This window comes from Umezawaea sp. (assembly GCF_057122925.1).
This window is the reverse complement of the sequence record NZ_DBNGPQ010000128.1, coordinates 57,361-115,031: the sequence shown is the minus strand read 5'-3', so window position 1 is coordinate 115,031 and position 57,671 is coordinate 57,361. Positions and strand designations below refer to the sequence as shown.

52 protein-coding genes and 3 tRNA genes (2 of these 55 only partly in view) are annotated in these 57,671 nt (G+C 70.8%); 21 read left to right on the top strand and 34 right to left on the bottom strand.

Going from position 1 to position 57,671, the window contains the following annotated elements; genetic code table 11:
- Positions 1 to 621 carry the 5' portion of a DNA cytosine methyltransferase gene (locus tag AC156L_RS29540; protein WP_330877529.1) on the bottom strand. 612 nt of this gene lie to the left of the window's left edge, so the window shows 621 of its 1,233 coding nt (coding positions 1–621); it begins with the start codon at positions 619 to 621; the stop codon falls past the left edge of the window.
- Between the two features lie 150 nt (positions 622 to 771).
- Here AC156L_RS29540 and AC156L_RS29535 point away from each other — a divergent pair, with 150 nt between their 5' ends.
- Complete coding sequence (locus AC156L_RS29535) at positions 772 to 1,524, top strand: hypothetical protein (RefSeq protein WP_484407456.1); 753 nt, start codon at positions 772 to 774, stop codon at positions 1,522 to 1,524.
- Here the strand turns inward: AC156L_RS29535 and AC156L_RS29530 are convergent.
- The gene (locus AC156L_RS29530) at positions 1,521 to 2,948 is read right to left on the bottom strand and encodes a hypothetical protein (RefSeq protein ID WP_330877527.1); all 1,428 of its coding nucleotides are present in this window, start codon (positions 2,946 to 2,948) and stop codon (positions 1,521 to 1,523) included. The genes AC156L_RS29535 and AC156L_RS29530 overlap by 4 nt on opposite strands.
- 162 nt (positions 2,949 to 3,110) lie before the next feature.
- Positions 3,111 to 3,320 (bottom strand): hypothetical protein, encoded by a 210-nt coding sequence (locus AC156L_RS29525; RefSeq protein WP_330877526.1) that lies wholly within the window; start codon positions 3,318 to 3,320, stop codon positions 3,111 to 3,113.
- A gap of 115 nt (positions 3,321 to 3,435) precedes the next feature.
- On the opposite strand from AC156L_RS29525, the gene AC156L_RS29520 reads away from it, so the two are divergent.
- A complete protein-coding gene (locus AC156L_RS29520) occupies positions 3,436 to 4,323 on the top strand; it encodes an NAD-dependent epimerase/dehydratase family protein (RefSeq protein ID WP_330877525.1) in 888 nt (295 codons plus the stop codon).
- On the opposite strand, the gene AC156L_RS29515 is transcribed toward AC156L_RS29520, so the two are convergent.
- A complete protein-coding gene (locus AC156L_RS29515) occupies positions 4,310 to 5,212 on the bottom strand; it encodes a ribonuclease Z (RefSeq protein WP_330877524.1) in 903 nt (300 codons plus the stop codon). The two genes, AC156L_RS29520 and AC156L_RS29515, sit on opposite strands and share 14 nt — an antisense overlap.
- Positions 5,213 to 5,235: 23 nt before the next feature.
- Between AC156L_RS29515 and AC156L_RS29510 the strand changes: the two genes are divergently transcribed.
- Complete coding sequence (locus AC156L_RS29510) at positions 5,236 to 6,048, top strand: serine hydrolase domain-containing protein (protein ID WP_330877523.1); 813 nt, start codon at positions 5,236 to 5,238, stop codon at positions 6,046 to 6,048.
- A gap of 20 nt (positions 6,049 to 6,068) precedes the next feature.
- Positions 6,069 to 7,019, top strand: a complete 951-nt coding sequence (locus AC156L_RS29505; RefSeq protein ID WP_484407454.1) for an SGNH/GDSL hydrolase family protein — start codon at positions 6,069 to 6,071, stop codon at positions 7,017 to 7,019.
- Between the two features lie 24 nt (positions 7,020 to 7,043).
- On the opposite strand, the gene AC156L_RS29500 is transcribed toward AC156L_RS29505, so the two are convergent.
- The 10 genes from AC156L_RS29500 to AC156L_RS29455 form a co-directional block, all read right to left on the bottom strand.
- Entirely contained in the window at positions 7,044 to 7,394 is a 351-nt protein-coding gene (locus AC156L_RS29500; protein WP_330877521.1) for a hypothetical protein, read from the bottom strand.
- A gap of 58 nt (positions 7,395 to 7,452) precedes the next feature.
- The gene (locus AC156L_RS29495) at positions 7,453 to 7,902 is read right to left on the bottom strand and encodes a hypothetical protein (protein WP_330877520.1); all 450 of its coding nucleotides are present in this window, start codon (positions 7,900 to 7,902) and stop codon (positions 7,453 to 7,455) included.
- A 101-nt stretch (positions 7,903 to 8,003) separates the two neighbouring features.
- Entirely contained in the window at positions 8,004 to 8,471 is a 468-nt protein-coding gene (locus tag AC156L_RS29490) for a sigma factor-like helix-turn-helix DNA-binding protein (RefSeq protein ID WP_330877519.1), read from the bottom strand.
- Positions 8,472 to 8,651: 180 nt separating this feature from the next.
- Positions 8,652 to 8,724 (bottom strand) — tRNA-Arg (locus AC156L_RS29485).
- Between the two features lie 37 nt (positions 8,725 to 8,761).
- A tRNA-Ser gene (locus tag AC156L_RS29480) sits at positions 8,762 to 8,851 on the bottom strand.
- A 193-nt stretch (positions 8,852 to 9,044) separates the two neighbouring features.
- Complete coding sequence (locus AC156L_RS29475; RefSeq protein WP_330877518.1) at positions 9,045 to 11,015, bottom strand: acetoacetate--CoA ligase; 1,971 nt, start codon at positions 11,013 to 11,015, stop codon at positions 9,045 to 9,047.
- 57 nt (positions 11,016 to 11,072) lie between these two features.
- Complete coding sequence (locus AC156L_RS29470; protein WP_330877517.1) at positions 11,073 to 11,843, bottom strand: ESX secretion-associated protein EspG; 771 nt, start codon at positions 11,841 to 11,843, stop codon at positions 11,073 to 11,075.
- On the bottom strand, positions 11,840 to 13,072 hold the full coding sequence (locus tag AC156L_RS29465; RefSeq protein WP_330877516.1) for a PPE domain-containing protein: 1,233 nt from the start codon (positions 13,070 to 13,072) through the stop codon (positions 11,840 to 11,842). Before AC156L_RS29465 ends, AC156L_RS29470 begins: the two co-directional genes overlap by 4 nt.
- Positions 13,072 to 13,521 (bottom strand): WXG100 family type VII secretion target, encoded by a 450-nt coding sequence (locus AC156L_RS29460; protein ID WP_330877515.1) that lies wholly within the window; start codon positions 13,519 to 13,521, stop codon positions 13,072 to 13,074. Before AC156L_RS29460 ends, AC156L_RS29465 begins: the two co-directional genes overlap by 1 nt.
- Before the next feature lie 101 nt (positions 13,522 to 13,622).
- On the bottom strand, positions 13,623 to 14,309 hold the full coding sequence (locus AC156L_RS29455; RefSeq protein WP_330877514.1) for a dienelactone hydrolase family protein: 687 nt from the start codon (positions 14,307 to 14,309) through the stop codon (positions 13,623 to 13,625).
- Positions 14,310 to 14,445: 136 nt separating this feature from the next.
- Between AC156L_RS29455 and hisC the strand changes: the two genes are divergently transcribed.
- The gene (gene hisC, locus AC156L_RS29450; RefSeq protein ID WP_330877513.1) at positions 14,446 to 15,516 is read left to right on the top strand and encodes a histidinol-phosphate transaminase; all 1,071 of its coding nucleotides are present in this window, start codon (positions 14,446 to 14,448) and stop codon (positions 15,514 to 15,516) included.
- Here hisC and AC156L_RS29445 read toward each other — a convergent pair.
- The 5 genes from AC156L_RS29445 to AC156L_RS29425 form a co-directional block, all read right to left on the bottom strand.
- Positions 15,505 to 16,245 carry a sulfite exporter TauE/SafE family protein gene (locus tag AC156L_RS29445; protein WP_414719959.1) on the bottom strand — a complete coding sequence of 247 codons (741 nt, stop codon included), beginning with the start codon at positions 16,243 to 16,245 and terminating at the stop codon, positions 15,505 to 15,507. The genes hisC and AC156L_RS29445 overlap by 12 nt on opposite strands.
- A gap of 247 nt (positions 16,246 to 16,492) precedes the next feature.
- Positions 16,493 to 18,409, bottom strand: a complete 1,917-nt coding sequence (locus tag AC156L_RS29440; protein WP_330877512.1) for a CARDB domain-containing protein — start codon at positions 18,407 to 18,409, stop codon at positions 16,493 to 16,495.
- A gap of 120 nt (positions 18,410 to 18,529) precedes the next feature.
- A complete protein-coding gene (locus AC156L_RS29435; protein ID WP_330877511.1) occupies positions 18,530 to 18,979 on the bottom strand; it encodes an NUDIX hydrolase in 450 nt (149 codons plus the stop codon).
- 466 nt (positions 18,980 to 19,445) lie between these two features.
- Positions 19,446 to 19,530: transfer RNA gene (locus AC156L_RS29430), tRNA-Ser, on the bottom strand.
- A gap of 14 nt (positions 19,531 to 19,544) precedes the next feature.
- Positions 19,545 to 20,021, bottom strand: coding sequence for a MarR family winged helix-turn-helix transcriptional regulator (locus tag AC156L_RS29425; protein ID WP_330877510.1), 477 nt, complete (start codon positions 20,019 to 20,021; stop codon positions 19,545 to 19,547).
- A 140-nt stretch (positions 20,022 to 20,161) separates the two neighbouring features.
- Between AC156L_RS29425 and AC156L_RS29420 the strand changes: the two genes are divergently transcribed.
- The gene (locus tag AC156L_RS29420; protein WP_330877509.1) at positions 20,162 to 21,874 is read left to right on the top strand and encodes a bifunctional metallophosphatase/5'-nucleotidase; all 1,713 of its coding nucleotides are present in this window, start codon (positions 20,162 to 20,164) and stop codon (positions 21,872 to 21,874) included.
- Positions 21,875 to 22,504: 630 nt separating this feature from the next.
- Entirely contained in the window at positions 22,505 to 23,428 is a 924-nt protein-coding gene (gene ypfJ / locus AC156L_RS29415; protein WP_330877508.1) for a KPN_02809 family neutral zinc metallopeptidase, read from the top strand.
- A gap of 66 nt (positions 23,429 to 23,494) precedes the next feature.
- On the opposite strand, the gene AC156L_RS29410 is transcribed toward ypfJ, so the two are convergent.
- Entirely contained in the window at positions 23,495 to 25,018 is a 1,524-nt protein-coding gene (locus AC156L_RS29410) for a M28 family metallopeptidase (protein WP_330877507.1), read from the bottom strand.
- A gap of 79 nt (positions 25,019 to 25,097) precedes the next feature.
- The gene (locus AC156L_RS29405) at positions 25,098 to 25,730 is read right to left on the bottom strand and encodes a GNAT family N-acetyltransferase (RefSeq protein ID WP_330877506.1); all 633 of its coding nucleotides are present in this window, start codon (positions 25,728 to 25,730) and stop codon (positions 25,098 to 25,100) included.
- 56 nt (positions 25,731 to 25,786) lie between these two features.
- Here AC156L_RS29405 and AC156L_RS29400 point away from each other — a divergent pair, with 56 nt between their 5' ends.
- The gene (locus AC156L_RS29400; RefSeq protein ID WP_330877505.1) at positions 25,787 to 26,758 is read left to right on the top strand and encodes an NAD(P)H-quinone oxidoreductase; all 972 of its coding nucleotides are present in this window, start codon (positions 25,787 to 25,789) and stop codon (positions 26,756 to 26,758) included.
- A gap of 76 nt (positions 26,759 to 26,834) precedes the next feature.
- On the opposite strand, the gene AC156L_RS29395 is transcribed toward AC156L_RS29400, so the two are convergent.
- Positions 26,835 to 27,476, bottom strand: coding sequence for a class I SAM-dependent methyltransferase (locus tag AC156L_RS29395; protein WP_330877504.1), 642 nt, complete (start codon positions 27,474 to 27,476; stop codon positions 26,835 to 26,837).
- A gap of 19 nt (positions 27,477 to 27,495) precedes the next feature.
- Positions 27,496 to 28,695, bottom strand: coding sequence for a cysteine desulfurase-like protein (locus AC156L_RS29390; protein WP_330877503.1), 1,200 nt, complete (start codon positions 28,693 to 28,695; stop codon positions 27,496 to 27,498).
- 92 nt (positions 28,696 to 28,787) lie between these two features.
- Between AC156L_RS29390 and AC156L_RS29385 the strand changes: the two genes are divergently transcribed.
- From AC156L_RS29385 to AC156L_RS29335, 11 genes are all read left to right on the top strand, one after another.
- A complete protein-coding gene (locus AC156L_RS29385) occupies positions 28,788 to 29,330 on the top strand; it encodes a bacterial proteasome activator family protein (RefSeq protein WP_330877502.1) in 543 nt (180 codons plus the stop codon).
- A gap of 97 nt (positions 29,331 to 29,427) precedes the next feature.
- The gene (locus AC156L_RS29380) at positions 29,428 to 30,291 is read left to right on the top strand and encodes a class I SAM-dependent methyltransferase (RefSeq protein WP_330877501.1); all 864 of its coding nucleotides are present in this window, start codon (positions 29,428 to 29,430) and stop codon (positions 30,289 to 30,291) included.
- A gap of 59 nt (positions 30,292 to 30,350) precedes the next feature.
- On the top strand, positions 30,351 to 31,262 hold the full coding sequence (wzm, locus tag AC156L_RS29375; RefSeq protein ID WP_414719954.1) for a galactan export ABC transporter permease subunit Wzm/RfbD: 912 nt from the start codon (positions 30,351 to 30,353) through the stop codon (positions 31,260 to 31,262).
- Positions 31,263 to 31,277: 15 nt separating this feature from the next.
- Positions 31,278 to 32,093, top strand: coding sequence for a galactan export ABC transporter ATP-binding subunit Wzt/RfbE (gene wzt / locus AC156L_RS29370; protein ID WP_259627699.1), 816 nt, complete (start codon positions 31,278 to 31,280; stop codon positions 32,091 to 32,093).
- 6 nt (positions 32,094 to 32,099) lie between these two features.
- Positions 32,100 to 32,996, top strand: coding sequence for a galactofuranosyltransferase GlfT1 (glfT1, locus tag AC156L_RS29365; RefSeq protein ID WP_330877575.1), 897 nt, complete (start codon positions 32,100 to 32,102; stop codon positions 32,994 to 32,996).
- Between the two features lie 327 nt (positions 32,997 to 33,323).
- The gene (locus AC156L_RS29360; RefSeq protein ID WP_330877499.1) at positions 33,324 to 35,594 is read left to right on the top strand and encodes a hypothetical protein; all 2,271 of its coding nucleotides are present in this window, start codon (positions 33,324 to 33,326) and stop codon (positions 35,592 to 35,594) included.
- A 26-nt stretch (positions 35,595 to 35,620) separates the two neighbouring features.
- Positions 35,621 to 36,652 carry a glycosyltransferase family 2 protein gene (locus AC156L_RS29355; protein WP_330877498.1) on the top strand — a complete coding sequence of 344 codons (1,032 nt, stop codon included), beginning with the start codon at positions 35,621 to 35,623 and terminating at the stop codon, positions 36,650 to 36,652.
- 71 nt (positions 36,653 to 36,723) lie between these two features.
- Complete coding sequence (locus AC156L_RS29350) at positions 36,724 to 38,652, top strand: DUF6541 family protein (RefSeq protein WP_330877497.1); 1,929 nt, start codon at positions 36,724 to 36,726, stop codon at positions 38,650 to 38,652.
- A 60-nt stretch (positions 38,653 to 38,712) separates the two neighbouring features.
- Positions 38,713 to 39,969 (top strand): ABC transporter substrate-binding protein, encoded by a 1,257-nt coding sequence (locus AC156L_RS29345; RefSeq protein WP_330877496.1) that lies wholly within the window; start codon positions 38,713 to 38,715, stop codon positions 39,967 to 39,969.
- Positions 39,966 to 40,850, top strand: a complete 885-nt coding sequence (locus tag AC156L_RS29340) for a carbohydrate ABC transporter permease (protein ID WP_330877495.1) — start codon at positions 39,966 to 39,968, stop codon at positions 40,848 to 40,850. The genes AC156L_RS29345 and AC156L_RS29340 overlap by 4 nt, the downstream gene beginning before the upstream one ends.
- The gene (locus AC156L_RS29335) at positions 40,847 to 41,659 is read left to right on the top strand and encodes a carbohydrate ABC transporter permease (RefSeq protein WP_330877494.1); all 813 of its coding nucleotides are present in this window, start codon (positions 40,847 to 40,849) and stop codon (positions 41,657 to 41,659) included. Before AC156L_RS29340 ends, AC156L_RS29335 begins: the two co-directional genes overlap by 4 nt.
- 1 nt (position 41,660) lies before the next feature.
- Here the strand turns inward: AC156L_RS29335 and AC156L_RS29330 are convergent, their stop codons facing one another.
- The 6 genes from AC156L_RS29330 to AC156L_RS29305 form a co-directional block, all read right to left on the bottom strand.
- Positions 41,661 to 42,419, bottom strand: coding sequence for a class I SAM-dependent methyltransferase (locus AC156L_RS29330; RefSeq protein ID WP_330877493.1), 759 nt, complete (start codon positions 42,417 to 42,419; stop codon positions 41,661 to 41,663).
- A 99-nt stretch (positions 42,420 to 42,518) separates the two neighbouring features.
- The gene (locus AC156L_RS29325; protein ID WP_330877492.1) at positions 42,519 to 44,495 is read right to left on the bottom strand and encodes a glycosyltransferase; all 1,977 of its coding nucleotides are present in this window, start codon (positions 44,493 to 44,495) and stop codon (positions 42,519 to 42,521) included.
- 250 nt (positions 44,496 to 44,745) lie between these two features.
- A complete protein-coding gene (gene glf / locus AC156L_RS29320) occupies positions 44,746 to 45,927 on the bottom strand; it encodes a UDP-galactopyranose mutase (RefSeq protein ID WP_330877491.1) in 1,182 nt (393 codons plus the stop codon).
- 56 nt (positions 45,928 to 45,983) lie between these two features.
- On the bottom strand, positions 45,984 to 48,089 hold the full coding sequence (locus AC156L_RS29315) for a hypothetical protein (protein ID WP_330877490.1): 2,106 nt from the start codon (positions 48,087 to 48,089) through the stop codon (positions 45,984 to 45,986).
- Complete coding sequence (locus AC156L_RS29310; RefSeq protein WP_330877489.1) at positions 48,086 to 48,493, bottom strand: GtrA family protein; 408 nt, start codon at positions 48,491 to 48,493, stop codon at positions 48,086 to 48,088. Before AC156L_RS29310 ends, AC156L_RS29315 begins: the two co-directional genes overlap by 4 nt.
- Positions 48,490 to 49,482 (bottom strand): glycosyltransferase family 2 protein, encoded by a 993-nt coding sequence (locus tag AC156L_RS29305; RefSeq protein WP_330877488.1) that lies wholly within the window; start codon positions 49,480 to 49,482, stop codon positions 48,490 to 48,492. The genes AC156L_RS29310 and AC156L_RS29305 overlap by 4 nt, the downstream gene beginning before the upstream one ends.
- A 223-nt stretch (positions 49,483 to 49,705) precedes the next feature.
- Between AC156L_RS29305 and AC156L_RS29300 the strand changes: the two genes are divergently transcribed.
- Positions 49,706 to 51,526 carry a PIG-L family deacetylase gene (locus AC156L_RS29300; protein ID WP_330877487.1) on the top strand — a complete coding sequence of 607 codons (1,821 nt, stop codon included), beginning with the start codon at positions 49,706 to 49,708 and terminating at the stop codon, positions 51,524 to 51,526.
- Here AC156L_RS29300 and AC156L_RS29295 read toward each other — a convergent pair.
- Complete coding sequence (locus AC156L_RS29295) at positions 51,501 to 52,403, bottom strand: LLM class flavin-dependent oxidoreductase (protein ID WP_330877486.1); 903 nt, start codon at positions 52,401 to 52,403, stop codon at positions 51,501 to 51,503. The two genes, AC156L_RS29300 and AC156L_RS29295, sit on opposite strands and share 26 nt — an antisense overlap.
- 80 nt (positions 52,404 to 52,483) lie before the next feature.
- On the opposite strand from AC156L_RS29295, the gene AC156L_RS29290 reads away from it, so the two are divergent.
- Positions 52,484 to 53,296 carry an HAD family hydrolase gene (locus tag AC156L_RS29290; RefSeq protein ID WP_330877485.1) on the top strand — a complete coding sequence of 271 codons (813 nt, stop codon included), beginning with the start codon at positions 52,484 to 52,486 and terminating at the stop codon, positions 53,294 to 53,296.
- A gap of 57 nt (positions 53,297 to 53,353) precedes the next feature.
- On the opposite strand, the gene AC156L_RS29285 is transcribed toward AC156L_RS29290, so the two are convergent.
- The 4 genes from AC156L_RS29285 to AC156L_RS29270 form a co-directional block, all read right to left on the bottom strand.
- Positions 53,354 to 54,076, bottom strand: a complete 723-nt coding sequence (locus AC156L_RS29285) for a DapH/DapD/GlmU-related protein (protein ID WP_330877484.1) — start codon at positions 54,074 to 54,076, stop codon at positions 53,354 to 53,356.
- A 129-nt stretch (positions 54,077 to 54,205) separates the two neighbouring features.
- Complete coding sequence (locus tag AC156L_RS29280; RefSeq protein WP_330877574.1) at positions 54,206 to 55,828, bottom strand: LGFP repeat-containing protein; 1,623 nt, start codon at positions 55,826 to 55,828, stop codon at positions 54,206 to 54,208.
- Between the two features lie 378 nt (positions 55,829 to 56,206).
- The gene (locus tag AC156L_RS29275) at positions 56,207 to 57,193 is read right to left on the bottom strand and encodes a lysylphosphatidylglycerol synthase transmembrane domain-containing protein (protein WP_330877483.1); all 987 of its coding nucleotides are present in this window, start codon (positions 57,191 to 57,193) and stop codon (positions 56,207 to 56,209) included.
- Between the two features lie 68 nt (positions 57,194 to 57,261).
- A protein-coding gene (locus AC156L_RS29270) for an acyl-CoA reductase (RefSeq protein WP_330877482.1) crosses the window boundary here: on the bottom strand, positions 57,262 to 57,671 show its 3' portion. The gene runs 823 nt beyond the window's last position; only the last 410 of its 1,233 coding nucleotides appear in the window; its start codon lies beyond the right edge, outside the window — the gene reads right to left on this strand; it ends in the stop codon at positions 57,262 to 57,264.

Sequence of the window (57,671 nt, the reverse complement as noted above, 5' to 3'; positions counted from 1 at the left end):
GCCCTCCCACACGTCCTCCAGCGTCCGCAGCGGCAGCCCGGCGTCCACGGCCACCACCAGCGCCCGCTCGCGCAGCTGCGGCAGCCCGAACCGGGACAGCAGGTGCGACCCGGCGGCGACCCGGTAGCCGAGCTTCTCCAGCTCGTCGACCAGCCCTTCGAGGTGGTGCCGCTGCCTGCCCTTGACCAGCTCGCGGGCGTTCTCCATCAGGACCACGCGCGGGCGCAGCTCGGCCGCGAACGCCGCCACCCTGCCGACGAGGGAGTTGCGGGGGTCGTCGCGCAGGTGGTTCGCGGCTGTGGTGCGGCTGAACCCCGAGCACGGCGGGCACGCCACCAGCACGTCCAGCTCACCGCGCCGCAGGCCCCACGCCTCGCGCACGTCGACGGGGTCGACCGCGGCCAGGTCGAACCCCAGCGGGTCGATCCCGATGTTCGCCCGGTAGGTGCCGTTGCAGCGCAACGAACCCAGCTTCGAGGACGGCTTGCCGATCTGGGCGTCGGCCGCGCCGACGACCGCGAAGTCGGGGTGGGCGTGGAAGCCGAGGCTCATCCCACCGGCTCCGGAGAACAGGTCCGCCACCCGGTAGGTGGCGCCGCGGAGGGCTACGGGCGACGGCACGTGCGTGATCGTACGGCTGGGTGTCACCCGTTGTCGCAGACGACCCGTCCGCCCGGCGACGCCGCTGTCCACACGGCATCCCGTAGGTTCCCGGCTATGGAGCTGCCGCCCGCCTGGCAACGGCCGGATCCGTTGCGTGGTCTGGAAGCCGTGCCCTGGAACGACTTGTCGGACGGGCGCGGGTCGGCGCGCGGGGTCGACGAGCTGCTGCGCGGGGTGGTCGACGAGGACCGGTCCGTCCGCGGGGCGTCGCTGGCCGGGCTCGTCACCCGGCTGCTGCCCGAGGACACCGTGTCCGAGGCGAGCGCCTCCGCCGTGCCGTTCCTGGCCGAGCTGGGCGCGAACTACAAGGTCGCGCCGGACGTCCGCGACCGGCTGATCTTCCTGCTGGCCGCGCTCGGCCTGGCGGGGTGCGGGTTCACCGAGGACGGCAAGCGCACCTGGCGGCGGTGGAACGCCCTCGGCCGCGAACTCCCCCGGCTGTCACCCGACTGGATCACGCAGACCCGTTACGCCGTCGCGAAAGCGGCGCCGAAGGTGTTCGAGTCGCTGGCCAACGCCGAGGTGGCGTGCGTGGTCGCGCTGGCGACCGCCGTGCCGGAGGCCGTGCCGAAGCAGACCGCGCACGTGGTGTGGGGCATGGCGCACGGCACCAGCCACCACTCGTCCGCCGTGCTCGTCGACGCGGCGGCGGTCGCCCACCACCTCGTGCAGGGCGAGGAGTCCGACCACTGGGCGCTGCTGGGCACCGCCCAGGAGTACCCGGACCTGTTGCGCGCCTACGAGGACGACGGGTACCCGCCGCACCAGCCGGGCGCGGTCACCATGGCGCTCATGGGCTACCGGCTGGCCTTCCTCGCCGCGTACGGCGAGAAGGGCCAGCCGGACCCGGAGTCCTACTAGGCGGTGACGGCCTCGCCGAGCTCGACCGAGGTGAGGACCTCGTCCTCGATCGGGATCGCGGGCTCCAGCGGGCCGAGGCACGTGCCCCACTCCTGGTCGGCCAGCGCGAACGCGGCGACCGTGAGGGCGGCGACCGGGCGGCCGTTCGGGAGCTGCTCGGCGTGGAAGTCCAGCTCCAGGCGGGCTCCCAGCGGCGACGGGCGCAGCCTCAGGGTGGCCTGGGGGGCCTCCTCCGGGTGCGCGAACCGGCACGACCAGTCGGTGAAGACGACCGGCCGCTCCACGACCTCGGTCGGGTTGACCGCGCGGACGTTCGCGCCGACGGAGCCCGCGCGGAAGCCGTCGGCCGCGCCGACGAGCAGCTCCTCGAACTCCATGGACGAGATCCCGAGGTCGTGCCCGGCCACCAGGGCGACCTGGACGAGCGACACCGGCAGCTGCGGCAGGGCGTCCTCGAAGCAGACCATCGCGCCGCCGTAGCGGGTGTTGATCTCGGTCGGCAGGAAGCCGTCCTCGGTCGCGATGCCGTCGAGCGTGAACGTGCCGCGGTAGTCGACCGTCTCGCGCAGCCGCTCGCCGACGCGGCGGGCCAGGTTGCGCATCTCGTCGCGGATCCACGCGGGCGGGTCGTAGTAGGACGCGCAGCCCGCGTAGAGGAACCTCGCCGAGCCCGCGCGGCGCGGGACGACCATCTCGATCGGCCGCAGCACCGCCGTGCCGTCCGGGAACACGATCCCGTGCACGCTGACCGGGATCCCTTCCAGGAACGGCATCACGCGCACGAAGTCGCACTTGGGCGCGAGCACCGCGAAGGCGTCGGCCGCCTCCTCGCGGGACCGCACGCGGCGGACGAAGTTCGCGCCGCCGTTGATCGCGGGACCGTCGCCGGACCACACGACGCCCGCGCCGCGGTCCAGCTTCTCGGTCGCGACCCACAGGGCCTCGAAGTCGAGGTCCAGCACCACGGCCGGGGCGCGCGGCGCGGACAGCTCGTCCCACAGCGCGTCGATCGTGGTCTTGTTCTCCAGCTCGACCCACTCGGGGCGGCGGGCGTTGAGGACGGGACGGCCCGCGAACTCGGCCGTGGAGATGTACGGGGTGCTGATGACCAGCGCCTCGCCCTCCGGGTCGAAGTCGTCGAGGATCGCGCGCACCTCGGCGTTCGGGCGTTCGAGGAGCTGGGTCAGCCTGCGCTGCTCCACCGCGACGAACCCGCCCGCGATGCCGAGCGGCACCCAGCGGGAGACCTCGGAGTCGTGCAGCGGCGCGTGGTCGTCCGTCGACAGGACGAGCGTGTGGCGAGCTCCGAGCTGGTTCAGCTCGGAGACGCGACTACTGAGCCGCGTCCCCCCGGCGAGCACGACCTTGCGGTCGCCGAACAACGTGCGAAGGCGCTCGTGGAGCGCGAGGAAGACAGGAGTCATCGCCGAGATCTCGCTTTGATGAGCAGCGGAGGAGAGCACCGGCGAGCGCCGGGTGATCCGCACTGTAGAGGCACGCCCTCACGGCGGCGAAGCACGGTCCGGCAACAACCGGGTGAAGGTCGTGGGACGCGGTCCCGACGACGGCCCTCCTCGCGGCGGAGATCAGCGAGCGGCGTCGCGGAGCACCTGGTCAACCCGGTTGAGGAACGCGCGGGCGCCCTTGGGTTTCGGGAACGCGATGTGCAACGTGGACAGTTCGTCCTCGGACGCGGGCGCGGCGGCGACGATCGCCGCGGCGTCCTCCAGGAACCGCTGGCGCTTGGCCATCAGGTCGGCGTGCTCGGCCAGTGCACCGTCGATGCTGGTGTGCACGGCAGGATGGGGGTAACTCACTTGAGTTACATCGGTCCACCCGATCGATACCTTTAGCCCCAATTTTGGCCGGTGGCCAAAAACCCGTTCGGGGAAGGCTGCTGGAATGGGCGCCATGCGAGTCCTGGTCACCGGCGCGTCCGGGTTCATCGGCGGCGCGGTCGTCGCCCGCCTGGTCGCCGCGGGCCACGCCGTGCGGGCGCTGGCGCACGAGGCCGACGTCCCGGCCGGGGTCGAGTCCGCCCGCGCTGACCTGCGGGACCGCGACTCCCTGGTGCGAGCGGCTGACGGCGTGGACGCCGTCGTGCACCTCGCGGCGGTGGCGCGGGTGCGGGAGTCGTTCGAGAGGCCGCTGCACCACTACGAGGTCAACGTGGGCGGCACGGTGAACCTCCTGTCCGCGCTGCCGGAGGGGTCCCGTGTGGTGTTCGTCTCCACCGGGACGGTCTACGGAGCCCCTCTCTCGCAGCCGATCCCCGAGGACTGCCCGCGCGCGCCCGCCAACCCCTACGCCGCCTCCAAGGCCGCCGCGGAGGACGCCGTGGCGTGGACCGCCCGGTCCGGCCGGATCGGCGCGACCACCCTGCGCCTGTTCAACGCCGCGGGCGGCGACGACCGCGACGGCACCCGCGTGATCACCCGCGCGGTCGACGCCGCGGCGGGCGGCACCCCGCTGACGGTGTTCGGCGACGGCTCGGCGGTGCGCGACTTCGTGCACGTGGAGGACGTCGCGACCGCCGCCGCGCTGGCGCTGGAGCGGACCGCGGTCGGGTCCCACGACGTGTTCAACGTGGGCGCGACCGCGGCGAGCGTGCGGGACGTCGTCGCCTCCGTCGAGCGGGTCACCGGCCGTCCGGTGCCGCTGGTGCGCGCTCCGGCGAACGACGGGGAGGTCGCCGAGCTGCGGGCGGACACGCGCAGGCTGCGGAGGGTGCTCGGCTGGGAGCCGGAGCGGTCCGCGCTCGACGACCTCGTCCGCGACCAGTGGGTCAGGCGCGCCTAGGCACCGGGATCCGCTCCAGGTCCCTGGCCACGACGATCTCCCCGTCGAACACCTCGGCCGCCTCCGCGTGGAACCGCGACGCGTCCGGGTAGCGCTGGGAGAAGTGCGTGAGCACGAGCTTGCGCACGCCGGACTCGGCGGCGACCGTCGCGGCCTGCCGCGCGGTGAGGTGGCCGTGGTCGACCGCGTGCCGCTCGTCCTCGTGCAGGTACGTCGACTCGATCACCAGCATGTCGGCCCCCTCCGCGAGCGCGTACACGCCGTCGCACAGCCGGGTGTCCATGACGAACGCGAACCGCTGGCCGGGGCGGGGCTCGCTCACCTGCTCCAGCGCGACGCCGCCGAGCACGCCCTTCTCCTGGAGTTCTCGGACCATGGGTCCGGAGATCCCGTGCTCCTTCAGCCGGTCCGGCAGGATCCGCCGCCCGTCCGGCTCGACCAGCCGGTAGCCGAAGGTGTCGAGCGAGTGGTCGAGCCTGCGGGCTTCGACCGTGCCGAACGGGCCCTCCGCGATCACCCCCTCGGCCGACACCGGCTCCTGGCGGACGTCCGTGACGTCGTAGAACGAGCTGGCGTGCCGCAGCCGGTCGAAGAACTGCTGCCCCGACGCCGGGTAGTGCGCGAACACCGGGCGGGTCACCTTGTCCAGCGACAGCCGCTGCACGATGCCGGGCAGTCCGAGGCAGTGGTCGCCGTGGAAGTGCGTGACGCAGATCCGGGTGATGTCGCTCGCCGCGGCCCCGGCCATCAGCATCTGCCGCTGGGCGCCGTCGCCGGGGTCGAACAGCAGGCCCTCGGCGTCCCAGCGCAGCAGGTAGCCGTTGTGGTTGCGCGCACGGGTCGGGACCTGGCTGGCGGTGCCCAGCACGATCAACTCACGGATCGACACGGCACGACGTTAACGTTGGGGCCATGGAGAGCCTGCGCGCGGTGTCCGAGTGGCCGGTAGACAACGCGGCGACGGCGGTCGTCACCTCCGACGGCCGCGTCGCGGGCAGCCGCGGCGAGGTCGAGCGGCCGTTCCCGCTCGCGTCCGTGACGAAGCCGCTCGTGGCGTACGCCGTCCTCGTGGCCGTGGAGGAGGGGGCGGTCGAGTGGGACCAGCCCGCGGGCCCCGAGGGCTCGACGCTGCGGCACCTCATCGCCCACGCGTCCGGGCTCGCGTTCGACAGCCGCACGGCGCAGGCGTCGCCGGGCACCCGCCGGATCTACTCCAACACCGGGTTCGAGGTGCTGGCGGAGACCGTGGAGGAGGCCACCGGCTTCGCGTTCCGCGACTACCTGGCCGAGGCCGTGTTCCAGCCGCTCGGCATGGGGGCGACCTCGTTGGACGGCAGCCCCGCCGCGGGGGCGGTGTCGACGGTGGCCGACCTGTCCCTGTTCGCCGCCGAGCTCCAGGCGCCGAAGCTCGTGTCGGCCGCGCTCGTCGGGGAGGCGACCGCGGTCGTGTTCCCAGGGCTCGCGGGCGTGCTGCCCGGCTACGGCAACCAGCGCGAGAACGACTGGGGCCTCGGGTTCGAGGTCCGCGACGGCAAGTCGCCGCACTGGACGGGCTCGGCCAGCTCGCCCGCGACGTTCGGCCACTTCGGGCAGAGCGGCACGTTCCTGTGGGTCGACCCGGTGGCGGGCGCGGCGTGCGTGGCGCTGGCCGATCGCGCGTTCGGGAAATGGGCTATCGAGACGTGGCCCGCGTTCACCGACTCGGTGTTGGCGGAACTGTCTTGATTGGTTTCTCGTGACGAAGAATGAATAAGTCCGGTGCTAATCTCCGCCCGTTCCGCTCGATGCGAATGGGGAGATCGATGAAAAAGCTCGGCACAGTGCTGTTCGCCTGCGCTCTCGCGCTCGCGTCCACGCAGGCGGCCAACGCCGGAACAGCGAGAACCTTGCAGGTGGCGGCCTTGGGGGACTCCTACGCCGCAGGTACCGGGGCCGGCGACTACGAACCGGGAACGGAAGGCGTCTGCTACCGCAGCGCGAATTCCGCGGCGGCCGTCGTGGTGGCCGACCTTCGCTCACGGGGAAAGCAGGTGGACTTCACCAACGTGATGTGCAGCGGTGCCGCGATTGCTGATCTGAGCACCACCTTCAAGGAGCAGCCGCCCCAGTTGGACGCGCTGTCCAAGTCCACCGATCTGGTGTTCCTCACCGTGGGCGGCAACGACGTCGGCTTCGCCGAGTACGCAGGCCTGTGCATCCAGTCCGACTGCACCGGCGCGGGCGCCCAGCTCGTCCTCGGCCAGCTGCCCGCGATGTCGGCCAAGCTCACCGCGCTGCTCGTCGACGTCAAGCAGCGCAGCCCGCGCGCCCGCGTCGTCCTCGGCGGCTACGGCCGCGCCTTCGCCCCCGGCCCCAACGCGCCCGACGTGCCGCTGGACCCGATCTGCGGCGACGGCATCCTCACCCTGCCGGAACGCGCCGAGGGGGCGACCGTCTCCCAGGGCGTCGACCGGGCCGTCCGCGACGGCGTCCGCGCCGCCCGCGCCCGCGGCGTGAACGCGGTCTACGCCAGCGCCTACACCGACGACGGCACCCTGCGCGCCGAGTTCGAGGGCCACTCCGCCTGCCAGGGCGGCACGCCGTACTACCGCGGCCTGGACGCGCTGGCCCCCGGCCAGGAGGGCCCCGTCGCGGTCCTGCACCCGAGCAGGGCCGGCCAGGCGGCCTTCGCCGAACTGCTGGCCCGCAAGCTCTAGGCGCTCGGTGAACGGCCCGCCTCCCTAGGCGGGCCGTTCACCGCCCCCCTGCGACTCCAGCCGGAGCGCCAACTGCTGGAGCACGGTCGCCACGTCCGCGTCCTCGCACTTCTCCTCGTACGCGTGCGCGACCGCCTGGAACCCCAGCGTCAGCCCGGCGGTGAACGCCGCCACCCGTGCCATCACCTGCTCCAGGGCCAGCCGGACGAACTCCGCCACGTCCTCGGTGGCGCTGTCCGGCACCGCCACCGAGTAGCTGAACACGTCCTCCTGGAGCAGCTTCAGCGCAAGGCGCAGATCATCCGCCTCCCCGTCCCCGCCGTGCATCAGCGTGAGCACCCCGATGGCCCGCTGCATGATCTCCTCGTTGCGCATGACCGAACGATCCCACCAGCCAGGCCGAACGGGGCGGAATAACACCCCGGTGCCGCGGCTAGATCGGCACGACGAGCAGCGCCTTGCCCTGCGAGGCCGCGTACCCGAGCGTGTAGCCCGTTCCGCTGCCCTGGTCGCCGGACCTCGGGAACCCGATCACCAGGTCGCTCTTGTCGACCATCCACCGGTTGCGCGCCAGGTAGGCGTCGATCCCGACCTCGTCGATGTCCAGCTCGACCAGCTCGGCCAACCGCCCGGCCCCGTGCCACCGCACGATCGCCTCCGAGGCCGCGTCGGGCTGGTCCCGCACGGTCCGCGGCACCACCACCGTCACCGCGGCCTCGGTCTGCCCGGCCAACCACTCCAGCGCCGCCGTGTCCACCCCGACGGCGCCCCCGACGTAGAAGTGGGCCTCCGGCACCGCGAACGGCAGCACGTAGGCCGCGAACACCTCGACCAGGTCCTCGACCGACAGGTGCGCCACGGCCCGAGCGCCGGTGATCGTCACGGAACGAGCCACTCCACACCCCCGCCGATGTCACCGATCGCCACAACGTTCTCACGTTCGCGCCTCGGTGTTCGACGGTGTGGTCCACCACTCGGGGACTCCTACACCCTCTCCCGGTCCGGCCTGCCCTTCAACCGGCGCCGGAGTTCGTTCAACGCCCGGTGCTGGGCCACCCGCACCGCACCGGGTGTCGTCCCGATCGCGTCCGCCGTCTCCTCGGCCGAGAGCCCGACCGTGACCCGCAGCAGCAGGATCTCCCGCTGCTGCGCCGGCAGCAGTTCCACCAGTTCCGCCGCGGGCACCCCCGAACCGGCACCGGGCACCGCGGCGACCCTCCGCACCGCGGTCCCGTACACGAACGACAGGAACGACCGCCCCTGCCCGCGGACCTCCGGCCACGTCTCGACCACGTCCGCGCACACCTCCCGCGCCACCGCGTCGGCCACCGAGAACGACGACCCCCGCCGCCCCACCCGTGCCCGGCAGTACCGGACCACGAACGGCCTGAGTGCCCCTAAGTCGACCCGCCCCGCCGCTAACCACTGTCTGGAGTCCATGTCGGTCCCCATCCCCGCCTCCTCGCGCCGTCCCGACGTGAACGAGACTCGGTTACGGGGCGGGTGTGACGCAGATTTCGCCGCGCCGTTGGGAGCAACTTCCCAGGCCGTGGACCGATCGGTTCGCGGTTGGTCGCCGACAACGATCAGGGCCCCCGCGGAAAATTCTCCACAGGGGCCCTGATCAGCGTGTGCGCCCGAAGGGATTCGAACCCCTAACCTTCTGATCCGTAGTCAGATGCTCTATCCGTTGAGCTACGGGCGCGTATATTCAGTTGTCACCTGGCCGAAACCGGGTGTTGCGGAGGCTCCGGGATTTGAACCCGGGATGGGCGATAAACCCAAACCGCATTAGCAGTGCGGCGCCATAGACCAGACTAGGCGAAGCCTCCCGGAGCCCTCGGCTACGACGCATAGATTACACACACCTTCGCCTGGGGAGCAAAACGCCCCCTCCAACACCTCCGCCCGACTGTCGGATTCAGCGAAAGCGCAGCTCAGGGCGTTGGCCACCGACAGTCCCGCCACCCGCGACGGCGGGTGAACGGCACATGTCGAGACCGTTAGTGATCTTCGTCTCCCCCACTACTTCCGGACGAGGTCGAGGAATGGCTGGAGGGAGTCCGGATTGCGCAGGGCGTCGCGGCTGACCGCTCGCTCCGGCGGGGTTCCGGCGAGGATCTTCTTGACCGGGACCTCGCACTTCTTGCCGTTCAGGGTGCGGGGGACCTCGCTGACGACGATGAACCTGTCCGGGACGTGGCGCGGTGACAGGTTGGTGCGCAGGCCGGTGCGGAGGGCCTTCTCCAGCTCCGGCGAGAGGGTGTCGTCGTCCAGCACCAGGAAGCACAGGAGTTCGCCGTCGGGCTCGGCCGCGCCGGAGGTGTCGATGACCAGCGAGTCGGCCACGCCGGGCAGCGACTCGACGACGCGGTAGAACTCGCTGGTGCCCATGCGGACGCCACCGCGGTTGAGGGTGGAGTCGCTGCGGCCGTAGATGACGGCCGAACCCCTCGGCGTGATGCGGATCCAGTCGCCGTGCCGCCAGGTGCCGGGGTAGTCGTCGAAGTACGCCTCGCGCAGGCGGCTGCCGTCCTCGTCGCCCCAGAAGTAGAGGGGCATGGACGGCATGGGCCTGGTGATGACCAGTTCACCCACCTCGTCCACAACCTCGCGGCCCTGGTCGTCGTAGGCGGTGACAGCGGCGCCGAGGGCGCGGCAGGACAGTTCGCCCAGCCACACCGGCAGGTCGGGGGCTGCGCAGACGAACGCGGTGCACAGGTCGGTGCCGCCGGACACGCTGGCGATCTGGACGTGGTCGCCCAGCGCGGAGGCGATCCAGCGGAAGCCCTCCGGGGTGAGCGGGGCGCCGGTGGAGCCGACCACGCGCAGCGCCGTGAGGTCGTAGCGCTCGGCGGGCCGCAGGTCCTCCTTGAGGCACGACTGGATGTACGGGGCCGACGTGCCGAAGTAGGTCACGCGGTGCTGCTCGGCGAGGTGCCACAGGACGTTGAGGTCGGGGTGCGCCGGGCTGCCGTCGAAGAGGACGACGGTGGTGCCGACGAGGAGGCCCGCGATGACGTAGTTCCACATCATCCAGCCGGTGGTGGTGAACCAGAAGAAGCGGTCGCCCGGCCCGAGGTCGCCGTGCAGGCCGAGCATCTTGAGGTGCTCCACGACGATGCCGCCGTGGCCCTGCACGATGCCCTTGGGCAGCCCCGTGGTGCCCGAGGAGTACAGGACCCACAGCGGGTGGTCGAACGGGACCGGGTCGAACTCCAGGGGCGCTCCGTCGTGCTTGGCGAGCAGCGCGGCCCAGTCGACGGTGCCGGGCAGCGTGCCGCCGACGTAGTCGACGAGCACCGTGGCCTTCAGCGAGCCGATCTCCGCGCGCAACTCGTCCACGGTCGGGCGGACGTCGAACGTGCGGCCGTTGTAGTGGTAGCCGTCGACGGCGATCAGCACGGTCGGCTCGATCTGGGTGAAGCGGTCGGAGACGGCGCGGGCGCCGAAGTCCGGGGAGCACGACGACCAGGTGGCGCCGATGCTCGCGGCGGCGAGGAACGCGATCAGCGCCTCCGGCGAGTTGGGCACGAGCGCCACGACGCGGTCGCCCCTGGTGACGCCCAGTGCCAGCAGTCCGGCGCGGGCGGCGGCGACGCGGCGGCGGAGGGTGGCGAAGTCGAGCTGCGCGGTGAGGCCGTCCTCGCGGTGGAAGATCACCGCGAGGTCGTCGTCGGCGCGGCCGGGGCCGGGGCGCAGGGCGTGCTCGGCGTAGTTCAGGGTCGCGCCGGGGAACCACCGCGCGCCGGGCATCGACTCCGACCCCAGGACGCGGGTCGGCGGGGTGTGGAAGGCGACGTCGAAGAAGTCGGCGACCGCGCCCCAGAACGCCTCCAGGTCGGTCGTCGACCACGCCCACAGCTCGGCGTGGTCCGCGAGGTCGAGTCCGCGCTCAGCCCGCAGCCAGTCGCGGAACGCGGCCACGCGGGTGTCCGCGACCTGGTCGGGATCGGGCTGCCACAGGAGTTCGGCCTCGGCGTTCGTGTCGCTCATACCCCGTTCCTAGCCGATCGGACGGCTCAGAACCACAGCGGACGCCCACACACCTCGTCACACGCGACCGTCGGCCGCCACCAGGTCCTCCAGCGCGGACGTGAGCCTGCCCGGATCGGCCGGGGCGAGGATGAACCAGCCGCCGTCCTGCCGCACGAGGTACCGGCCCTCGTGGCTGTCCATCCACGAGAGGGTCCGGCCGGTGGGGTGGACCCGCCCCGAGCGGTCGCGGGCGACCAGGGCGACCTGACCGCCGCCGCTGCGGGTCGTCACGGCGCGCACGAGCGTGTTCGCCTCCGGCTCGCGCACCCCGGCGTACCGCAGGACCTCCAGGAAGCCCTCCACACCGTCGCGCTCGCCTGCCCGGCCCGCCGCCAGGTAGTCGTCCCAGCGGACGTTCACCGAACGGCCCGCGCCCGCGGGCGCCGGGGGCAGGGTGGACACGGTGATCGACGCCAGCGCGGTCGGCCGGAACGAGGCGAGCTGGACCTGGTCGCCGACCCGTGCGACGAACGCGCCGTGCCAGCCCGCCGTGGCCAGGCCGCGCGCCGTCTCGCCGCGACGGGAGAAGACCAGTTCCAGGCCGACGTCGAACTCGACCAGCCCGCGCAGCAGCGCGTGCAGGTCGCCGTCGGGCCGCTGGACCGTGCCGAGGCCGCGGGCGGACAGCGTGCGCGAGCACGTCGCCGCCAGCTCGGCCCGCTCGGCTCCGGTGCGGCCGTAGTGCTTGGCGCCCACCGGTACGGGCTGGCGGTCGCCGTGCACCGCCTGCCACAGGGTGAAGAACTCCTGGGCGGCGAGCCGGAAGACCACGGGGTCCCCAGTCACGTGCCGATCACCGGCGGCGCGGCCTTCTTGTCGACGCCGAACAGGTTGTCGTCCTCTTCGAGGTACCGGGCCCGGCGGTGGCCCGTCTCGTCGTCGCGGCCCGCCAGGGGACCCGCGGCCATCGGCGCGCCCATCATGCCGCCCGGCACGGCCGCGCCGCCCGCGACCTTGGGGGCCTGGGAGGTCGAGGTCTGCGCCGACGAGGCGCGGGAGTCGGTGCCGCCGATGACGCCGCTGGAGCCGCCGGGGGTGATCGGGCTGGACGAGCCGCCCGCACCACCGCCGCCGGAGGACTGGCCCGCACCGGAGTAGCCGCCCGCCGAGTAGCCGCCGCGGGCCGCGGGGGCGTACCCGCCGCCTCCACCGGCACCGCCACCGCCGGAGCGGTGACCGCTGCCGCTGGACGTCGCCGTGCGGCCAGCCACCGGAGCACCGGTCGTCGGGTTGGCGACCACGACGGGCGAGCCGTCGACGCGGGTCGTCGGAGAGGGGGCGCCGCCGGTGCCCGGCAGGACCTCGGGCGCCGCCACCGGGTTCACCGGCGCGCTGAACGCGGGCACGGTCTGGTCGACCGCGAACGAACCCTGCTGGAACGCGGCCATCACGTCGGCGGCCGCGCGGTGGCCCGCGTCGACGGCCGCGGTCTCGGCCACGACCGGCGCGCCGACCTGGTCGATGCCGGTGAACGGCGACCGCGTCGTCAGCTGACCGGGGTCGGCCGGGTCCACGGGCGTCAGCGCGTCGACGGCGATCCGGCTGACCGGGGCCACCGGGGTCGTGGTCGGTGTGACCAGCTGGTCGACCGGCGCCACGGGCGTGGGGGCGGGCGCGGGCTTCGGCATCTGCTCCCGCGCCGTCACCACGTGCTCGATCTCCAGGTTGATGCACTCGGCGACGTTGGTGGCGTGGTCGCTGGTGTTCTCCGCCCACTTCACCACGGTGAGCAGGCCGTCGCGGGCCTTCTCGGCGGACTCGCCCTCCCACCCGCTCGACGAGGCGAAGACCGCGCTGATGAGCTGGTCCTTCACCTCGGCGAGGGTGGTGCCGAGGGTGGTCCAGCCGTCCTTGACCGACGCGGCGCTGGTGAGGTCGACGCCCGTGTGCACCATGTCGTAGAGCTCCTGGTGCGAGTAGGTCATCCAGTCGACCTTCTCACCCAGCTCCGACGGCTCCCCCTGCCGCGGCTCCGGGTACGGGTTCGGCGGTTTGTCCTGCTTGTCGCCCGGCATCAGCCCTTACCGCCCATCGTGTGCGCGATGTCCTCGTCGTGGTCATCGGTGTTCTTCGCCGCCTGCCGGACGGTCGTCTCCACGTCCTCCAGCACGTCCATGAACTCGCGGATCACGAACACCGCCGACTGCTGGTCGCCCACCGCGACCTGGCGCAACCGGCGGCTGATCGAGCGGCCGACCCAGTTGTCGCCGAACTGCAACGGGATGTCGAGCTGGTCGCGGACCGAGTCGTAGAGGTCCTGGACCCGGTCGCGCGCCTCCGCGATGGCCTTGATGAGGTCGTCGGCCGATCCCTTGTCCAGCGCGATCTTGCCGGTGTCCACGGCCTGGTCGACGGCCGCGACCGCGCTGTGCGCGGACACCAGGTCCGCCTGCGCGACGGTGGTGAAGTTCGGTTGCGGCGGCGGCGCCGCCGCCACCGGCGGCACGGCGTTGTCCTCGGTCATCGGCTATCCCCCTCGCCCAGCAGGTGCCCGCGCCTCTGCCGCGGACACCTCCCTTAGATGTACCCGTGCCGCCCTCCGGTTCCAATCCGCCGGAAAGAGGTTTACCGCAGGTGCGAGTCGAACCAGTTCAGCGCGCGGTGCCACGCCTCCGCGCTGGCGGCGGGCGAGGTGTCGAAGCGGTGGCTGGAGTCCGCGAACCGCACGACGTCCGTCGCGACCTCGGCGGAGGCCGCCGCGTCGCGCAGCTTCTCCACGTCGGCGAGCGCGATCTCGCCGTCCTCGTCGCCGTAGAGGCCGAGCCACGGGCACGTCAGCTCCTCGGCCACCTCCACCAGCGACGGGAGGCCGTCCGACAGCGGGGTGAGGATGCCGCCGCCGCCGATCGTCACGGCCGCGCCGATGGTTCGGCTTCCCGCCACGACCATCGCGACCGCGCCGCCGAGGTCGAAGCCCAGCACGCCCATCCGGTCGGCCGGGACGCCCTGCTCGCCGAGCCACACGAAGGCGACGTCGGTGTCCGCGAGCACCGCTTCCCCGGACAGCTTGCTGACCTGGTCCGACACGTCGCCGTCGGCCACCTCGTCCGCGTCGTGGTAGAGGTGGGGGGCGACCACGAGCCAGCCCTCGTCGGCGAGGGTGCCGACGAGGCCGCGCACGGTGTCCGTCACGCCGCGGGCCTCGTGCAGGACGACCAAGCCGCCGCGAACGGCGTTCTCCGGCTCGGCGACGGTCAGCCTCAGGTCACGGCCGTCGGTGAGCGGGATCGTCTCGGTCCGGGTCTGAGTCATGGACCTACCCTTCCACGCTGAGGTGAACGGGCGTCAACGTGACCAACCAGACGGACCAGTGTCCCCCGCCCCGCGTTCGAGGGGATAACGTCCAGCTCAGGCCCGCACCGGTGCTGGCCGGAAGGAGTTCTTCCCGATGACCGTGCGAACCCGCGCCGATCTGGACGCGCTGCCGTCCTACGTCCCCGGCAAGACCGTGCCGGGTGCGATCAAGCTCGCCAGCAACGAGGTGTCGGCCGGTCCGCTGCCCAGCGTCGTGCGCGCGGTCGCCGAGGCGGCGACCGCGATGAACCGCTACCCGGACACCGGGTGCACCGACCTCGTCGAACGGCTCGCCGACAAGCTCGGCGTGCCCGCGGGCCAGGTCACGACCGGCAGCGGTTCCGTGACCCTGTGCCAGCAGCTCATCCAGGCCACCTGCGCCGACGGCGACGAGGTGCTGTTCCCGTGGCGCTCGTTCGAGGCCTACCCGCTGCTCACGCACGTCGTGGGCGCCGCGCAGGTGCGCGTGCCGCTGACCGGTGGGCACGAGCTGGACCTGGACGCGATGGCCGCGGCGATCACTCCGAGGACCCGTCTGGTGTTCGTGTGCAACCCGAACAACCCGACCGGCACCGCCGTGCGCGCCGAGCAGCTCGAGGCCTTCGTCGAGGAGGTCCCCGCCGACGTGCTGGTCGTGCTCGACGAGGCCTACAAGGAGTTCGTCGACGACCCGCACGTGCCGGACGGCGTCGAGTTCGCCAAGGCGCAGTGGTCTCGGGGGCGGGCGAACGTGGCCGTGCTGCGCACGTTCTCCAAGGCCTACGGCCTCGCCGGGCTGCGGATCGGCTACGCCGTGGCGTCCGAGCCGGTCGTGGAGGCGCTGCGCAAGGTGTACGTGCCGTTCGCCGTGAACGCGCTCGCGCAGGTCGCCGCCATCGCGTCGCTCGACGCCGAGGCCGAGCTGATGGAGCGGTGCCGCGCGATCGTCGCCGAACGGGGCCGGGTGCGGGGCGCGCTGCTCGACGCCGGGTTCGAGGTGCCGGAGACGCAGGCGAACTTCGTGTGGCTGCCGCTGGGCGAGCGGACGCTGGAGTTCAACGACCACTGCCTGGCGCACAAGGTCGTCGTGCGCGCGTTCGCCGGTGACGGCGCGCGGGTCACGATCGGCGAGCCGGACGAGAACGACGCGTTCCTGGCCGCCGCGAAGGCCTGGTCAGCCCAGTAGCAGTTTCGCGATCGCGACGAGTCCCACGACGACGATGACGGCGCGGAGGGCGGTCGGCGGCAGCTTGCGGCCGACCTTCGCGCCGATCTGGCCGCCGACGACCGAGCCGAGCGCGAGCAGCAGCACGGCCGTCCACGCGATGTCGGCGATGAAGATGAACAGCACGCCCGCGACCAGGTTCACGAACGCGGTCAGCACGTTCTTCAGCGCGTTGAGCCGCTGGAGGTGCTCGGTGATCAGCACACCCATCATGCCCATCACCAGAACCCCTTGCGCCGCACCGAAGTAGCCGCCGTAGATGCCACCGGCGAACACCCCGAACCACAGCAGCAGCCCGCCGTCCGCGGGCCGTTGCGCCGTCCGTTCGGCCAGCTTGCGGTTCAGCCACGGCTGCGCGACGACGAGCACCAGCGCGATGACGATCAGCACGGGCACGATCGCCGAGAACGCCTTCTCCGGCAGCGTCACGAGCAGGATCGCGCCGACGATCCCGCCCAGGATCGACGCGGGCAGCAGGCGCTTGACCCGCGCGGCCTGGCCCTTGAGCTCCTCGCGGTAGCCGAACGCGCCGCTCAGCGACCCCGGCACCAGGCCGAGGCTGTTCGAGACGTTCGCGACCACCGGCGGGTAGCCGACCGCGAGCAGCACCGGGAACGTGATGAGGGTGCCCGAGCCGACCACGGTGTTGATCCCGCCCGCGAACACCCCCGCGATCACCACGGCGAGCATTTCGAGCGGCTCCAGCGACGTCACGCCGTCTCCCCAGGTCGTCCGGTCAAACCAGCACTATGCACCGCCGGGTCTTCGAGACGTCCTATGTGTGGCACGGGCGACAGTCCACCACTCCGACCGGTGCGGCGCACCACCGGTCCGGGACCGGGTGGCGGTCGGCCGCGTCGGGGCGGGGTCCGTGGCGCGAGCGGGCACACCGCAAACATGGCAGGGGTGGCGCCGCCGCGCGACACCACCCCACCCGTCAGTCGGCCTTCCCCCTGCGGCGGCCGAGGAGCACCGCTCCGAGACCGAGCACCAGCACGAGGCCGCCGAGCAGCGTGGTGCCGATGACGCCTGCGCCCGTGCGGGCGAGGTTCTCGTCCGGCGTCCCACCGCCGCTCTCGGCGGACGTGGTGGTCGTCGGCGGGGTCGTGGTCGTCGGCGAGGTGGTGACCACGCCGGAGACCGCGGCCCTGTCCTCGGCGGTGACGAACGCCGTGCCCACCCGCGGCCCGAAGGCGCACCGGACCACCACCTCGCCGCGGTCGCGCGCGGCCTGCGGGACGGGGGTGGTGACGTCGACGGTCCTCGTCTCGTCCGGCGCCAGGTCGAGGCCGGGGCCGTCGAGTTCGAGCGCGCCCCACGCGTCGGTGTCGTTGCGCAGGTCGCCGCCGTCGACGCACCGGGCGACGACGGTCATCGGGGCGTCGGAGGTGTTGACCAGGGTGATCTTGAGCGTGGCGTCGGCGTCCGGCGCGAAGGTGTCCGCGGTGAACTCGACGGTCGCGGCCAGTTCGGGGTCGGCGTCCGGGTCCGCGACGAGGGGACCGGGGACGACGGAGATGTCGACGACGGCCTCCCGGTCGCCCCTGATCCGGACGAGGTGGTCGATGCCGCCCGTCACGGCGTCCTTCCAGGGGCCGATGACGACCACGGTCACCTCGCCCACCGGCAGGTCCTCGACGGCCCACCGGCCGTCGGCGCCCGTGGTGGCGCGGCCGAGCAGTTCCCGCGTCCCCGGCCGCAGCACGACGAGCGCGACGCCCGCCAGCGGCTGGTCGCCGTGCCGGACCTCGCCCCCGACGTCGCCGACCGCACCGACGACGTCGGCCCGGTCGGACGCTTCGGCGTAGCCGTCGGTGAACTCGCCGTTGTCGCCGAACGCGCACCGGACGGCGACCTCGCCGCCGGTGAACGCGCCGTCCGGCACGACGTCGGTGACCCGGACGACCTCGGTCTCACCCGCGCCGACCCGGACGCCCCCGCCACCGGGCGCGAGCGGGGCCCAACCGGGGCCGGTGCCGGGGAGCAGGTGGTCCTCGTCGGACCGGCAGACGGCGACGACACCGGTCAACGCCTCCGCGCCCCTGTTGGTGAGCGTGACGTCGACACCGACCCGGTCGGACCTGCCGTAGCCGGCCCGGTCGAAGTCGAGCTTCGCGGTCAGCGCCTCGGACACCGGGCGGACGGCGCCCAGTTCGAGCAGCGTCTCCTCGCCCGACTCGACGGTGAACACGCTGCTGCCCGGCTTCACCACGAACCCGTCGGCGCCGCCGAAGCGCAGCCGGTGGGTGCCGGTCGGCACGTTGCGGAAGGAGAACCGGCCCCGCGCGTCGGTCACGGCGTCCAGCGACACGGCGGGCGAACCGCCGGTGCTGTGGAACTCGACGCCCGCCCTGCCCTCGCCCTCGTCGGCCTTCCCGTTGCGGTTGGCGTCGACGTAGACGGTCCCGTTGACCGCGCCCCGCGCCAGGCCGATGCCGGTCTTCGCGGTGAACTCGTTGTCGGCGGGGGTCGGGTCGACGACGCCCTCGACGTCCACCCTGGCGAAGAGGGTGCCCGTGACCTCGTTGGTGTTGCGCTGCCTGCCGACCACGACGGCGGAGTGCTTCCCACCGGGTTCGAGCCGCTTGAGGTCCCGGACCTTCGCGTACTCCTCGGGCGGCACCTCGTAGTTCGCCTTGAACTCGAACGTGAGGCCCTCCGCGGTGGCGGTGCCGGTGTTCTCGACCGTCACCGTCGCGGCGAGGTCGGCGCCGGGCGGGTACTCGGCCTGGCCGTAGGCGATCGTCACCCTGAGGTCGGCCCGCCCCTCGGCGGGCTCGGCGGACGCGACGCCCGCGGACGTACCGGCCAGCAGCAGCACCAGGGCTGCCGACACCATCGATCTGACGGACACGATTGCTTCCCCCCACGGGAACCGACGAGTGCTGGTGCGTTCGGACCAGTCGACCCCGGACGTGGTCCGACGTCGGCGAACGCCGATCACGTTAGCGGCTCGACCGGCCCGTGGCACCGCTCACGACGGGATTTCCACCTGCCACCCGAACACCCCGAACGGCACCCCGTCCAGGTACCCCCGAACGCCCGCGAGCGCGTACGGGATCACGGTGTCCGGCAACCGGTCCCGCCGGAACCACGCCACCTCGTAGCACTTGTCCGGTTCGCGGTTGGCCGGCTCACCACCCCACCGCCGCACCTCGAAGAACAGACCGAGGCGCGGCTCCACCCCTTCACCCCGCGCGTGCACCACGTGCGCGAGCCGCAGGTCGGCCTCCGCGATCCGCACCCCGACCTCCTCGCCCGCCTCCCGCACGGCGGCCGCCGCCACCGACTCCCCCGCCTCCAACTTCCCGGCGGGCAGGTGCCACATCCCGTCCCCGTAGCTGCCGCGCCGCTTGGACAGCAGCACCTCGTCACCGCGGACGAGGAGCAGGTGGACGTCGATCACGGCAACCCTGTCGGACATCGCCGCAGTGTCCCCGAAACCCACGGTGAACGTGACCACGAGCCCGTTCCGCACGACGCCTGCCGCGATCGCGTTCACCAACTCACGGGAGGCGCGCTCGTGCATTCGGGCGAAGCGCGGAGGACCGGGTCCCACGTCCTGGGACGCCGTCACACCTTCACGACCGTCGCCGGTGACCGCAGAGCACGGCCATGTCGTCGGGGTCGGAGGTGAGAAGATCACCCGTTCGTCAGCGGCACGCGCCACGGCCAACCAGGTTGTCGGTTCACGATCACGAAGAACCGCCTCGGCCAGCCCTTCGCTGTCCAGAACGGGAGTCATGCGGACGTTCCCGCGTCGGCGGCTCGCCTGAACGGCTTCCCGTGGTCCACAACGGGAAGCGAATTGGGACGACGAATGGGACGACGACGCACGAGGGGCGGCTCACCACGCGGTGAGCCGCCCCTGTCCGTGCTGGTCGGACTTGCGGAAGCGGAGGGATTTGAACCCCCGGATGGTTTCCCATCTTCCGCTTTCAAGGCGGATGCATTCGGCCGCTCTGCCACGCTTCCCTGCGCGAGCCAGGTTACCCGTCGAGCGACCGCAGGTGCGCCTTGACCCGGTCGAACACCTTGGCCAACACCTCCTGCTCCTCGGACGTCAGCAGGTCGATCATGTGGTCGCGCACGCCGCTGACGTGGGTCGGTGCGGCGGTCTGGAGGGCGCGCAGGCCGCGGTCGGTGAGTTCGGCCAGCACGCCCCTGCCGTCCTGGTCGCACTCGCGGCGTTGCAGGAGGCCTTCGCGCTCCATGCGGGCGACCTGGTGGGAGACGCGGCTCTTCGAGGAGGCCACGTCCTCGGCGAGCTGGGACATGCGCATCGAGCCGCCCGGCTGTTCGGAGAGCCGAACCATCAGCTCGTAGTCGGCCAGCGACAGTCCGTGGCCGGTCTGCAACTCGCGGTGCAGGCGGTCCTCCAGCATCGCCGCCGCGGTCACGTAGTTGCGCCACGCGCGCATCTCGTCCTGATCGAGCCAACGCGGCTCCTGCCCGGCATCCGTCACGCCGACCAGGTTAATCCCGCGAGGACGTGACATCTCCATTCATCGACGATCCACCTGGATGACTGGTTTCCGGCCGCGCGGCGAGGCAAACTCCACCGCCGTAGCGCGCCTGCCTACTCAGGCGCCAAGCAGGAGGAAACATGAGTTCGTTCAGACGGACCGCCGCGCTCGTGGCGACCGCCGGGGTTGGACTGGCGATCACGTTCGCCGGCAGCCCGGCTCAGGCTGATGTCGACGCCCAACGCGCGCAGCGCACGGTGGACGTCCGCCTGATCGGCATCAACGACCTGCACGGCAACATCGAGCCGCCGACCGGCTCGTCCGGCCGCGTGACGCTGGCCGACGGCACCACGGTGAACGCCGGTGGCGCCGCGTACAACGCGACCCACATCAGGAACCTCCAGGCGCAGGTCAAGAACTCGGTGATCGTGGGCCAGGGCGACCTGATCGGCGCGTCGCCGATCGTGTCCGCGCTGTTCCACGACGAGCCGACGATCGACATCCTGAACAAGGTCGGGATGAACACGACCGCGGCGGGCAACCACGAGTTCGACGAGGGCTACCGGGAACTGCTGCGCATCCAGCACGGCGGCTGCCACCCGGTGGACGGCTGCCAGTTCAACGACCGGTACACCGGCGCGAAGTTCCCGATCCTGGGCGCGAACGTGACCAAGGTGAACAGCGGTCTGCCCGCGCTGCCGCCGTTCTGGGTGGAGGTCCGCGACGGCGTGCCGATCGGCTTCATCGGCATGCCGCTGAAGGACGTGCCGATCCTGGTCGACCCGAACGGCGTCAAGGAGCTCCAGTTCGGCGACGAGGTCAAGGCGGCGAACAGGTACGCGGACCTGCTGAACCTGATCGGCATCAAGTCGATCGTGCTGCTGGTGCACCAGGGCGACCAGGTGGCGGCGAACGGCGGCCCGAACGGCTGCACGAACACGCCCGGCCCCGGCCAGCTCATCGCGGAGAAGGTCAGCCCGAAGATCGACGCCGTGTTCAGCGGCCACAGCCACCAGCACTACAACTGCACGGTGAAGGACCCGGCGGGCAACCCCCGTCCGTTCATCGAGGGCCTCGCGTTCGGCCGTGAGCTGTCCGTCGTCGACCTGAAGATCGACCGCAAGACCCGCGACGTCGTCCGCTCGGAGACCAGGGCCGAGAACAAGATCGTCACCCAGGACGTCGCGCCGGACCCGGCCGTGCAGGCCGTCATCGACAAGGCGAAGACGAAGTCGGGCCCGATCGCCAACCGGCAGATCGGCACGATCAGCGCCGACATCCCGCGCGCGCAGGCCCCGACCGGCGAGTCGCCGCTGGGCAACCTGATCGCGGACTCGCAGCTCGCCGCCACCACCGGCAACGGCGCGGTCATCGCGCTGATGAACCCCGGCGGCGTGCGCGCCGACCTCGCGTTCCCCAGCTCGCCCGCGGGTGAGGGCAACGGCGTGGTCACCTACGGCGAGGCGTTCACCGTCCAGCCGTTCGGCAACATCCTCCAGACGGTCACGCTGACCGGCGCGCAGCTCAAGACCGTCCTGGAGCAGCAGTGGTCGGCGACGCGGCAGATCGTGCTCCAGCCGTCGGCGAACCTGAGCTACTCGTGGTCGACGTCCGCGCCCATCGGCTCGAAGATCTCCAACCTGGCGATCAGCGGTACGCCGGTCGACCCGGCGGCGAGCTACCGCGTGACGATCAACAGCTTCCTCCAGGGCGGCGGTGACGGCTTCCCCGGCTTCACCGAGGGCACGGCCATCACGGGCGGCGGCATCGACCTGGACGCCTTCGCGGCGTACCTGACCGCGCAGCCGAACCAGGCGCCCCCGGCGCTGGGCCGCATCACCACCACCCCGTAGTCAGGTTTCCCCGTGGGCGGTCCGGTGGGGTTCTCCCCCGCCGGGCCGCCCACGAGCGGAAGAACGGGAAAAGATCGTCCGGCTATTCGCCGATATGATCTCCGAACTCGCCGATCGCTCTGCGCGACCATTGTTCGCTCTCCGCTCACCCGTGTGGTGAGGAAATCTTCACCAGTTTCAGGACGCCACCACCTGTTGCGGTTTTAGCTGATCAAGCGCATAGTCGTGAAAGGGACAGACCACCGAAGAAACCGGAAAGTTATTTACGGTGGCACTCCCGGAAGGGGTCAGGTGGTGCCATGCAGGTAACTCTTCGCAGTGATGCTCGTCGTCCGCTGCATCCCCACGATCGGACCTGATTTCACGATCCGGTCGCGAATGTGAGCAGTGAAAGCCAGGTATCGGGTGCGCAGGCGCCACCGGTGTCATCCGCGCACGTCGACGCTGTTGAGTTCGGCATCGGTTCCCTCTCAGGAGCGGAACTGGCCGAATTCCACGCCAACCTCGCGATGACGGCGATCGTCATTTCCCACCAAGTAACGCCTGGGTGCGGGGCCCTGTCGGGCACCGCACCCAGGCGCGTCCGGGGCTATCGTGTCCCGACTAGGGGTCTTGGCGGGAGGACACGCGGTGCAGTTCAACGAAGATGCCGAACTCGACACGTCCCAGATCGACGACCAGCGGGGTGGTGGCGGAGGCGTCGGCGGGCGGGTCGCCCTCGGCGGTGGCGGCCTGGGCATCGTCGGCCTGGTCATCTACTTCCTGCTGTCGCAGTTCGCGGGCGGCAGCGGCTTCCAACTGCCGTCCGGCTCGGGCTTCGGCGACGTGGGCCAGAACCAGCAGGTCGACTCGGCCGCGATCCGCGAGAAGTGCAAGACCGGGGCGGACGCGAACCGCGAGGACGACTGCCGCGCCGTCGCGTTCATCAACTCCATCCAGGCGTACTGGGCGGACCAGTACGCCCGCTCGGGCAACACCTACAAGCCCGCGCAGACGAACTTCTTCCAGGGCGGCGTGAACACGGGCGGCTGCGGCAGCGCGACCTCCGCGGCGGGCCCGTTCTACTGCCCGGCCGACGCCGAGGTCTACATCGACCTGGCGTTCTTCCAGGAGCTGAAGACCACGTTCGGCGCCACCGGCGGCCCGTTCGTCGAGGCCTACGTGCTGGCCCACGAGTACGGCCACCACATCCAGAACCTGCTGGGCACGTCGGACCGGGTCAAGCAGGGCACCGGCCCCCAGTCGGACTCGGTCCGCCTCGAACTCCAGGCCGACTGCTACGCGGGCGCGTGGGCGAACCACGCCACGACCGTCCCCACGGCCTCCGGCAAGCCCCTCATCACCGGCGTGACCGACGAGGACATCAACGCGGCGCTGGACGCCGCGGGCCGCATCGGCGACGACTACATCCAGAAGGAGCTGGGCGGCGGCAAGGTCGACACGACCCAGTTCAGCCACGGCTCCTCGGCGCAGCGGCAGAAGTGGTACCGCGCCGGGTACGACAGCGGCGACCCGGCCCGCTGCGACACGTTCGGCACGAACAACCTGGGCTGAGCCCGCTCGACGCGAAGGGGCGCCCCCGGAGAACTCCTCCGGGGGCGCCCCTCGTCGTCGGTGGCCCTACGAAGCGGCCGCGTGCGAGTGGTGCTCGGCGGCGGCGGTGCGAGCCGTCGCCGCGCGGGCCTCGGCGCGCTTCGGACGCGGCGGAACGCCGTTCACGTCCTCGGTGCTGACGCCGTAGGACGCCGCCACCCAGGCGATGGCGTCCGCGTTGCGGTCGAGCGCCACGCGGTCGAGGTTGCCCAGGTTGTCGCAGGCCTGGTGGTAGCACTTGTCGTAGGCCACGCCCGCCGTGCCGCCCCACTTGGCGGCCTGGGAGGCCGTCTTGACGCCCTCGGCGCCGGTGAACAGGCCACCAGCGGGGATGCCGACGGCGATGAACTCGCCGTAGTCCGAACGACCGGAGAAGTCGGTCCCCTCGGTCTCGACGCCCTTGCCGACCTTGAGGTAGTCGACGAACGCCTTCTCGATCTGGGCGGAACCGTAGGGGCCCGCGCCCGCGCCGACCGCGTCGGAGTCGTCGCCGTCGTAGACGAAGTACCCCGCGTTCGGCGAGGCGACCATGTCGAAGTTCAGGTACAGCGCGATGTCGAGCTGCTGCTCGAACGTCAGCGCCCGCACGTACTCCGTGGAGCCGATGAGCCCCAGCTCCTCGGCGCCCCACCACGCGAAGCGGACCGCGTTGGAGACCTTCGGCTTCGCGCCGAGCTGGATGGCGGTCTCCAGCAGCGCGGCGGAACCCGAGCCGTTGTCGTTGATGCCCGCGCCGGTCTCGACGCTGTCGAGGTGCGACCCGGCCATCACGACGTTGTCCTTGCGGCCAGTCTTGGTCTGCGCGATGACGTTGCGCGCCACCTTCAGGTCCTCGTGGTACCGCATGTCCAGCGTGACGGACTCGCCCGCGCGGCCGAACAGCGTCGTGCCGTCGGCCTGGGTGACGCCGCCCGTGGGCACGACGCCGGGGGTGCCGAGGGTGACGCCGGACAGCGGGCCCGCGGTGTTGTTGGCGACGATGACGCCGATGGCGCCCGCGGCGGCCGCGTTGCGGTGCTTGATGTCGAACGTGCACGCGCCGCGGCGGACGAGTGCGATCGAGCCGGTGAAGTCCTGGCCCGCGAAGTCGGTCGCCTCACAGCCCGGCGTCGCGTCCTCGGGGACCGCGCGCAGCGGGCCGGTGATGCCACCGACCGGCGTCTGCGGCGAGAACTCCATCGGGATGGCCTCGTAGGTGGACGTGCCGACCTTGGCGCTGGCGGCGTCGGTCACCTGGACCGGGTAGGTGAACTCCGGCGTCGTGACGTCGAACCCGGCGCCGCGCAGCTTGCCCGCGACGTACTCCACGCTCGCCTCGTAGCCGGGCGTGCCGACCGCGCGCGTCCCCCCGTTGCGGTCGGACAGCCGCTGGAACGCGATGAGGTGGCGGTTGACGCTGTCGGCCGACACGGCCTTCACGAGCTTCTTCGCCAGTGCGGGGCCCTCGGGCTCCGCGGTCGGACCCGCGGATGCGGTTGGCGCGGCGAAGAGCGCCAGTGCGGCGGCGGCCGCGATCGCGCTGCAGCCAGCGCGTCGTGTTCTTCCGGACATGATCGAGCTCCCCAATCGTTCGGATGCAGAACCATGCATAGATCGACTGTCCGAAATCAATCCGTCACTCGGAGGGTTGTCAGCCGGTGAGCAGGTCAAGACACGCTGTGAGCCCGGTCACGCCCAGCTCCCAGTCTGGTCTGACGAACCGGTCGGGTGTGACCAGGAAGCGCACGTCCTCGGTCGCCTCGCCCCTCCGGACCACCGTCCGGGTGCCGTCCCGCACGTAACCGAGCTTGCGGCTGACGCCGTTCGACTTCGGGTTCCCGCTCCACGCCGACGACCTGGCCCTGACAGCTCCGAGGTGGTCGAACGCGAACAGCAGCACCGCGGCGCGCATCTCGGTGCCGATGCCCCTGCCCTGGTGTCGCAACCCGATCCACGAGCCGGTGCTGACCTCGCCGCTGATCGCGAAGTCCTTCGCGCTGAGCCCCTGCGTGCCGATGACGCGGCCTTCGGAGCGGACGAGGAAGTGGACCGACCAGTCGGCGGGCCTGATGTCGGCGCGGGCCCTCCAGTGGTGCTGGAACACGCCGCGCCCGAGGTCCTCGGGCGCGGTGTCGGTCCACTCGACGGCGAACGGCATCTCGTCGGGCGGGTGCACGCCGAGGCGGGCCTGCTCGGCGAGTTCGAGGAGGCCCTCGTCGTCGTCCGGGCGCAGTTCCAGACGGGGGGTGCTCAGCACCAGGTGTCGCAGGGGCCACGGGTCCATGCCGCCGATGCTGCCGGGCGAGGCGGCCGGTGCGCGAGCGGATTACCGTCGAAGCCATGTACGCGATCACGATTCGTGAACCAGGTGGCCCGGACGTGCTGGAGTGGACCGAGGTCCCGGATCCCGTCCCCGGCCCCGGCGAGGTGCTGCTGGACGTGGCGGCGAGCGCGCTGAACCGAGCCGACCTGTTGCAGCGGCAAGGTTTCTACCCGCCACCGCCGGGCGCGTCGGAGATCCTCGGCATGGAGTGCTCGGGCACGGTCTCCGCGCTCGGCGAGGGCGTCACGGGCTGGCGGGTCGGCGACGAGGTGTGCGCGCTGCTGGCGGGTGGCGGCTACGCCGAGAAGGTCGCGGTGCCCGCCCCGCAGCTCCTGCCGCTGCCCGACGGCGTCGACCTGGTGACCGCCGCCGCGCTGCCCGAGGTGGCGTGCACGGTGTGGTCGAACGTCGTCCTGCACGCCGGGCTGCGCGAGGGCGAACTGCTGCTGGTGCACGGCGGCGCGGGCGGCATCGGCACGCACGCCGTCCAGGTCGGCAAGGCGCTCGGCGCGCGGGTGGCCGTGACGGCCGGGTCGGCCGAGCGGCTCGCGCGGTGCGCCGAACTCGGCGCGGACATCACCGTCAACTACCGCGAGCAGGACTTCGTGGCCGAGGTGGGGGCGGCCGACGTCGTGCTGGACAACATGGGCGCCAAGTACCTGGACCGCAACGTCGACGTGCTCAACCTCGGCGGCAGGCTCGTCGTCATCGGCCTCCAGGGCGGGGTCTCGGGCGAGCTGAACCTCGGCAAGCTGATGGCGAAGCTCGGCACCGTCTCCGGTACCCGGCTGCGCAGCAGGCCCGTCGACGGGCCGGGCAGCAAGGGCGAGATCGTGGCGGCCGTGCGCGAGGGCCTGTGGCCGCTGATCGCCGCCGGGAAGGTGAAGCCGATCGTCCACGACGTCGTGCCGATGCGGGACGCGGGCGCGGCGCACCGCGCGCTGGAGAGCGGCGGCGACGTGTTCGGCAAGCTGCTGCTCACGCCCTAGGAACGGGGAAGCGGGGCCGGCGGGTCGTCGGCCCCGCGCGTGAGCACCCCTGCCGGCGCGGACGCGGAGCGGGTGCTCAGCCGAGCGCCAGGGCGGTGGCCAGCGACGTGCGCGGCGTGGTCCGGAAGCGCAGCGAGAACTCCTCGGCCCAGCGCACCAGGACGGCCTGCTCCCCCGGCCGGTCGGCGTCGTCCACCAGCACGGCGGCGCCCGGCGCGAGCACGGCGCGCAGCACGGGCAGCGCCGGGTACCGGGCGTCGCCGAGCGAGGGCCCGTCGACGAGCAGCAGGTCGACCAGGCCGAACCGGTCCACGAACGCCGACACCTCGTCGTGCACCAGGCGCGGCGAGTACCAGGTGGAGGTGCCCAGCGCGGCCGGGTGGGCGTCCAGCGGCGCGTGGACGACCCTGGCGACGTGCCCGAGGCCCTCGCGGCGGAGCTGGCCCGCGACGAACGCGGCGGTCCGCTCGTCGTGCTCGATGGACAGCAGGTGGCCGAACCCGCGCTTGGCCAGGAACCGGGCGAGCACCACCGAGGAGGACCCGCACCCGCACTCCACGAGGACCGTGCGGGAACCGAGCAGGACCTCGTCCACGACGGCGGCGAGCGCCGCGGGGCGCAGCTCCTGCGCCGTGTTCGGCAGGTAGTCGGTCATGATCGGCGCCAGCCGCTGCAACGCCGCCAGGTCGGCGATCTCCCGTGCCAGCGAGTCGTCCACCCCAGGCCTCCCCGCCTCGTCACCCCAGCTCGGCGACCGCCCGCACGAGTTGATCCACCTCTACCGCGTTCGTGTAGTGGGCGAGGCCCACCCGGATCGCGCCGCCCACCTCGCCGACGCCCAGCACGGAGAACACGCCGTGCTGGCCGGGGTCGGCGAAGGCGCAGACCCCGCGTTCGGACAGGTGTTCGACGCCCTCCGCCGCCTTGACCCCGGCGATCGTGAACGCCAGGGCGGGGACCCGCCGCATGGCGTCGCCGATCACCATGACGTGGCGGAGCGAGCGCAGTTCGTTGATGAGGTTAGCCAGCAGACCGGCCTGGTAGGCCTTCACCGAACCCAGCGACGTGAGCACGCGTTCGCGGCGCGGGCCGATCGCCGCGTCGTCCAGGCCCGCCAGGTAGTCGACGGACGCGACGAGCCCGGCCAGCAGCGGGTAGGCGTGCGGGCCGAGCTCCAGCCGCTCGGGGCCCCGCGCGCCCGGCTCGACGGAGCACGACGGCAGGTGGTCGAGCACCGAGGCGTCGCGGAAGACCAGCGCGCCGACGGGCGGGCCGCCCCAGGTGTTCGCGGACACGGCGACCACGTCGGCGTTCATCGAGGTGATGTCGAGCGGCACGAACGGCGCCGCGGAGGAGGCGTCGACGACCACCAGCGCGCCGCGCCCGCGGGCCGCCTCGGCGATCTTGCGGAGGTCGGGGCGGGTGCCGACGGACCCGGAGGCCGCGGTCACCGCGACGAGCTTGCAGCGGTCGGTCACGAGGTCGTCGTACTGCCAGGCGGGGAGCTCGCAGGTCTCGATGTCGACCTCGGCCCAGCGGACGACGCTGCCGGTGCGCTGCGCGGCCCGCTGCCACGGCGCGATGTTCGACGGGTGGTCGAGCCGCGACACCACGACCTCGTCGCCGAGGAACCAGCCGTCGGACAGCGCGTCGGCGAGCCTCTGGAGGAGCACGGCCGAGTTGGGGCCCAGCACGACCCCGGCCGGGTCGACGCCCACGAGGTCGGCGATGGACCTGCGGGCGGCGTCGACGATGGCCTCGGCGCGCTGGGAAGCGGGGAAGATTCCACCCGGACCGGACACCGGGGCGCGGAGCGCGGTGGAGACGGCGGTCGCAACCTGTTCCGGCACCTGCATGCCCGCCGGTGCGTCCAGGTGGACCCAGCCGTCGCCGAGAGCGGGGAAGAGACCCCTGACCCGAGCGACGTCGAACGCCATGCCGCACACCGTACGGAGGTGGACGAGTCAGCCCGCAGCAGGGGCACGGACCCGGTTCGCGGGCGGAGGGCGGATCGGGCGAGGATGGACGCATGAGCGAGGCAGGCGAGAACGAGCGGCAGGTCGTGGTGGTCGGGCCGGACGGAACCCCCGTGGGGACGGCCCGCATCCCCGCCGATGCCGAGACCAACGGTGGAGGTCAGGACGTGTCGGAACTCGTGGAGCAACCGGCGAAGGTCATGCGGATCGGCACGATGATCAAGCAGCTCCTGGAGGAGGTGCGGGCCGCTCCCCTCGACGAGGCGAGCCGCGCCCGGCTCAAGGAGATCCACAAGCGCTCCATCGAGGAGCTGGAGGACGGCCTCGCGCCGGAGCTGCGCGACGAGCTGGAGAGGCTGTCGCTGCCGTTCACGGAGGACGGCGTGCCGTCGGACGCCGAACTGCGGATCGCGCAGGCGCAGCTGGTGGGCTGGCTGGAGGGTCTGTTCCACGGCATCCAGACGGCCCTGTTCGCCCAGCAGATGGCGGCGCGGGTGCAACTGGAGCAGATGCGCGGTCGCGCCCTGCCCGCGGGCACCGGCGGCCTGGAGGCCCCGGAGGGCCCCCACATCTCGGGGTCTGGCCAGTACCTCTGAGTTCGGTGCACACTGCGCTCTCACCAATGGTGGTGACGGGGGACACCCCCACCGATCGACGAAGCGGCGACCTCAGTGCGCCGAGAGGAGACCCGACGTGCTCGACCGAGTCCGCCGCACCCTGCGAGCCGAGCAGATCCGCCGTTCCCTGAGGGACAAGGTCACCCGTGCGATCGACGACGTGGTCGGTCCGTACCACCGGGCGCAGACCGAGCGGATCGACGCACTCCAGCGCGAACTGGACGGCCTGCGCGAGGACGTGCGGCACCAGTCCGACCGGATCGTGGAGACGAGCAAGCAGTTCGAGATCCGGGCCCGCCGCGACCTCGTGTTCGCGGGCGAGCGCGAAGCGGCCCTCCAGAGCGCGCAGTTCGTGCGCGACCACATGCCGACGGTGCCGCAGTTCGGCCACCCGCACCAGACGCTGGAGCACGCGCTCGGCCTGGTGGAGCAGGACGGGCTGGCGCTGGAGTTCGGCGTCTACACCGGCAGCACCCTGAAGATCATCGCCGCCTCGCGGGGCGAGGAGGACGTCTACGGCTTCGACTCGTTCGAGGGCCTGCCCGAGGACTGGCGCAACGGCTTCCCCGCCGGGATGTTCAACGTCGAGGGCCTGCCGGACGTGCCGGGCGCCGAGCTGGTCGTCGGCTGGTTCGACGACACCCTGCCCGGCTTCCTCGCCGAGCACGAGGGGCCGGTGACGTTCCTGCACGTCGACTGCGACCTCTACTCCTCGACGAAGACCGTGCTCGACCTGGTGGGCCCGCGGCTGGTGCCCGGCAGCGTCGTGGTGTTCGACGAGTACTTCAACTTCCCCGGCTGGGAGCAGCACGAGCACAAGGCCTGGTCGGAGTACGTGGAGAAGTCCGGCATCGAGTTCAGCTACGAGGGGTACACCTACGATCACGAACAGGTGATCGTCAAGGTGACCAGCGTGTTGTCGGCCGTCGAGGCCCGGTGACCGCACCGTGACCGACCGGCGGCAAGTGCCCCCACCTGCCGCCGGTAGTCTCAGCTCTCGTGCAGCCCACCAGTACGGCCGACCGAGCTGAAGCACCCCCCGTGTCCAACTCGCGCACCTTCGCGCGCGCGTTCGCCGATGTGCGCGACGCGTGGCAGCACAGGGAGCTGTGGGGCCACCTCGGCTGGCAGGACATCAAGCAGCGGTACCGCCGGTCGGTGATCGGTCCACTGTGGATCACCATCTCCATGGGTTCGACCGCGCTGGCCCTCGGCCTGCTGTACTCGACGCTGTTCAAGCAGGACCTCGCGACGTTCCTGCCGTACGTCACGGTCGGCTTCATCGTCTGGAACTTCATCCTCGGCGTGATCACCGAGGGTACGGACGTGTTCATCGCCAACGAGGGGCTGATCAAGCACCTACCTGCGCCGATGACCGTGCACGTGCTGCGGATGGTGTGGCGGCAGCTGCTGTTCTTCGTGCACAACCTGGCGGTCTACGTGGTCGTGCTGATCGTCTTCTTCCCGGCGCTGACGAAGCCGTACCACATGGAGGGCGACACCTTCACGCACCCCGGCATCACCTGGACCATCCTCCTCGTGATCCCGGCGATGGCGCTGCTCGTGGTCAACGCGGTGTGGGTCGCGCTGCTGTTCGGCATCATCAGCACCCGCTTCCGGGACATCCCCCCGGTGATCAACAGCTTCATCAACCTGATCTTCTTCATGACGCCTATCGTGTGGCACACGGGTGTGCTGAACACCGTCACCAACGGCGAGGGCAACTGGCGCATCCTGATCGCCGAGCTGAACCCGCTCTACCACTTCGTGGAGCTCGTTCGGGCGCCGCTGATCGGGCACGTCCAGTCCTGGCACCACTGGGTGGTGGTCGGTGCGTTCACCATCGGCGGCTGGGCATTGGCATTCGTGGCGCTGCGCAACTACCGTGCCCGCGTCTCCTACTGGGTCTGAGTGAGGCCGCACAACATGGTCAGCATCGAAGTCTGGAACGCCTCCGTCGACTTCCCGATCTTCGACGCCAAGTCGAGGTCGTTGAAGAAGCTCGCCCTCGGCAAGGTCGGCGGCAAGATCGGCTCCGAGGGTCGGGTCCCGATAATCGAGGCCCTGCACGACATCACCCTCTCCATCAAGGAGGGTGACCGGGTCGGCCTCGTCGGCCACAACGGCGCGGGCAAGTCGACGCTGCTGCGGCTGCTGGCGGGCATCTACGAGCCCACCAGGGGCAGCTCGCGCATCACCGGCAAGGTCGCGCCCGTGTTCGACCTCGGCGTCGGCATGGACCCGGAGATCTCGGGCTACGAGAACATCATGATCCGCGGCCTGTTCCTGGGCATGACCCGCAAGCAGATGGAGAAGCGGGTCGACGACATCGCGGAGTTCACCGAGCTCGGCGACTACCTGTCGATGCCGCTGCGCACCTACTCCACGGGTATGCGCGTCCGCCTGGCGCTGGGCGTCGTGACGTCGATCGACCCCGAGATCCTGCTGCTGGACGAGGGCATCGGCGCGGTCGACGCGGCGTTCATGGCGAAGGCGCGGGACCGCCTCAGGGACCTCGTGCGGCGCTCCGGCCTGCTGGTCTTCGCGAACCACTCCGACGAGACGCTGATCGAGTTCTGCGACTCGGCGATCTGGATGGACGAGGGCCAGGTGAAGCAGCAGGGCTCGCTCCGCGAGGTCCTGACCGCGTACAAGGGCCACGACCCGTTCGAGTACCTCAGCCCGGAAACCCTGGCCCGCATCAGCGGCGAGCCCGTGCTCAGCACGAATGGTGGCGAGTAGACCGTGATCGAGGCACTGCCCAAGGGCTCCGTGGTCGCCGTCGTCGTGACCCGGCACCGCCGCGAGCTCCTCTCGGAGTCGCTGAAGGTCCTGGCGTCGCAGACGAGGGTCCCCGACCACCTCGTGGTCGTGGACAACGGCCCGGACCAGCCCGTCGAGGACCTGGTCGACCAGTGCCCCATCCCGTCGACCTACCTCGCGTCCCACCGCAACCTCGGCGGCGCGGGCGGCTTCGCGCTCGGCATGCTGCACGCGCTGTCGCTCGGCGCGGAGTGGCTGTGGCTGGCCGACGACGACGGCCGCCCGGCGGACGAGACCGTCCTGGCCGTGCTCCTGGAGGAGGCGGACAAGCGCAAGCTCGCCGCCGTCTCCCCGGTGGTGTCGAACATCGACGCCCCGAACAAGCTGGCCTTCCCGCTGCGCCGCGGCCTGACGTGGAAGCGGAACACCGGCGACCTGGGCACGGACTTCCTGCCGGGGATCGCGTCGCTGTTCAACGGGGCGCTGTTCCGCGCGTCCACGGTCGACGTCATCGGCGTCCCGGACTACCGGCTGTTCTTCCGCGGCGACGAGGTGGAGATCCACCGGCGCCTGGTGCGGACCGGCCTGCGCTTCGGCACGTCGCTGAAGGTCGCCTACCTGCACCCGGACGGCTCGGACGAGTTCAAGCCGATGCTGGGCGGTCGGTTCCACGCCCAGGACCCGGAGAACCCGATCAAGCGGTACTACACCTACCGCAACCGCGGCTACCTGCTGTCGCAGCCGGGCATGCGGAAGCTCGGGGCGCTGGAGGTGTTCCGGTTCGGGCTGTACTTCATCGCGGTCCGGAAGGACCCGAAGGCGTTCGTGGAGTGGATCAAACTGGTCCGGCTGGGCCAGAGGGAACGCTTCTTCCGCAAGTAGCACAGGACCGCCCGGCTCCGGATCGACCGGGGCCGGGTGTGGTCGAGCACGTCACATCGGACCGGCTAGAGTACCTGGCAAGTTGTTTCAGGCGGGTTGCTGCGGCATTTCCTGGACAGGCGCTCCGAATGATCCACAGTAGATCGACTGCTCACCGCGCGCGGCCGCACCGGCCGGAAGCGGTGTTCGGTCCTGCACGGATCGTGACGAACCCCGGAACGACCAGCGATGAACTCGTCACGCCATCGACACCGCTCCTCGATGCGCACGAATCCCACAGCCCCTCGACGATTGCCTGAGATGAGTGCAGCGACTGTGAGTCCCGCGGTGGACACCGACGAAGCGAACGCGGCACAGGAGGCGAAGCCCTCCCTGCGCGAGCGTCTGACCCCGCCGCTGGTGATGGTGGGCCTGGTGCTCCTCGGCGCCGTGATGCCCCTGTACCGCAACCACATCTTCTACTACTGGGACGACACCGCGGCCGCGGCGGTCCCGGTGTGGCAGCGGGTCGGCGAGGCGATCAGCCAGGGCCGCTTCCCGCTGCTCGAACTCGACATGTGGCGCGGGGGCAACTTCGCGGCCGAGGTCGCGACCGGCATGTGGAACCCCGTCGAGGTCGCGCTGGCCGTCGGCACCCAGTGGATCGACAACGTCGCACTGGCCATCACGATCGTGAAGCTCGCCTTCATGGTCATGTTCTCGGTCGGCACCTACCTGCTCGCCCGCGAGTACGGCGTGCGCCCGTGGGTCGCCGCCGCGATCGGCTCCGCGCTGCCGCTGTCGGGCTACGTGCTCTTCATGGACGGCACGTCCTGGATCAACGCGCTCGTGACCTACGGCTTCATGCCGTACGTGTGGTGGACCGCCCGGCGGGCCGCCCGGTCCGGCAAGTCGATGGTCTGGGTCGTGGTCACCGGTTACCTGGCGTGCACCACCGGCAACCCGTACGAGCTGGTCAGCTTCGGCCTCTGCATCCTCGCCGTGATGCTGGAGGCCTGGCTGGTGTTCGACCGCAGGCGCGTCTGGAGCCTGATGGCCGCGGGTGCGGCGGTCGTCCTGATGAACGTCATCGTGTACCTGCCGTTCGCGCTGACCGCCTCGGTCAGCTACCGGCGGGACAGCAAGACGCTCAACGACGGGTTCCTCGCCCCGCAGCTCCAGGACTTCCTCGGCATGAGCAACCCGGCCATGCAGCCGTTCGTGGAGATCTGGAGCGGCGACACCCCGACGTTCCCCGCGCTGTACCTGGCCTGGTTCATCGTCCCGCTGGTCCCGTGGCTGCGCTGGCGGGTCCTGGTGGAACGCCGCCGCGAGCTGATGGGCCTGTACTTCTACACGGCCGTCTACGTGCTGCTGGTGCTCGGCCCGTCGCAGCTCAGCGTCTTCCGCTGGCCGATGCGGCTGGTGCCGTTCCTGTTCCTGCCGCTGATCATCATCTGGGCCATCGTGGCCAGCGAGGGCATCCAGCGGACGAACGCGCGGGCCAGGATGGCCGCGTCCATGGCGATGGTCGCGCTCGGTGCCTACCTGGGGTGGGCGGCGCTGCCCTCCACCGACCGCAGGCAGCTGCTCACCAACGTGCTGCTGGCGATCATGGTCGTCGTGCTGGTCAAGGTCGGCGTCGAGAGGGCGAAGGGCTTCGCGGTCATCGCCGTCGGCACCATCGGCTTCCTCGTCTGCCAGCTCTACTGGTTCCCCGCGAACATGAGCGTAACCGACTACAAGTTCCCCACCAGCGAGAAGCTGCTGGAGGAGCGGTTCTCCGACCGGTACGAGGGCATGACGGTGCAGATCGCCGACCTGGGCCACGTCGCGGGCAACGACCGCTACCCGAACGGCGCGTACCAGGACCTGACCTTCGGCACCAACTACAGCCTGGCGGGCGTGGAGACCCTCACCGCCTACAGCGGCGTCGGCTTCAACGCGATGGACAACGCCACCTGCACCCTCTACCAGGGGTCCACCTGGTGCCCGGAGGCGTGGAAGTCGCTCTGGACCCCGCCGTCCGGCGCCGACCGCCCGCTGGCCGACCTCCTGCGCGCGCAGACCGTGGTCGTGCAGAACAGCCTGATCGACACCCGCCGCGAGCCCGCTCCCGAAGGCTGGCGCCAGGTCGAGTCGACCGACCGCGTCGTGGTGTGGAAGCGGATCGACCCGCTGCCGCACCCCGACGGCCGGGTGTCGTCCACGCCGGACGGCCTGCGGGTCGATTCGGACCGCATGACCGGTGACGTCAGCGAAGAGGTCAAGTTCAGCGGCGCCGACGGCGGCTCCGTCGTGTTCGCCAGGCTGGCCTGGCCCGGCTACGAAGCCACGATCAACGGCAAGGACGTCCCGGTTCGACTCGGCCCGGCAGGCCTGGCCACCGTCGACCTCCCGAAGGACGTGTCCAGCGGAACCCTGGAGATCACCTGGGTGATGCCCGGTCTCGGGATCGGCATCGCGACCGGCGCGGCGGGCCTGCTCATCACCGTGCTGCTCGGTTTCGTCGACCGGTCGCAGCGTCGTCGTCGCCTCGACGGCGGTCCCGACGAGCCGGTGGGCTCCGAGTCCGACGACCAGAAGCTTGTGACCGCAGGAACAGGAGAGCGGCAGTGACCGGCCAACGAGAATCGAAGGTAGACATGACCGATCCATCACGCCGCCCGCTGGTCTCCATCATCGTGCCCGCCTACGACGAGGCACCGAACGTGACCGGCACCGTGGCGCTGTTCCACGAGATCCGGCGCTCCCAGCCCGACGTGGACTTCGAGATCGTGCTCATCGACGACGGTTCCACGGACAACACCGCAGACCTGTTCATCGCCGCGCTGGGCGAGGACGACGTGGCCCGCGTGGCCTCGTTCTCCCGCAACTTCGGCTCGCACGCGGGTCTGAGCGCCGGTTTCGCGCTGTGCCGCGGCGACTGCGCCATCACGCTCAGCGCGGACCTCCAGGAGCCGATCGACGTCATCGACCGCTTCCTGGACGAGTGGCGTGCGGGCCACGACATCGTGTGGGCCATCCGCGCGACGCGCTCGGTGCCCAAGGGCATCGCCAACAAGCTCGCGCTGAAGTTCAACGACTTCTTCGCCAAGCACGCCGACCTGCCGTCGACCTTCCCCAAGGAAGGCCCGTCGCAGATGCTGGTCGGCAGGCCGGTGCTCGACGTCGTGAACGCCATGCCGGAGCTGAACCGGAACATCCTCGCGCTCGTCGCGTGGTCCGGCTTCCGCCAGACGACGGTCGCGTTCGAGCAGAAGCCGCGGCTCGCCAACGACAGCAAGTGGACCACCAGCAAGAAGATCAAGCTGGTGTTCGACTCGTTCGTCGAGTTCTCCGCGATGCCGGTCATGCTGATGCTGGTGCTCGGCACGCTGTTCACCGGTCTCGGTCTGCTGGTCGCGCTGGTGATGCTGGTCATCGGGCTGGTGACGCTGTCCGCGCCGAGCACGCTCGGCCTGATCATCGGGGCCGTGCTGTTCGTCGGCGGCGTGCAGATCGGCTGCGTCGGCATGCTCGGCCAGTACGTGTACCGGGCGGGTGACGACGCCCGCAAGCGCCCGCTGTACGTGACGCGCTCGGTCCGCGACGTCAACCCGCCCTCCGCGGCGTCCTTCGACATGGAGGACCTGGCCAACCTGAACGGCAGGCGCACGGCAGCGGGCCGATCCTGAGTCCTTCCCACCCGGTGGTGCGCTCCGACCGGGGGCGCACCACCGTTTGCTGAGCCAGGCCAGGGGGCGTCGTGCTCGACACGTTGTTGGAGTTCCGCTCGTCGACGGTCCTCCTCCTCGTCGTCACGGCCGTCCTGCTGTGGACCCCCGGCTCGCTCCTGGGGGCCGTGCTCGGCCTGCGGGGTTGGCTGCTCGCGGGCACGGCACCCGTCGTCACGATGGGGCTGGTCGGGCTCGGCGCACCGCTCGCGCCCGCGATCGGCCTCGGCTGGAGCACGTGGTTCTTCCTCGGCTGGACGCTGCTCGCGTGCGCCGCGGCGGCCGGTGTCGTGGTCCTGCTGCGCCGTCGCGGCCTGGCCCCGGCACTGCCGAACACCGCCGAGTGGTCGCGGGCGGGCACGGTCACCGCGGTCGCCGCCGTGGTGATCGCGGCGGGCGTGGCCGCGCTGACGATCCGCACCGGCACCTTCGGGCTGGGTTCCCTGCCGCAGGGCTGGGACGCGCCGTACCACGCCAACGGCATCCGCTTCATCGCCGAGACGGGCAACTCCAGCAACCGGGCGTTCGGCTGGATCGACGTGCCGGACTCGCCGAACGGCGCGTTCTACCCCAACGCCTACCACGCGTTCGAGGCGCTGGCCTACCGGTTGTCCGGCGACTCCGTCGCGACCGTGATGAACAGCGGCATGCTGGTGACCGCCGCGCTGGGCGTGCCGCTCGGCACGATCGCGATCGTCAAGGCGCTGCACGGCAGTGCGGGCCTGGCCGCCGCGTCGGCACTGGTGTCGACCTCGTTCGCCTCGTACCCGTTCGACCTGTGGCAGTGGGGGCAGCTCTACCCGTACGCGGCCGGGTTGTCGTTGGTGCTGCCGTTCCTCGCGCTGCTCGTCCGCTGGCTCGACAGCGGCTTCGACCGGATCGGCGTGCTCGTCGCGCTGGGCACCGTCGCGCTCGTCGCGACCCACTCGGCCATGGCCTTCGTCGGTGCCGCCCTCGGGCTCTGCTACCTCGTGCAGCGGGCGGTCCAGGCCCCGTCGCGGTTCCTGCGCCGGGACCTGCCCCGGCTCGCGGTCCTCGCGGTGGTCGCCCTCGTCCTGTCCGGCGTCTACCTCCTCGGCGCGCTGACGATGGCGGGCCGGACCGCCGCCTACAACTGGCCTGCCGTGACGACGTCGTCGAAGGCGTTCGGCGACGCGCTGCTGCTCGGCCACGACGCGAACTGGCCGCAGTGGCTGCTCGCCGCGATCACCCTGGTCGGCGCGCACCTGCTGGTCAAGGTCGCCGCGTGGCGTTGGCTGCTGGTGGGCTACCTGGTCTTCCTCTGCCTGTTCGTGGTGGCGGCGGCGTTGGACACGCCGTGGTCGACCGCCATCACGGCGCCCTGGTGGAACGACCGGTGGCGCCTGGTCGCGGTGCTCGTCCTGCCCGCGACCATCGCCGCGGGCTGGGCGTTCCAGGCCGCGGCACGCCGGATCGCCCGCCTGCGGCGGGAGTCGCTCGGTGCGCTGGCGGTGGTCGGCGCCCTCCTGGCCGCGGGCTACCTGGTGCAGACCGGCGGCTACGCGGAGCGCAACGGACAGCGGATGCAGTGGGACTTCTCCGGGTCCGTCGTGTCCGACCAGGAACGCGCGGGCCTGGTGGAACTGGGCACCGTGGTGCGGCCGGGTGAGCGCGTGATGAACGACGGCGTGGACGGCACGGTCTGGACCTACGCGCTCAGCGGCGCGGAGCCGATCATCGGCCACTACCCGAACCCGGCCACGCTCAGCCCGCGCCGGAAGCTGCTCCTGGAGCGCTTCAACCGGCTCGACACCGACCACGAGGTCGGCCAGGTCGTCCGCGACCTCAACATCCGCTACGCCGTCGTGACGACCGGTTTCATGGACGGGTTCCGGCGGTCGCCGGGGCTCATCGGGCTCAGCGGGGTGCCCGCGCTGCGCGTCCGCTACAGCAATCCGGACCTCACCCTCTACGAGGTCGACTGGACCGCGCTCGCGTGAGTTCGTCCCACGGATCAATACCATTTGTGCACACAGCGGAGTGGGAGTAGTACGGAACGTGTGAACCCAGGGGAGATCAGCCGTCGCACTGTCCTGAGCGCCACCGGAGCGGCCGCGCTGGCGAGCCTGCTCGCCGCCTGCGGCTCCAACACGGGCCGGGGCGGTGGTGGGGGCCAGGAGTTGCGGCAGTGGTACCACGCCTACGGCGAAGCGGGCGTCCAGGAAGCGGTCGAGCGGTACGCGAAGGCCTACGACCAGGCAAGCGTGCGGGTGCAGTGGAACCCCGGCGACTACGACTCGAAGCTGGCCACCAGCCTGCTGTCCGACGGCGGGCCGGACGTCTTCGAGTCCACGTTGCAGATCAGCGCGGTCCGCGCGGGCCAGCTCGTGCCGCTGGACGACCTGATCGGTGGGGTCAGGGACGACTTCACCGCCACGATCCTCGACGGGCACACCATCGACGGTCAGGTGTTCGGCATCCCGCAGGCAGTGGACATGCAGATGCTGTTCTACCGCAAGAGCATGTTCGAGCAGGCGGGCGTGAAGCCGCCGTCCACGGTGGACGAGCTGATCGACGCGGCGAAGCGGCTGACGACCGGTGGGGTGAAGGGCCTGTTCGCGGGCAACGACGGTGGTGTGGGGGTGCTGGGCGGGCCGTCGCTGTGGTCGGTGGGGCTCGACTACGTGACGCCCGAGCACGAGGTCGGGTTCGACGAGCCGCAGGCGGCCACCGCGATCGGCAAGCTGCGGGAGCTGTACGCGAGCGGCGCGATGCTCCAGGGGGCGGTCAAGGACTGGGCCGAGCCGGACGCGTTCACGCAGGGCCTGGTCGCGATGCAGTGGACCGGGCTGTGGACCGTGCCCGCGGTGCAGCAGGCGCTGGGCGACGACTTCGGGGTGCTGCCCTGGCCGAAGCTCGACGACGGCGGGCGGCCCTCGGTGCCGGTCGGCGCCTACGGGGCCATGGTCAACGCCAAGAGCAAGCACGTCGAGGAGGCGAAGGCGTTCGTCAAGTGGCTGTGGATCGACCGCACCGACTTCCAGGAGGACTTCAACCTGTCCTACGGGTTCCACATCCCGCCGCGGCAGAGCCTGGCGGAGAAGGCGGACAAGCTGACCAGGGGGGCCGCTGCCGACGCGGTGAAGTTCGTGCAGGACAACGCGAAGTCGTCCAACCCGCCGGACTGGATCCCGTCGATGAGCACGGCGTTCAACGACGCGGTGTCGCGGGCGGTCCGCGAGGGCGCCGACCCCGGCACCGAGCTGAAGGCCGCCGCCCAGAAGGCACGGGACGAGCTCAAGCGCCTGTACGGATGAGGCGGGCGGACACCCGCGCGTTCTGGCTGTTCGTCGGGCCGTTCGCACTGGGTCTGCTGGCGTTCGTCTACCTGCCGATCGGCTGGAGCGTGGTGCTGTCGTTCTTCGACGCCCGCAACACGGTCACGCCGACGGACTTCGTGGGGCTGTCGAACTACGTCGACATGCTCTCCGACGGGCCGTTCCTGCGGAGCCTCGGCACGTTCACCCTGTTCGCGCTGTTCATCGTGCCGCTGACGTTCGTGCTGTCGCTGGGGCTGGCGCTGCTGGTCAACGGGATCACGTTCATGCAGGCGTTCTTCCGGTCCGTGTTCTTCCTGCCCGCCGCGTGCTCGTACGTGGTGGCGTCGCTGGTGTGGAAGCTGTCGATCTTCAACGGCGTCCGCTACGGCCTGGCGAACACCGTGCTCGGCTGGTTCGGCGTCGACCCGGTCGCGTGGATCGGTTCGACCGACCCGCCGTGGTACTGGCTGGTGCTCGTCACTCTGCGGCTGTGGCTCCAGGTCGGCTTCTACCTGATCCTGTTCCTCGCCGGGCTCCAGCGGATCCCGAGGCACCTGTACGAAGCGGCGTGGATCGACGGCGCGAAGCCGGGGTGGCAGACGCTGCGCCACATCACGCTGCCGCAGCTGCGGACGACGTCGGTCGCGGTGCTGCTGCTCAACCTGATCGCGGCCTACCAGGCGTTCGACGAGTTCTACAACGTGCTCGGCAGCGCGCAGGGCTACCCGCCGTTCGCCAGGCCGCCGCTGGTGTACCTGTACTACACGTCGCTCGGCAGCGGCGGCCAGGACTTCGGCCACGGCGGCGCGGGAGCGGTGCTGCTGGCGCTGCTGATCGCCGCGGTGACCCTGTTGCAGGGCAAGGTGATCCTCAAGTGAAGGCGCTGCGGTACCTGGCCCTGGGCGTGCTCGCGGTGGTGTTCCTGCTGCCGTTCTACCTGATCGTCCGCAACGGGCTGGCGACGGAGGCGGAGATCGCCTCGCGCGACTGGCGGCTGTTCCCGGAACGGCCGCGCTGGGAGAACTTCACCGAGCTGTTCAACGATCCTGCGGTGCCGATCCTGCGCAGCATGGTGAACTCGACGGTGGTCGCCGTGCTCCAGACCGCGGGCCAGCTGCTGTTCTGCTCGCTCGCGGGGTACGGGCTGGCGCGCATCCCGTACCGCCACGCGAACAAGGTGTTCTACGCCGTCGTCGCGACGCTGATGATCCCGGCGGCGGTGACGTTCGTGCCGACGTTCGTGGTCGTCTCGACGCTGGGCTGGGTCAGCGACCTGCGCGGGCTGGTGATCCCCGGCCTGTTCAGCGGGTTCACCGCCTTCCTGTTCCGGCAGTACTTCCGGAACTTCCCGAGGGAGTTGGAGGAGGCCGCCAGGATCGACGGCCTCGGCCACTGGGGCACCTACTGGCGGGTGGTGGTGCCGAACTCGCTCGGCTTCTTCGCCGCGCTCGGCGTGATCGCGTTCATGACGAGCTGGAACCAGTTCCTCTGGCCCCTGGTGATCGCTCAGGACCAGGACGCGTGGACCGTGCAGGTCGCGCTGTCGGTGTTCCTCACCGCGCAGAGCATCAACGTGCACGAGCTGTTCCTCGCCGCCGCCGTCTCCATCACGCCGCTGGTGGTCGTGTTCCTGGTGCTGCAACGGTTCCTGGTGCGCGGTGTGACCGAGACCGGGATCAAGGGCTGACTCATCCCTTGCGCAGCAGCAGGAAGACGCTCGGTCCGAAGTAGACCTTGGCGAGCACCGGTTGCAGGAGGCCTTCCAGCGCCACGCGAAGCCGGTGCGGCAGCAGCCTCTTCAGGGTGGGGCTGCGCAGGTTCGACACGGACAGCACGCGTTCGGTCCGCAGGCCCGCGGCGGCGAGCTGCTCGATCACGACGCGCGGGTTGTGGTTGACGAACGGGATCTCGTCGTCGTGGCGGTTCTCCGCCGACCGGATGTCGACCGGCTCGGTCGGCACCGGCTCGCGGCGCAGCAGGTACCTGAGCCTGTTCAGCCCGTGCGCGAGGTTCGCGACCTCCACGACCGCGGTGCCCCCCGGCTCGAGCACGCGGCTGATCTCGGCGAACTCCGCCGTCGGTTCCGGCAGGTGGTGCGACACCCGGATCATCGTCACCAGGTCGAACGACCCGTCCTCGAACACCAGGTCGTCGGCCTGCGTCCGGACCCGGTCGATGGACGGGTCCACGCCGAGGAAGTGCTCCGCGACCTCCAGCTGGCGCTCGCTGGGCTCGGCCAGGGTCACCCGGTCCGCGAACTCCCCGAGCAGCACGCACAGCCTGCCGTAGCCCCCACCGACGTCGACCGCGCGACCGAAGTGCCTGCCCCTGAGCAGCCGCCGCACGGCCACCTCCTCCGCGGCCTGCTCGTAGTCGCGCCCGTCCCAGTACCGCAGGTAGTCGTGGGCCGGACCGTCGTAGAAATCAGCTCGCTTCTTGTCCCCCATGCGCACAGCACGCCGAACCACGTCGACGGGTTGCCCTCGAACGAGACCATCCCCGCGACTCGTCGAGTCGCGGGGATGGTCGGTGTCAGCGGTACGGCGTCAGTTCTCGAAGATCTTGCGCCACGACTCGACGGAGGTGAGCTCCGGGAGGGCGTCGCGGTAGACCTTCTTCATCCGCGGCCACTCCTGCGCGAGCCTGCGGTAGTTGCGGGCGGAGCGCGCCATGAGCTGGCGGAACTCCTTGGGGTCGCGCTTGCGGAACGCGACACCGCTGCCGTCGGCGTTGGACACGGTCGCGCTGTCCAGGTTGCCGAGGAGGAACCAGCGGGCGTTGGTCGCGGGCACGTTGATCTGCGGGCGGTCGGCGGTGGAGCCCTCGGGGTCGCGCAGGTTGTGCAGCAGGGCCTTGGACGCCTTCGCCGCGATGACGGCGGGGTTGACCGGCGGCTTCAGCATCTGCTCGGCGCGCACCATGTCGTAGGTGGGCGGCGGGAACTCGCGGGCCGACGTGAGGATCTGGGCGTCGGTGTACTGCTTGCGCATCTGCTGGATCTCCGGCAGCGCGGTGCGCAGCGAGTCGAACAGCTTGCTCGGGCCCGCGAGGAAGTCCTCGATGGCCTTCTGCTGCACGGCGACCGTCGAGTACTCCATCGACAGCAGGTGCCGCAGGGTCAGCTTGAGGCCCTGCTTCAGCAGCGTCGAGCGGATGTCGTACGGGCTGTGCAGCGCCGCCATGACCAGGCGGTTGCGCGTGTGGAAGTACGCCTGCCAGTCGGTGGCGTCGTTCTTGTCCGTCCACGGCATGTGCCACACGGCGGAACCGGGCAGCGACACCGTCGGGAAGCCGCGTTCCAGGGCGCGCAGCGAGTACTCGGCGTCGTCCCACTTGATGAAGAGCGGCAGCGGGTAGCCGGTGCGCTGCACGACCTCGCGCGGGAACAGGCACATCCACCAGCCGTTGTAGGTGGAGTTGATGCGCAGGTGCAGCTCTTCGGTCTCGCGCAGCGTGTCGGTGGCGAAGTCGTGGTCGGTGACCGCGCCGGGCGCCGCGCGCCAGTTGCAGGTCGCCAGGTCGACGACCTCGCCGAAGCTGTGCAGCCGGGCGCGGGCCTGGAGGTTCAGCATGTGGCTGCCGACGATGACCGGCTGGGCGCAGGCGCGGGCGAACGCGTTGGAGCGCAGCACGGCGTCCGGCTCAAGGCGGATGTCGTCGTCCATGAGCATGATCTGGGCGACGTCGGTGTGCTCGATCGCCTCGTACAGGCCGCGGGTGAAGCCACCCGAACCGCCGAGGTTCTCCTGCTCGATGATCTCCAGTTTGTCGCCGAGGAGCTTGCGCGCCTCCGCGTAGCCCTGGGTGTCCTTGACCTTGACCGCGCCCTGGTCGGCGACGAACACCTTCTGCACGACGTCGAGGACCGCGGGGTCCTCGCCGAGCGCCCGCAGCGCGATGACCGCGTCGATCGGGCGCATGGTCGTCATGCCGATGGCGACCTTCTGCTCGGGCAGCGGCGTGTCCGTCGTCCAGGCCGCTTCCTTGATCTCCAGCGGCGTGTCGTCGGTGAACACGTCGAACCAGATCCAGCCGCCGTCCTCGAACGGCTTGAGGCTGACGCGCAGTTCCAGGTTCGTCCACGCCTTCGGGCTGCGCACGGCGTGGCCCTCGAGGTGGATGTGGTCGCCGCTGGGCTTGGAGCGGTACACGTCGACGCGGCCGGAGCCGCGCACGGCCAGGCGCAGCACGACCTCCTCGACGGTCGTCCAGCGCTTCCAGTAGCTGGCCGGGAACGCGTTGAAGTACGACGCGAACGACACCTTCGCGGAGGCGGGGACCGTCACGGATCGGCGCGACACGACGTGGCTGTGCACGTTCGCGGGCTCGTCCAGGTACAGCGGACGCACGTCGAGCGGGTCCTCGTCGCGGGGCAGGATCACCCGCTGCAACACCTGGTTGGGGTTGAAGCCCGCTCCTTTGGCCCCGACGCGGACCGAAGCCACGTCGCTGACCTTGTTGTCCGGAGCGGTCGTCTCGATCTTCGGGGCGGCGGCGCTAACGGCCTTGGCCTGCTCGGTCACGTGCTTCCTCCGGCGAACCGCCATCAACGCGGTTTCGGGTTCAGAATCGAACGTTCGACGTGGGGTCATGGCGTGCTTCGCCGCACCGCGAACGCCACGAGTCGTGGATCAGGTGCGGCGGCGTTGTCCTCATACTACCTACGAGCCCGTTCAACGCCCGTTCGGGCGCTTTGCGTTCCACGGTGTTCACAAACGGTGATCGCCCGGCGGGAAACCTGCGTCCCACCGGGCGATCACCATCGGGTCTTGATCAGATGCTGCCGTCGATCGGCTTGCCCTCGGTCAGGTGCGGCGCGATCTTGTTGTCGAACGTGCTCAGCGCGGCACCGATGGCCATGTGCATGTCGAGGTACTGGTAGGTGCCCAGCCGACCGCCGAACAGCACGTTGCGCTCCGCCGCCTCGACCTTCGCCAGCTCGCGGTACCGCTCCAGCATGACGCGGTCCTCGGCGGTGTTGATCGGGTAGTACGGCTCGTCGTCCTCCTTGGCGAAGCGCGAGTACTCCCGGACGATGACCGTCTTGTCCTTCGGGTAGTCCCGCTCCGGGTGGAAGTGCCGGAACTCGTGGATGCGCGTGTAGGGGACCTCTTCGTCGTTGTAGTTCATGACGGAGGTGCCCTGGAAGTCGCCCGTGGCGACGACCTCGCGCTCGAAGTCCAGGGTGCGCCAGCCCAGGCGGCCCTCGGAGTAGTCGAAGTAGTGGTCCAGCGGACCGGTGTAGACGACCGGGGTCCCGGCGGGGATCTCGTCCTTGACGTCGAAGTAGTCGGTGTTCAGCCGGACCTCGATGTTCTCGTGCTCCGCCATCTTCTCCAGCCACGCGGTGTAGCCGTCGACGGGCAGGCCCTCGAAGTCGTCGTTGAAGTAGCGGTTCTCGAAGTTGTAGCGCACCGGCAGCCGGGTGATGTTGGCCGCGGGCAGGTTCTTCGGGTCCGTCTGCCACTGCTTGGCCGTGTAGCCGCGGATGAACGCCTCGTAGAGGGGACGGCCGATCAGCGAGATCGCCTTCTCCTCCAGGTTCTGCGCGTCGGCGGTCTCGATCTCGCTCGCGAGCTTCGCGATGAGCGCGCGCGCCTCGTCCGGCGTGTGGGACTTGCCGAAGAACTGGTTGATGAGCGCCAGGTTCATCGGGAACGAGTAGACCTGGTCCTGGTACTTCGCGAACACGCGGTGCTGGTACCCGGTGAACTCGGTGAACTGGTTGACGTACTCCCACACCCGCTTGTTGGAGGTGTGGAACAGGTGCGCGCCGTAGCGGTGCACCTCGATGCCCGTCTCCGGCTCCGCCTCCGAGTAGGCGTTGCCACCAATGTGCTCGCGGCGTTCGAGCACCAGGACCCGCTTGTTCAGCTGGGTCGCGGTGCGCTCGGCAACCGTGAGGCCGAAGAATCCGGAACCGACAACGACGAGGTCATAACCAGCGAAGCTCACGGCGCCCGAGGATAGCGGTGCGCCCACCGCGGTCCCCACTCGGCCCTGCCTTCCCCTCACGACGCTTGATCAGCGGAAACGTCCGCGACCCGGCGGCGGCGGATCACCACGAGCACGCTGAACCCGACCGCTCCGAGCAGGCCGACCACCGCGGCGACCAGACCGGGGACGAGGCCGGGCGCGCTCCAGGTGAGGGTCAGCTCGCCGCCGTCGCGGACGTCGACCAGAACCAGACCGGCCGGTCCTTCGCGCACGTCGACGGGCTTGCCATCCACCTCCGCACGGTAACCGGGCCAGTTCAACCGGGCGAACGCGAGCGTGCCCGAACCGGTGAACCGGACGGTTTCGCGACGGTCCGTAGAGGTGTCCGAGGAGACCTGCACGTCGGTCCAGCCGATCCGTCCACCCGGCCACGGCAGCGGGGTGCCGCGCCGCAGGACCGTGATGCGATCGTTGCGCTCGGTGACCTCCCAACCCGGCGGGACCGGCGGGCTGCCGTTCACCGCGCGCTGCACGACGACCGTCTCCACCCTCAGCAGGTCGAGCAGGGTCTGACCGGCCAGGTCGGTCGGCTTGAGCAGCTTGTCCAGCGACTGCGGGCACGTGGTGCCCTCGTAGTTCAGGCAGGTGGCCTGGTTGAACTTCCGGTTGCCCATGCCGGTGTACGAGCTGACCATGTGCGCGTCGAGCAGCAGGCCGTTGTTGCCGATGACGACCGAGCCCACCTGGAAGGTCGTGCCCTGGTAGTCGTGCATCGCGCGCCGCTCGGAGACCGTGCTCGGCAGCCCGTAGTCGGCCACGTCGGCGTTCTTGGGGTACCACGCGGTCTGGAGCGCCAGCGCGGCGGCGACGCCCGCCACGAGCACGACGAACAGCCCCCGCCCGCGGGCCAGCCGCACCGCGAGGACCGTGCCGACGGCGAGCAGGGCGAGCGACACCGCGTGCCGCTTCCAGCCCCACGAGTCCGCCGCGAAGCTCAGGTAGCCGGTGAACAGCAGCACGCCCGCCGTGATCAGCGCCCTGGCCCGCACCCGGTCGGTGCGCAGTCCGCCGCTCAGCAGCACGGCGAACACGACCCCGACGGCGAGGAAGATCACCTCGACGTGGCGCAGCGGGAACCGGAACATCCACAGGTTCGACGGCCCGATCGCGAACAGCAGGTAGCCGCCCATCACGACGAAGACCCCGAGCAGCTCCCGCCACCGGCGGCGCAGCACGCCCCAGTCCAGCCAGGGCAGCAGGGGCACGACGAACCAGGCGAAGTACACGCCCGGCACGCTGAGCCGGAGGGGGTTGGCGAACGTCCAGATCGCAGGCAGGTGGCTCGGTGTGCTCATGCTCAGGAAGTCCGACAGCGCGGGCACCAGCAGCCCGGTGCTGGCGAAGCCCTGACCGGCCCGGTCCGTCACCGACGAGGTGCCGAGCAGGGGCAGGTAGACCAGCGGCACGACCAGCCCGACCAGCACACCGACGACGAACACCCTGACCACGGCCGCCCGGTCTCGGGCGAACCACGACTCGACCAGCAGCGCGAACAGCACCGCGCACACGCCGAGCAGGCCGTACGGGTTGCCGGTCGTCACCGCCAGCGCGCCGAAGAGGAACGGCCACAGCGGGCTGCCCGCGCCCCTGGCCACCCGGCGGGCGGACCACCAGGTGAACGGGATCCAGGCGAAGGCCATCAGACCGGCGGCCCACGACCCCGCGTCGTAGTAGAGGGTGAACCCGCCGAAGGGGAGCGCGACGGCGATGACAGCGGCGGCGCCGCGTCCCGCGCCGTACTCCCTGACCAGCAGGTACGTGCCGAGCGCGAGCAGCGTCAGGAACTCGGTCTTCACCACGAGCGCGGCGAGGGCGAGGTCGTCGAACCGCGAGACCAGCACGTAGTTGGCGACGTTGACCGGGTTCCACAGGCCGAAGAGGGCCTCACCGGCGAAGTTGCCGCCGACCCAGTTGTCCGGTGACATCAGCTTCGGCCAGTCACCGGCGACGAACTGCTGACCCAGGTAGTGCCACGAGGGGAGGAACTGCGCCGAGCTGTCGTCCCAGACGTAGAAGAACCGGTTGCGCAGGAACGGGAGCTGGGCGAGCAGGACGACCACGAGGCACACGCCGGAGGCGACCACCCCACCGTGGAGCGGCCTGCGGGCTGCCGAGATCAAGGCTTGAGCTCTCTTTCGACTTCGACGCTGCGGTCGATGAGGACGAACTGGGCCACCACGAAGGTGAGCGGGATCGCGGCCGCGGCGGCGACCAGCGGCGCGATCTGCTGGTTCATCCCGAACCAGCCGACGAGCAGGTAGAGGCCTGCCGTGCTGATGACGAAGTTGGTGGCGTTGGACAGGGGGAAGAGCAGGAACTTCTTCCACGTCGGACGGGTGCGGAAGGTGAAGTAGCAGCTCAGGAAGTAGGACCCGATCATCGCCAGGCAGAACGCGAGCACGTGGGCCGCCAGGTAGGGCAGGGCGAGCTTGAACAGCAGGTACAGCCCGTAGTAGACGGCGGTGTTGACGACGCCGACCAGGCCGAACCGGACGATCCTCCCCAGGGTGGACTTCCAGTTCACGGCGCCGACCGCTCCAGGAACTGGCCACCGGCGGTCTCCCGACCCAGCGGCACGGTCACCGGCACCGGGCGCGCACCGCTCGACTCCTTCACCAGGAAGTGCGGCCGCTGCTTGGACTCGTAGTAGATCCGGCCGAGGTACTCGCCGATCACGCCGAGGAACAGCAGCTGGAGGCCGCCGAGGCCGAGCACGCCGCACATCAGGGTCAGGTAGCCGGGCACGGCGACGCCCACGCGCAGCGCGTAGACGAGCAGCCACGCGGCGTAGCCGAATGACAACGCTGTCACCAGCCCACCGAGGTAGATGGCCAGGCGCAGCGGGCGGTTGTTGAACGACACGACGCCGTCGATGCCGTAGTTGAGCAGCTTGCGGAAGGTCCACGCGCTGTCGCCCGCCTGGCGGAGCACGTTCTCGTAGTCGACGACCGCGGTGTCGAAGCCGATCCAGGCGAACAGGCCCTTGGAGAACCGGTTGTACTCACCCAGCGACAGCAGCGCCTGCACCGCGCGCCTGGTCAGCACGCGGAAGTCGCCGACACCGTCCTCCAGCTCGACGTCCACCACCTTGTTGATCACGCGGTAGTAGAGCTTGGAGACCATCTTCCGCAGCACCGGCTCGCCGTGCCTCGTCCGCCGGGCCACGACCTGGTCGTAGCCCTTGGACAGCAGCGACGTCATCTGCCCGAGCAGCTCGGGCGGGTGCTGGAGGTCGGCGTCCATGATCGCCACGACCTCGCCGTGCGCCTGGCTCAGACCGGCCAGCATCGCGGCTTCCTTGCCGAAGTTCCGGCTCAGCGCCAGGTAGGTGAACCGGGGGTCCGACTCCGCGAGCGCACGCAGCTCCCGCAGCGTGCCGTCGGCGCTGCCGTCGTCGACGAGGATGACCTCGAAGTCCTCGGCGACCTCCGGCAGCACCCGGCTGAGCTCCTCGTGCAGCTGTGCCAGACCGCGCTCCTCGTTGAAGCACGGGATGACGACCGACAAACGCATGGGTTCCTTTCCGGTCGGTTCGTGCAACCCACCAACCTCCCAGGACGTCTGGGAAGACGTGTGCGTTGCCCAACCCACCTCGGCTCACACCTGTGTGGATCCACCGTCGTCTCAACGGATAAACTACGCGCAGTCACGCGGGCGGCCTGTTGCCCCTCGCTTCACCACGGCACCACCAGGGCGGACGTGTGTTCTCCAACGACAGTTCGCCCTCGTGAACGCCGTGCCACGACTCAGGGTGTTCGTCGCGTTGATCCTCACGGTCTTCTTGCTGGCGTGCGCGCCGAGGCCCGGTGAGCCCCCGCGCGGTTCCAGCCCGTTGTCGCTCCAGGTAGTCGCCCACCAGGACGACGACCTGCTGTTCATGAACCCGGACCTGCGCGACGACGTGCGCGCCGAACGGGCCGTGGTGACAGTGTTCCTGACCGCCGGGGAGGCCAACGCCTCGGACCCCGCCGAGTACATGGCGAGCAGGCAGGCGGGGGTTCGGGCGGCCTACGCGGCAATGGCGGACGTGGCCGACGACTGGATCGGCGAGCCGCTGCGGATCGACGCGGACCACCAGGTCGAGCAGTACTCGCTGCGCGCCCGCCCGTCCATCAAGCTGATCTTCGTGAACCTGCCGGAGGACGGCACCCGCACGCCCGGCGGTCTGCACGCGCTGCGCAGGCTGTGGTCCGACCGGAACGAGTCGGTGCGGGTCACCGCGGTGCAGCCGCGCGGCTCGCTGGTGGCGAAGCCCTCCTCGTACCGCCGGTACGACCTGCTGGACGTGCTCCAGACGCTGATGGAGCGGTTCCAGCCGACCGTCGTGCGCACGCAGGACTCCGAGCCGCGCAAGGACTACCCGCACTGGAAGCCGTTCTACGACCACCCCGACCACCTGATGACGGCCAAGTTCACCGAGGCCGCGGCGCGGAACTACCGCGACTCGGCGCGTCGGCCGGTGTTCGTCGAGATCGGCTACCGCGACTACAACATCGAGCAGTCGCCGGTGAACCTCGACCCCGCCCAGCAGCGGCAGAAGCTCGCCGACTTCAAGCGCTACACGGCCCACGACCCGCTGCTGGGCAAGCAGGTCAGCTACGACAACTGGCCGCGCCGGACGTACAAGCGGTGGCCGCGCGGGGTGTCCTGGGCAGGCCGTGACGAGCACGGCACACCGTGGGCGTTCGCCGTGCTCGCGGGCGGGCTGCGGGCCTGGAGCGGCGAGTCGTGGCAGCACGCGGACCTCGGCGACCCCGGCGGGCCGCTCGCGCCGGGTGTGGCCGTCGCCACCGGCCGCAACGGCCTGGAGGCCTGCGGTCTCCGGCGGGACGACGACACGATCGCGTGCTGGCGCGGAGGCCGGTGGACCGACCTCGGCAGCCCGGACGGCAGCGACGGGGTGTCCGCGCCGACGGTCGTCGCGCTGGCCGACGGGCGGCTGGCGGCGTTCGTGCTCAACGGCAGGGGCGGGGTCAGCAGGCTGGAGCAGGAGCGGTCCGGCTCGTGGCCGGACGGGTGGACCGACCTCGGCGGGTCCGGGTTCCGCGACGGGCTCGCCGCGGTGAGCGGACCGGACGGCGTGGAGCTGTTCGCGATGGGCACCGACGGGCTCGTGCGCTGGCAGGGCGACTGGCGGCCGTTCGGCTCGGTCGCACCCGCGGGCGCACCCGTCGCGATCGGCTCGAACGCGCTGGCCTACCGGGTGGCGAACACCGGTGAGGTCGCCATCAGCAGGCGGAGCGCGACGGGCTGGTCCACACCGACCGTCCACCCCGGACCCGGTGGGGCCGGGGACGTCGCGGGGGTGTCGCGCGACGGCAGGCTGGTCCTGGTCGGACGGGACGACAGGGGCAAGGTGGCGATCACCCGCGAGCGGGCCGACGGCGAGTTCGAACCGTGGTCCGGCATGAACGGCGACACGGTCGACCACCCGACGGTGCTGACCGACGTGAAGTCCTGCGCGATGGTGCTGGCGATCGGCCCGGACGCGCGGCTGCGGGTGAACGCGCAGGCGCGCACCGACGCCGAGTTCAGCGGGTGGCGGTCGGCGGGCTAGCCCCGGTCAGCTCGGGGAGGACGTCCGCCGCGACCTGTTCGAGCACGGACTCACGGCCCGCGAAGACGCCGTCCGCACGGGGCCAGTGCGCGACGGCGTCGGTGAAGCCCAGCCCACGGGCGCGGCCGACGGCGTCGCGGAAGCACTCGACGCTGGTCAGCGAGTACACCGGCGCCGAGTCGAGGTTGAGGTAGCGGTCCGCCGTCGCGCGTTCCCGGCCGATCGAGGCCAGGGTGTCGTCGAACCTGTCCGCGGCGTCGGCGACCCCGCGCCACCACGCTTCGACGTCCTCGGTCGACGGCCCGGTGGTGACCCACCCGGTGCCGTAGCGGGCGGCGATCCCCATGGCCCTGGGGCCGTTGGCCGCGATCAGGAACGGCAGCCTCGGGCGCTGCACGCAGCCCGGCGCGCCGCGGGCCTCCTCCGCGGCGAAGTGCTCCCCGCGGAAGGTGGTGCGCTCCCTGGTCAGGAGCTGGTCGAGCAGCTCGACGAACTCGCCGAACCTGGCCGTGCGCTCCCCCGGCGTGACCGGCTCGGCACCCAGCACGGTGGTGTCGTAGCCCGCGCCGCCCGCGCCGACGCCGAGGGTCAGGCGGCCGTCGGAGATGTCGTCGACGGTCAGCAGCTCCCGCGCGAAGGGCACGGGGTGCCGGAAGTTCGGGCTGGCCACGAAGGTGCCGAGGCGGATGCGCGAGGTGACCGTCGCGGCGGCGGTGAGGGTCGGGACCGCCGAGAACCACGGGCCGTCGACCAGGCTGCGCCACCCGAGGTGGTCGTAGGTCCACGCGTGGTGGAACCCCAGTTCCTCGGCTCCCCGCCACTTCGGTTCAGCCACCCACCAGCGGTGTTCGGGCAAGATCACGATGCCAATGCGCACCCGGAGACAGTAACGAGACCGTCGGCGGGAGGCGAAGCGGCGTTCACCGACCACTCCCGCGCACAAGGCACTATGGGCAGGTGGAGAGACCTCGGTTGGTTGCCTCGGACGTTGACGGAACGCTGCTCGGGCTCGACGAGCGGGTGAGTGGGCGAACCGCGTCCGCGATCGGCAGGGTGCACGCGTCGGGCACCCCGTTCGTGCTGGTCACGGGCCGCCCACCCCGCTGGGTGCCCGTGGTCGCGCAGGGGGCGGGGACGACCGGCTACGCGGTGTGCGCCAACGGCGCGGTGCTCTACGACATCGGGGCGGACCGCGTCGTGTGGCAGGTCGGGCTCGACCCGGTGCGGCTCGCGGACCTCGCGAACGTGCTGGACGCCGCGCTGCCCGGCTGCGCGGTGGCGACCGAGCGCGTCGGCGCCAGGGCGCTCGACGACGACGTCCAGCCGTTCGTCGCCGAGACCGCCTACCGGCACCCGTGGGGCGACAGCGACCACCGCGAGGTGACCAGGGCCGAGGTGCTGGGGCACCCGGCGATCAAACTGCTGGTAGGCCACGAGAAGATGACGAGCGCGGAGATGGCGCTGGCGGCGACCTCGCTGCTCGGCGACGAGGTCGAGGTCACGTACTCGAGCAACGCGGGGCTGATCGAGATCTCCGCGCCGAACGTGACGAAGGCCTCGGGCCTGGCCGACGTGGCCGAGCGGTTCGGGGTGGGTGCGGCGGACGTGATCGCGTTCGGGGACATGCCGAACGACGTGCCGATGCTGTCCTGGGCGGGCCACGGGGTGGCGATGGCGAACGCGCACCAGGAGGCGCTGGACGTGGCGGACGAGGTGACGGCCTCGCACGTGGAGGACGGCGTGGCGCTGGTGCTCGAACGCTGGTTCTGACCGCGGCGACGGCGGTCCCGGTTCGTGCCGCGAACCGGGACCGCCGTCGGTGCGCGGTTACAGCGGCAGAGCAGCCTCGCTCGACGCCAGCGGCTTCGCGGGCTTCACCTCGAACCACCAGGCGAACGCCTCCCGCAGCTCCTCCGGCAGGTCGGCGGGCACCAGCAGTTCGGCGTAGGCCGCGGCGAGCAGGCGCACCACGTCCTCACCCATGCCGGAGCGCGTCATGCCGACCGCGTTCACCCCGTTCAGCCTGGCCGGGTTCCCGTAGGCCATGGCGAACGGCGGCACGTCCTTGGTCACCGCGCCGCCCATGCCGACCATCGCGCCCGGTCCGATCACGCGGCGCTGGTGCACCACGGCGTTCATCCCGACGTTGACCCGGTCGCCGATCTGGACGTGGCCGCCGAGGCTGGTCCCCGCGGACAGCGTCACGCCGTCGCCGACCTGGCCGTCGTGCGCGACGTACACGCGGTTGAGCAGCCAGCAGTCGGCGCCGACCCTGGTCGGGCGGTAGCTGCCCTGGTGGATGGTGCTCAGCTCGCGCACCACCGTGCGCGGGCCGATCTCGACACCGCTGTGCGCGAGTTCGCCGTCCCACGCGCGGTTGTGCGGCTCGCTGCTGAGCTCCGGCGGGGTGCCGATCACGCAGCCGGGACCGATCCAGCAGTCGTCACCGATCTTCGCGGGACCGAGCACGACCGCGTTCGGCCCGATGGTGACCCGCTCACCGAGCTCTACTCCGTCACCGATGACGGCACTGGGATGAACGTGACTCACGCTGCTCCTTGGGATCCGACGACGCCGGTCGGCCAGTTTACGGGGCGGTCGGCGGCCCCGGCCCGCGCGCCGGGAAAGCACGGGGGCCGGTGCGCTGGAGTGCGCACCGGCCCCTGTGGTCACGAGGTGTCAGCCGCGCGGGCCGCCACCGTTGATCGAGATCTTGTCGGCCTCGCGGCGGACCTGCTCGACGTCGGGCTTCGCGGTGCCCGACGCGGACCTCGCCGAAGCACCGCTGTAGTCGTAGTAGCAGATGTTCTCGTTGTAGTCGCACAGCACGTAGCCGTAGTCGAACTGCTGGTAGAACTGGTTGTTGCCCCAGCTCTCGTAGTCGTACTGGGCGTAGCCGAGCGGGCTGCTGGTGCCGCCGAGGTACCACCACACCTCACGGAAGTCCCACCCGAGGGTGACCGTGGAGCGGCCGTTGCCGTCGAAGATCGTCGCGGCCTGGAACTGCTGGAACTGGTACGGGCCGACAGGACCGACCTCGGTCATCGGCAGGCCGTAGTAGTAGACGTCGCCGTCGGCGCGCAGCTTGGCCAGGTACTGGTCCCGGACCAGGAAGGCGCCGGTGCTCGCACCCCAGAGGATCACCTTGTTCGGACCGAACAGCACGTACAGGCCGTTCGGGCCGTTGGTCGCGTACTGGTCCGACGTCGGGAAGCCGAGCGGACCCGTCACGCCGCCGAGGGCGTCGAGCTTCGCGCGCAGCGCACCGCTGATCCAGTGCGTGCCCTTCGTGTCCGAGTGGAAGATGGTGACCTGGTTGGTGAAGCTCGCGAACTGGCCGTCGCCGATCTTGTCGACGTCGGCGAACGGGTAGCCGAAGCGGCCGTTGGGGCCGCCCTCGGACCAGTACTTGGCGTTGATCGGGCCTTCGAGCCTGACCGCGGACGTGCTGGGCGACCAGTAGATGGTGCCCGTCTCGGTGCCGACGAACCAGCCGGAGCCCGCGCTGGCCGTCTGGTCACCGGTGAGCGAACCGTTGAAGCCCACCGGACCGTCGGCGGAGAGGTACTTCTCGCGCAGCGCGCCGCTGATCCAGTAGGCCTGGCCGCTCGGGCCCTTGAAGAGGGTGACCGCCTCGCTGAAGTTCTGCGACGTGATCTGGGTCGCGCCCCCGTTGGGGTCGGCCCAGGCGCCCTCGATGGTGGTCGGCCAGCCGAACGTGCCGTTGACGCTGCCGTACGCCCAGTACTTCTGCCGCATCGCCCCGCTGATGGGAAATGCGCCGTAGGCGTCGGAGTAGTACACGGACACCCCGTTGCTGAACGCGGAGGCCGCACCCGCCTGGAAACCGCGCGAAACGGGGACCTGGTCCATGGTCGCCACGCTGACTGCGCCGTCCGGACCACTGGTGGTGCCATTCCACACGCCGGCGATGGCACCCGAGAACCAGTGCGCGCCATTCGCTGCGTCGTGGGTGATCGTGACGTTCTTGGAGAACTTGGCATAACGGATGCCGTTGGCCTGGACGACCTCGGCGCCGACCAGGTCACCCGCGAACGCCGCGCCGCCGAGCTGCTGCCACTTGCTGTACACCGGGGACTGCTCCCACGGGTCGGCCGCGGTGGCCGCGGCCTTCGGAGCCGCCTCGGGGGCGGCCGTCTCGGCCTTGGTGGGCGCGGGCGCCTCCGAGCTGGAGGTCGGCGTCGAAGCCGAGGTCTCCGCAGGTGGCGTGGTGCTGGACTCGGTCGGCGTGGCGACCGCGGACGACGACGGAGCCGTCGAGGCCGGATCGGCGCCTGCCACTCCGGCCAAGGCCGGAAGAAGACTCGCGGTGGTCGCCAAAACGGCAGCGACCAGCGAGAGAGAACGACGAGAAGACATGCGTGTTCTAACCCCCCGTAACGATGAATGGTGACGCGAGGCAATCCCCACCGGCACTCGCGTCAGCAGAACCGCGTCCCAGAGTGCCCGAAAAATGGCGGGTTGAAAAGCAGAATCTTCAGATCAGTCGTGAACATCCGTAGTTCATTCACAACTTCCCAACAACACATCAATCGGTGTAACGAACCGAATCGCCAAACCGATGGTGTTGCTCGGCGCGCACCGGCAGGCCATTCTTGCCCACCGCAGAACAACGCCCCCCGAGCGCGTGGGCTCGGGGGGCGCGGAAAAGGTGGAACGTCACGCCCCGTGCGCCGCCAGCGCAGCCCGACGGCGGAGGGTCGCGATGGTGGCGGCCGTGCCCGCGGTGACCACGTCGGCCACGATGAACATCAACCGCGACGCCACGGCGAAGGCGAGGCCCTGCACCGGGTCGATGCCGCTGGCGGCCAGCACCGCGACGATGACGGCCTCGCGGACGCCCGCGCCCGACGGCAGGAAGAACGCGAACAGACCGGCCGTCATGCTGATGGCCATCGCGCCGATGCACAGCAGCAGGCCGCTCACGCCGGGAGCGCCGACCGAGTTCGCCAGCAGCCACATGTGCGAGCCGAACGCCGCGTACGCGAGCAGGGAGAAGCCGAGCACCTTGCCGATGGTCGACCACTTCAACCGGTGGTCGAGCGGCGGGCGGCGCAGCGTCTTGAGCACCAGCGAGGTGCCCCAGGTGAGGATCTTCGGGTGCAGCGCGGCGAGACCGATCGGCAGCAGGGCGAACAGCCACAGCGCCTGCGGGGTCTCCGCGAAGATCACCGGCAGCGCGATGATGCCGAGCAGCAGCGAGGCCACGGTCGCGATGCCGAGTTGCACGAGCGAGCCGGTGAAGATCCGGGCGCGCGGCAGCCCGGCCTTGCGGCCGAGTTCCATCTGGAGCAGGTACGCCCACACCGAGCCCGGCACGTACTTGCCGAGGCCGCCGACGAGGCAGATCTGCGCACCGCGGAAGATGCCGATCGGCTTGCCGAGGTCGTCCACGATGGTCTGCCAGGCGATCGTGTTGAACAGGATCGCCGCCATGACGGCGAGCTGGCTGAGCAGGCTCGACTGCCAGGCGACGGCGGCCAGCGTGTGCCAGACCTCGTTCCACTTCGTGACCAGCGCGTAGGTCGCGAACCCGATGACGATGACCACCATCAGCCTGCGGGCCCATGTGATGATCAAGGCCTTGGTCGACCTCGGTGCTGCGGCGGCTTCGGTTGCTGGGACCTCGGCTTCGGCGGTCGTCATCTGCTCTCCGGGAGAGTCGCTGGTGTTGCCATGCGCGGCAGGGCTTTTCGGCGGCACGGGCATCGGGCTCAGACGCTGACCGTGGTGAGCCTGCTGAACTCGGACAGCAGATCGTAGCCGTCCCAGACCGCGGCGAAACTGAGGGCGGACCCGAAGGGCACGATCCGGTCGATCCCGCGCCCCGCCACCGCGCGCGCGAAGCCGATGAGCTCGTCGCGGGAGAAGCCGAACGTGCTCAACGTCTGGTCCTTGCGCCGCACGAGGCCCGCGAACTCGGCCAGGCTGCCCAGGGTCGCCTGGGGGAAGGTACCGACGCCGAGCCACTCCCTCGGCACGGCCGACGGGTCGACGAGTTCGAGGGTCGCCACGGCGTTGCCGTCGAAGCGGATCTCGGTCGCGTGGCCCTGCGCGGCGACGCCGTAGGCGGACACCCGCTTCTGCACGGCCATCGCGGGTTCGACGGTGAAGTGCTTGCCCG

Coding starts and splice junctions, on each gene's coding strand:
- AC156L_RS29275 (WP_330877483.1), bottom strand. CDS start 57,193: ATGACGACCGCCGAAGCCGAGGTCCCAGCAACCGAAGCCGCCGCAGCA.
- AC156L_RS29490 (WP_330877519.1), bottom strand. CDS start 8,471: ATGGGGACCGACATGGACTCCAGACAGTGGTTAGCGGCGGGGCGGGTC.
- AC156L_RS29340 (WP_330877495.1), top strand. CDS start 39,966: ATGAGGCGGGCGGACACCCGCGCGTTCTGGCTGTTCGTCGGGCCGTTC.
- AC156L_RS29410 (WP_330877507.1), bottom strand. CDS start 25,018: ATGTCCGGAAGAACACGACGCGCTGGCTGCAGCGCGATCGCGGCCGCC.
- AC156L_RS29465 (WP_330877516.1), bottom strand. CDS start 13,072: ATGCCGGGCGACAAGCAGGACAAACCGCCGAACCCGTACCCGGAGCCG.
- wzt (WP_259627699.1), top strand. CDS start 31,278: ATGGTCAGCATCGAAGTCTGGAACGCCTCCGTCGACTTCCCGATCTTC.
- AC156L_RS29460 (WP_330877515.1), bottom strand. CDS start 13,521: ATGACCGAGGACAACGCCGTGCCGCCGGTGGCGGCGGCGCCGCCGCCG.
- AC156L_RS29400 (WP_330877505.1), top strand. CDS start 25,787: ATGTACGCGATCACGATTCGTGAACCAGGTGGCCCGGACGTGCTGGAG.
- AC156L_RS29475 (WP_330877518.1), bottom strand. CDS start 11,015: ATGAGCGACACGAACGCCGAGGCCGAACTCCTGTGGCAGCCCGATCCC.
- AC156L_RS29520 (WP_330877525.1), top strand. CDS start 3,436: ATGCGAGTCCTGGTCACCGGCGCGTCCGGGTTCATCGGCGGCGCGGTC.
- AC156L_RS29405 (WP_330877506.1), bottom strand. CDS start 25,730: ATGGACCCGTGGCCCCTGCGACACCTGGTGCTGAGCACCCCCCGTCTG.
- AC156L_RS29530 (WP_330877527.1), bottom strand. CDS start 2,948: ATGACTCCTGTCTTCCTCGCGCTCCACGAGCGCCTTCGCACGTTGTTC.
- AC156L_RS29435 (WP_330877511.1), bottom strand. CDS start 18,979: ATGTCCGACAGGGTTGCCGTGATCGACGTCCACCTGCTCCTCGTCCGC.
- AC156L_RS29390 (WP_330877503.1), bottom strand. CDS start 28,695: ATGGCGTTCGACGTCGCTCGGGTCAGGGGTCTCTTCCCCGCTCTCGGC.
- AC156L_RS29510 (WP_330877523.1), top strand. CDS start 5,236: ATGGAGAGCCTGCGCGCGGTGTCCGAGTGGCCGGTAGACAACGCGGCG.
- hisC (WP_330877513.1), top strand. CDS start 14,446: ATGACCGTGCGAACCCGCGCCGATCTGGACGCGCTGCCGTCCTACGTC.
- AC156L_RS29355 (WP_330877498.1), top strand. CDS start 35,621: ATGACCGATCCATCACGCCGCCCGCTGGTCTCCATCATCGTGCCCGCC.
- AC156L_RS29305 (WP_330877488.1), bottom strand. CDS start 49,482: ATGCGTTTGTCGGTCGTCATCCCGTGCTTCAACGAGGAGCGCGGTCTG.
- AC156L_RS29500 (WP_330877521.1), bottom strand. CDS start 7,394: ATGCGCAACGAGGAGATCATGCAGCGGGCCATCGGGGTGCTCACGCTG.
- AC156L_RS29505 (WP_484407454.1), top strand. CDS start 6,069: ATGAATAAGTCCGGTGCTAATCTCCGCCCGTTCCGCTCGATGCGAATG.
- AC156L_RS29455 (WP_330877514.1), bottom strand. CDS start 14,309: ATGACTCAGACCCGGACCGAGACGATCCCGCTCACCGACGGCCGTGAC.
- AC156L_RS29420 (WP_330877509.1), top strand. CDS start 20,162: ATGAGTTCGTTCAGACGGACCGCCGCGCTCGTGGCGACCGCCGGGGTT.
- AC156L_RS29385 (WP_330877502.1), top strand. CDS start 28,788: ATGAGCGAGGCAGGCGAGAACGAGCGGCAGGTCGTGGTGGTCGGGCCG.
- AC156L_RS29330 (WP_330877493.1), bottom strand. CDS start 42,419: ATGGGGGACAAGAAGCGAGCTGATTTCTACGACGGTCCGGCCCACGAC.
- AC156L_RS29445 (WP_414719959.1), bottom strand. CDS start 16,245: ATGCTCGCCGTGGTGATCGCGGGGGTGTTCGCGGGCGGGATCAACACC.